The sequence below is a fragment of the Promicromonospora sp. NPDC059942 genome, assembly GCF_042731755.1.
In the GTDB taxonomy this organism is placed as follows: domain Bacteria; phylum Actinomycetota; class Actinomycetes; order Actinomycetales; family Cellulomonadaceae; genus Promicromonospora.
Genome location: NZ_JBHWLR010000003.1, coordinates 196,623 through 253,376, shown reverse-complemented (window position 1 = coordinate 253,376; position 56,754 = coordinate 196,623). Strand labels below are relative to the sequence as shown.

Genomic DNA, 56,754 nt, shown 5'->3' with positions numbered 1-56,754 from the left:
CCATGCGCTGGATCACGGTCGGACCGGCGGACCAGCCGGACACCTCGATCGTGCTGACGCCGCCGGGGGCCGACCCGGGTGTCACCGAGGACGAGCGCCGCACGGTCGCCGAGATGATGGCCAAGGGCACCTACGCCGCCGTCATCCTGGGCGCCACCGACCTCGACGCGGCGTTCGAGCAGGTGCAGGCCAGCGGCGCCGAGGTCATGCAGGAGCCGGTCGACCAGCCGTACGGGTTCCGCGACTGCGCGTTCCGCGACCCGGCGGGCAACACCGTCCGCATCAAGCAGCTCTGAGCGACGCACTGTGTGCGTCCCCGGACTGGCGGCCTACCTCCGGGCGGCCGAGACCCACCGCCCCGACACCGCGCTGATTCCCACCGAGCCGACTCACACCGCGCTCACTGACACCGCGCTCACTCACTCCGAACTGACCGACACCCGACCGTCCGAGGGACCCCGGCCCGCGCTGGTGTCCGCCTCAGGTACCACTGCCACGGAAGGCCGAGCATGAACACGGCGAGCACCACCACCAGCACCACTCCCGCCCGCACGACCGCCGACACCGTTGCCGGCACGGACGCACCGTCGTCCGGGGTCCACCCGGCGGACACCCACGACCTGATCCGGGTGCACGGCGCGCGGGAGAACAACCTCAAGGACGTCGACCTGGAGATCCCGAAGCGCCGGCTGACGGTGTTCACCGGCGTCTCGGGCTCGGGCAAGAGCTCGCTGGTGTTCGCGACCATCGCCGCGGAGTCGCAGCGGATGATCAACGAGACGTACAGCGCGTTCGTGCAGGGCATGATGCCGTCGCTGTCGCGGCCCGACGTCGACCTGCTGGAGGGACTGACCACCGCGATCGTCGTCGGGCAGGAGCGGCTGGGCGCCAACCCGCGCTCCACGCTCGGCACCGTGACCGACACCAACGCGCTGCTGCGCCTGCTGTTCAGCCGCCTGGGCACGCCGTCGGCCGGCCCGGCGGTCGCGTACTCGTTCAACATCCCGGCCCGTACCGCCAGCGGCGTGATGACGTCGTCCACGGGCGAGAAGCAGATCGTGCGCGAGGCGACGTACCACGGCGGGATGTGCCCACGCTGCGAGGGCCGGGGCACGGTCTCGGACATCGACCTGAGCGAGCTCGTCGACGAGGACAAGTCGCTCAACGAGGGCGCCATCACGGTGCCCGGGTACAAGGCGGGCGGCTGGTCGGTGCGGTTCTTCACGGAGTCGGGGTATCTCGACGGCGACAAGCCGATCCGCGACTACAACGAGACCGAGCGGCACGACTTCCTGTACCGGGACGCGACCAAGCGCAAGATCGGCGGCGCCAACCTGACGTACGAGGGCCTGGTCCCGCAGGTGCGGCGCTCGATGCTCACCAAGGACCGCGACGCCCTGCAGCCGCACCTGCGCGCCTTCGTGGACCGGGCGGTCACCTTCATCACCTGCCCCGACTGCGGCGGCACGCGCCTGGCGCAGGCTGCCCTCGCGTCGAAGATCAAGGGCGTCAACATTGCCGACGCGTGCGCCATGCAGATCGGCGACCTGGCCGACTGGGTGCGCGGCCTGGACGAGCCGTCCGTCGCGCCGCTGCTGGCCAACCTGCAGCACCTGCTGGACAAGTTCGTCGAGATCGGGCTGGGCTACCTGTCGCTGGACCGGCCCTCGGGCACGCTGTCCGGCGGCGAGGCGCAGCGCACCAAGCTGATCAGCCACCTCGGCTCGGCGCTCACGGACATCACCTACGTGTTCGACGAGCCCACGATCGGCCTGCACCCGCACGACATCCAGCGGATGAACGGCCTGCTGCTCCAGCTGCGGGACAAGGGCAACACCGTGCTGGTCGTGGAGCACAAGCCGGAGACGATCGCGATCGCCGACCACGTCGTCGACCTCGGTCCCGGCGCGGGCAGCGACGGCGGCACCGTGTGCTTCGAGGGCACCGTCGAGGAGCTGCGCTCCAGCGGCACGCTGACCGGGCGGCACCTGGCGGACCGGGCCTCCCTGAAGGAGTCCCCGCGCGCGGCCACGGGCGCCCTGGAGATCCGCGGCGCGAGCACCCACAACCTGCGCGACGTCGACGTCGACGTGCCGACGGGCGTGCTGTGCGTCGTCACGGGCGTCGCGGGGTCGGGCAAGAGCTCCCTGATCCACGGCAGCCTCGCGGGACGCGACGGCGTCGTCGTGGTGGACCAGTCCGCGATCAAGGGCTCCAGCCGCTCCAACCCCGCGACCTACACCGGACTGCTGGAGCCGGTCCGCAAGGCGTTCGCCAAGGCCAACGGCGTCAAGCCCGCGCTGTTCAGCGCCAACTCCGAGGGCGCGTGCCCCACCTGCAACGGCGCCGGCGTGGTCTACACCCAGCTCGGCTTCATGGACACCGTGGCCACCACGTGCGAGGAGTGCGAGGGCAAGCGGTTCCAGGCGGCGGTGCTGGAGTACAAGCTGGGCGGCTCGGGCGAGGGTGGGAAGGACGGCGGGGCCGACGGCGGCAAGAACATCGCCGAGGTGCTGGCGATGTCGGTCGCGGAGGCCGAGGAGTTCTTCGGGTCCGGTTCCGCCCGGGTGCCGGCGGCGCACAAGATCCTGCAGCGCCTGGCCGACGTCGGGCTGGGCTACCTGAAGATCGGGCAGCCCCTGACCACGCTGTCCGGCGGCGAGCGCCAGCGCCTCAAGCTCGCGACGTTCCTGGGCGAGGACGGCGGCGTCTACGTGCTGGACGAGCCCACGGCGGGCCTGCACCTGGCCGACGTCGAGAACCTCCTGGCCCTGCTGGACCGCCTGGTCGCGTCGGGCAAGTCGGTCGTGGTCATCGAGCACCACCAGGCCGTCATGGCGCACGCCGACTGGATCATCGACCTGGGTCCCGGCGCGGGGCACGACGGCGGCCGGGTCGTCTTCGAGGGCACGCCCGCCGACCTGGTGGCCCGGGCCGAGGCGGGCGAGCCGACCCTGACGGGCCAGCACCTCGCCGACTACGTCCGCACCCCCTGACCTGCGCGGGGGGGGGGGGTGGGTGGGGGGGGGGGAGGGGTGGCCCCCCCCGCCGGACGACCTGACCCACACACGAGAAAGGACCAGTTATGAGCGCGACGGAGCGCTTGACACGCCCTGCGGCGTCGAGCATGCCCCTGCCCGGCGGGGAGCCGCAGCAGTACCGGCGGCGACGCACACGACAGATCGGCTGGGCGTTCGTGGCGCCCTTCGGCATCCTGTTCGCCCTGGTGTTCATCGTGCCGATCACCTACGCCGCGTACCTCAGCCTCTTCCAGGACCGGATGGTGGGCGGATCGTCGTTCGTCGGCCTGGCCAACTACACCAAGCTGTTCGGCGACGCCCAGTTCTGGGACGGCGTCTCCCGCGTCGTCTGGTTCACGCTGATCCAGGTGCCGATCATGCTCGTGCTGGCCCTGGTGCTGGCGCTCGCCATGGACTCGATGCGGCTGCGCGGCATGCGGTTCATGCGGGTGGCCATCTTCCTGCCCTACGCCGTGCCGGCCATCGTCTCCACCCTGATGTGGGGCTTCATGCTCGGCGTCCGCTACGGGCTCTTCGGGAGCATCAACGGCTGGCTCGGCACCGACATCGACCCGTTCCGGCCGAGCACGACGCTGATCTCGATCGGGATCATGGTCACCTGGGCCTTCACCGGGTACAACATGCTGATCTTCGACAGCGTCCTGAAGGCCGTGCCGCAGGAGCTGTACGAGGCGGCGGCGATCGACGGCGCGGGGGAGTTCCGGAAGATCCGGGCGATCAAGCTGCCCGCGTTGCGCGGTTCGCTCGTGATCACCGTCATCTTCTCGATCATCGGGACGTTCCAGATCTTCAACGAGCCCCAGATCCTCCCGTCGATGGTGGCCAACAGCGGCATCACCACCTACTACACGCCCAACCTGTACGCGTTCAACCTCGCGTTCACGGGCTCGCAGCAGGGCTACGCGGCCGCTCTCGCCCTCGTCATGGCCGCGTTCACCATCGCCATCGCGTACGCGGTCCAGATCCGGGGCATGCGCCATGCCCTCGACCAGTAGCAGCCGGAGACCCCTCATGACGACCACCACTGCCGGTGTCCCGCGCCGCGGGCGCCTGCACACCCTCGCCAACCCCCGCAAGAGCGGCACGCTGACCTTCCTGACGGGGCTGTTCACCCTCTACTGCCTGGTGCCGCTGATCTGGCTCACGATCAACTCCACCAAGTCCCAGGCCGACTTCGTCTCCAGCTTCGGCTTCTCGTTCGGCCGGCACTTCGCGCTGTTCGACAACATCGTCGAGGTCTTCACCTACGACGGCGGCATCTTCACGCGCTGGCTGCTCAACACGGTGCTGTACGTGGTCGTCGGGGCGGTCGTCTCGACGTTCCTCGCCGCGCTCGGCGGGTACGCCCTCGCCAAGCTGGAGTTCACCGGCAAACGGGTCTTCCTGTTCGTGGTGCTCGGCGCCATCTCGGTCCCGGGCATCGCCCTGGCCATCCCGCAGTTCCTGCTGTTCGCCCAGCTCGGCCTCACGAACACGCCGTGGGCGGTGCTGATCCCGTCGTTCCTCAACCCGTTCGGGCTGTACCTCATGTGGGTGTTCGCCACGGAGGCCGTCCCCACGGGGCTGCTGGAGGCCGCGAAGATCGACGGCGCGGGGGAGTTCCGCACCTTCTGGCAGATCGCGCTGCCCATGCTCGTCCCGGCGACCGTGACCGTGCTGCTGTTCTCGTTCGTGTCGATCTGGAACAACTACTTCCTGCCGCTGATCATGCTCAAGGACCCCGACTGGTACCCGCTGACCGTCGGCATCAACCAGTGGAACAAGCTGGCCTCCACCGCCGGGAACGGCGAGCTGCTGCAGAACCTCGTCGTCACGTCGTCGCTGCTCACGATCATCCCGCTGATCATCGCGTTCATCTCGCTGCAGCGCTTCTGGCAGTCCGGCCTGAGCCTCGGCGCCGTCAAGGGCTGACGCCGTCAGGCCCCCACGTAAAGCGAAAGACAGAAGGAGAACCTTGGACACCCACACGACCCCCGGCCTGACGATCGACGGCGAGGCGACCACCGCCGTCCCGCTGCGGCACATCTGGAACGAGTGCGTCGGCGCCGGACGGGCCAACGAGGCGCTGCGCGCCGACTGGCAGGCCCACTTCCGCGAGGCGGTCACGCGGCTGGGGGCGCGGTTCGTGCGCTTCCACGGGCTGTTCCACGACGACATGTTCGTCTACCGCGCCGACGACGGCGGCGGGTTCGGGCCGCCCGTCCCGCTCGACACCCCCGTGCACACGTTCAGCTACGTCGACAAGGTGTTCGACTTCATCCTGGAGACCGGCGCGCGCCCGTTCGTCGAGCTCGGCTTCATGCCGCGCGAGCTGGCCACCGAGACCGAGACGCTGTTCTGGTGGAAGGCGCACTGCAGCCCGCCCAAGGACATGGCGCGGTGGGTCGAGCTGGTCACCGCGACCGTGACGCACTGGATCGAGCGGTACGGCCTCGACGAGGTCCGGCAGTGGCGGTTCGAGGTGTGGAACGAACCCAACCTCGTGCCCCACTTCTGGACCGGGACGCGGACCCAGTACTTCGAGCTCTACGAGGCCACGGCCCTGGCGATCAAGCGGATCGACCACGAGCTCAAGGTCGGCGGACCGTCCACGAGCGTCTTCGTGCCCGACGACCGCTACCGGGGCGAGTGGGAGGACCGCTCCGTCGAGCACGCGACGGCCGAGGCGGAGGACGTCGACGCCCTCGACTGGCGGCCCGTCTGGATCGAGGAGCTCATCGACTGGTGCGCCGCGCGCGACGTACCCGTCGACTTCCTGTCCACCCACCTCTACCCGACGGACGTGGCCTTCGGGGCCAACGGGGAGATGCGCCACATCCGCCGCCACGTGGACGCGACGTACGACGACCTGGTCGCCCTCCGCAAGCTCATCGCCGGCAGCCCGTTCCCCGACGCCGAGCTGCACATCACCGAGTGGTCGAGCTCGCCGTCCAGCCGCGACGCGATCCACGACACCCTGTTCGCCGCCACCTACATCACGCGCGCCTACCTGCGGTGCGCGGCGCTCGCGGACTCGGTCTCGTACTGGACGTTCACCGACGTGTTCGAGGAGGGCGGCGCGGGCATCGGTCCCTTCCACGGCGGGTTCGGGGCGGTCAACGAGCAGGGCCTGCACAAGCCGACGTTCCACGCCTTCGAGATGCTGTCCCGGCTCGGCGACACGGTCCTCGCCGCCCTGCCGTACGGGACGATCACGCAGGACTCGGCGACGCGCGAGGTCTCCGCCGTGTTCTTCAACTACCCCGACGACATGGGCCGCCGGGGGGTCGGGTCCGAGCTCACCTACGCGGCCACCCGCGTCCTGGCGGAGCGGGGTCCCGTCCGGCGGGTCCGGCACACCGTCGAGGGGCTTACGCCCGGTGCCGTGTTCACGGTCGAGTCGATCGACTGGGACCACGGCAACGTGGCCGAGGCGTGGCACCGGATGGGGGAGCCGCTCAACCTCACCCGCGAGCAGACGGCGGAGCTCCGGGACAACGCCGACGCGCTGCGGAGCACGACCGTCACGGTGTCCGGGGACGGGGTGCTCGACCTCGACCTCGAGCTGCCGGCGTGGTCGGTGCTGTCGATCGCCCCGGCGCGCGGCTAGAGCGGTGCGGGGCGGTGCGGGGCGGGCCGGCGGTTCGAAAACTTTCGGAGCGTCGACCCCGTCCCGCCCTGCGGCAGGCCCGGATTTCCGGGAAAAGTGGGCCGGATTCCCTGCTCGCCCGGAGCCGGTGCGCGGGCAGGGCATCTTGTACTTTTCGGAGACAGGCGATAAAACGGTCGGAACGAGGAGGCAGCCTTGACGAAGAAGACCGGGCCGGCACGTCCCAACCTCTCGGCCGTGGCCGCGCACGCGGGGGTGTCCACCGCCACGGCCTCGAAGGTCGTGAACGGGCGACCGGACGTCGCCGAGGACACCCGGGAACGGGTCGAGACGGCGATCACCGCGCTCGGGTACCGGGGGCCGTCCCGGACCACCACGGCGCACACCGTCGAGCTCATGGTCGACACCCTGGACACCACCTACGCGTCGCAGATCCTGCGCGGCGTGGTGCTCGCGGCCGAGGAGCTGGGGCTGGAGGTCGTCGTCGGGCGGGTGCGCCGCAGGTCCGCGAACGGGGTGCCGGAGTCGAGCGCCGCCTGGGCCCAGCGGCTCGCCGCCGCCGAGCGGGTGGGTGCGATCGTGCTGACCTCCGGGCTCGGTCCGGACGTCTACGCGAGCCTCGCCCGGGCCCGCGTCCCGCTCGTGGTGATCGACCCGCTCGACGTCACCGAGGAGGGCGTGGTCTCCGTGGGGTCCACGAACTGGCTCGGCGGGCGGAGCGCGGCGGAGCACCTGGTCCGGCTCGGGCACCGGCACATCGCGGTGGTGGCCGGACCGGCGGAGTCCCTCAGCGCCGTCGCGCGCCTGGACGGCTTCATCACGTACTGCCGGCAGCAGGGCGTGGAGGTCGAACCCGACCTGGTCCGTCCGATCCGCTTCGACCACGACCAGGCCGTCCAGGTCGCGGAGCGGTGGTTCCAGCGCCCGGACCCGCCCACCGCGGTCTTCGCGGGCAGCGACGCGCAGGCGATGGGGGTGCTGGAGGCGGCCCGGCGCGCCCGTCTGCGGGTCCCGGACGACGTCAGCCTCGTGGCCTACGACGACACACCGCTCGCGTCGTGGGCCAACCCACCGCTGACCGCCGTCCGGCAGCCGCTGGAGGAGATCGGCCGCCGGGCCCTGCACACCGTGCAGCAGCTGCACGAGGGCAGGCCCGTCGACTCCCACCACATCGAGATCGCCACCACGTTCGTCGTCCGGGACTCGACCGCCGCGCCCCGGGCCGAGCTGCTCCGGGACCCGCGGGGCTGAACCACCCGCGGGGCCGGGCTGCTGCCGGCCGTGCCCCGGCACACCTGCACCACCCGCCGGGCGATCCGCCCGGCGGCCGAACCACGATGCCGCGCGGCATCGCAGATCGACGGAGATCACACATGCGCACAGCCGAGAACTGGCCCATCGCAGCCAACATGCTGTCCTTCGGGTCGACGACGGCGGACGGCACCCCCAACGTCGACGCCCCGGCCGAGTCCTGGCGCGACCAGCTGCAGCAGGTCGCCGACCTGGGCTTCGCGCACGTCGACCCGACCGACGCCTGGCTGTCGATCGGCGAGCTGAGCGACACCCGGTTCGCCGAGCTGCTCACCGTGCTGAAGGAGACGGGCCTGTCGGTCCCGTCCGTGTCCACCACCCGCCGCAGCGTCATCGACGCCGGGCGGGGCGAGGACTACCTGCGCTTCGGCCACACGATCATCGACCGCGCCCCGGAGCTCGGGGCCGAGGTCGTCAACTTCGGCTTCATGCAGGCGCTGAAGCCCGCCCAGGAGAAGGCCCTGTGGTTCTGGCTGGCCGAGGGGCACCACGACGACCTCGACGACAAGGACGCCTACGACCTCGCCGTGCGCCGCATCCGCGAGCTGGCGGACCACGCCCGCGACCTCGGGGTCCAGGTGAGCCTGGAGATGTACGAGGACACCTACATCGGCACCCCGGACCTCGCGGTGCGGTTCGTGCACGACGTCGACCGGGACAACGTCGGCATCAACCCCGATCTCGGCAACCTGGTGCGCCTGCACCGGCCCATCGAGGACATCCCCACGATGTTCGAGAAGGTGCTGCCGCTGACCAACTTCTGGCACATCAAGAACTACACGCGCGACGAGGACCCGACGACGGGCTCGTACGCCACGCACCCGACGCCGCTCGTCCAGGGCGTCGTCAACTACCGCGCCGTGCTCCGCCGCGCCCTCGACCTGGGGTTCGAAGGTGTCTTCGTGTGCGAGCACTACGGGTCGGACAGCCTCGGCGTCGCCGCCATCAACCGCGAGTACATCCGTGACGTGCTCCGGGGCGCCGGGCGGTGACCCTCGTCAGCAGCAACCAGGTCCCCGAGCAAAGGTGCAGGTGAGATGACCTACGTCCACAACAGACCGGAAGACTTCGTCCCCGAGGCCCTCCGCGGCCTCGTCAAGGCCCACCCCGGCCGGCTCCGCCAGGTCCCCGGCGGGATCGCCCGCGCCGAGGGCACCCGCCCCGGCAAGGTCGCCGTCGTCGTCGGCGGGGGATCGGGCCACTACCCGGCCTTCGCCGGGCTGGTCGGCGACGGCCTGGCCGACGCCGCCGTGTGCGGCGACATCTTCACGTCGCCGTCCACCCGCCAGGTGCTCGACGTGTGCCGGGCCGCCGACGCCGGCGCCGGCGTGTTCGTCACCTTCGGCAACTATGCGGGCGACGTGCTCAACTTCGGCGCCGCGGCGAGCCGCCTGCGGGCCCAGGGCACCGACGTCACCATCCTCCTGGTGACCGACGACGTCGCGTCCGCCCCCGCGGACCGGGCCCACGAGCGACGGGGCGTGGCCGGCGACCTCGTCGTCTTCAAGCTCGCCGGGGCCGCCGCCGAGGAAGGTGCCGACCTCGTGGAGGTGAACCGCCTCGCCGCTCGCGGCAACGAGCGCACGCAGTCCTTCGGGGTGGCGTTCGACGGCTGCACGCTGCCGGGCCACGACCACCCGCTGTTCAGCCTGGAGCCGGGGACGGCCGGCTGGGGGCTCGGCATCCACGGCGAGCCCGGCGTCGGGGAGGAGGCGCGGCCGACGGCGGCGGCGCTCGCCGCCGAGCTCGTCGACCGGGTGCTCGCCGAACGACCCGCCGACGCGGACGGGCGGGCCGCGGTGCTGCTCAACGGCCTCGGCGAGGTCAAGTACGAGGAGCTGTTCGTCCTGTGGGACAGCGTGCACGACCTGCTCGTGGAGCGTGGGGTCACGATCGTCGCACCGCTGGTGGGCGAGTACGTGACCAGCCTGGACATGGCCGGCTGCTCGCTGACCGTCACCTGGCTCGACGACGAGCTCGAACGCCTCTGGCTCGCCCCGGCGGACACCCCCGGGTTCCACCACGGCGGCTGGCGCCCCGCGCAGGCCCCGGTGCCGGTGGCGCTCACCACCGAACCGGAGACCGAGCTGGTGCGCGCCACCTCGCCGGAGGGGATCGCCGCCGCGGGCACGGTGGCGGGCATCCTGCGCCGGGCCCAGGGCGCGCTCCACGACGCCGAGCGGATGCTCGGCGACCTCGACGCGGTGGCGGCGGACGGCGACCACGGCCGGGGCATGTGCCGCGGCATCGACGCCGCCGTCGGAGCGGCCGACGCCGCCCTCGCGGCCGGGGGCGACGCGCCGTCCGTGCTGCGCCGCGCGGCCGACGCGTGGGCGGACAAGGGCGCCGGGACGTCGGGGGCGCTGTGGGGCGTGGGCCTGCTCGCGCTGGCCGACGAGCTCCCGGCGGACGCCCCCGTCACCCTCGGCCACCTCGTGGCGGGGATCACCGCCGCCCGGGACCAGGTGCAGGAGGTCGGCGGCGCGCGCGTCGGCGACAAGACGATGGTGGACGCGCTGCACCCGGCCGTCGAGGCGCTCACCGCGGCCGTCGGCGCGGGCGCCGGACCCGCCGACACCTGGCGCGCCACGGTCGAGGCCGCCCGCGAGGGCGCCGCGTCGACCGAGAACATCGCGGCCCGAAGGGGCCGCGCGCGGGTGCTCGGGGACAAGAGCCTGGGCGTCCCGGACCCGGGGGCGACCTCCCTCGCCCTCCTGCTGGGCGCGGCGGGTGCCGAGGTCGGCATCCCCACGCCCACGACCTCGAAGGTGGAATCCTGATGGTGGACGGCCTGCGACTGGTGATCGGCTGCGACGACGCCGGGTACGAGTACAAGGAGATCCTGAAGCGGGACCTGGAGGCGGACGAACGGGTCGCCTCGGTGGTCGACGTCGGCGTCGGCAGCGACGAGCACACGGCCTACCCCTACGTCGGCGCCGCGGCGGCCCGACTGGTCGGTGCCGGCGAGGCGGACCGGGCACTGCTCGTCTGCGGCACGGGCCTCGGGGTGGCGATCGCGGCCAACAAGGTGCCCGGCGTGCGCGCGGTGACGGCGCACGACTCCTTCTCGGTCGAGCGCGCGGTGCTCTCCAACGACGCCCAGGTGCTCTGCTTCGGCCAGCGGGTCGTGGGCATCGAGCTGGCCCGCCGGCTGACGCGCGAGTGGCTCGGCTACCGGTTCGACCCGGAGTCGCCGTCCGCCCCCAAGGTCATGGCCATCGGGGAGATCGAGGACGGGGCCGCAGGGAGGGACCCGGCGCCGAACCCGGCGTCGTGCGGCTGACTGCTGTCGGTAAACGTTTCAGATCGGGAAAGGACATCATGATCACGAGCATCAGCTCGGTCGCCGTCGTCGGGGCCGGGTACATGGGTGGGGGCATCGCGCAGTCGTTCGCGCTCGCGGGCCTGCCCGTCGTCATCGCGGACGTCTCGGCCGAGGCGACGCAGACCGCGTACGCCCGGCTGCTCGCGGAGGCCCGCGAGTTCGAGGACGTGGGTCTCTACGACGCCGGTGCCACCGAGACGATCCGCGCCAACCTGACCACCGCGGCGTCGATCGAGGAGGCCGTCGCGGATGTCGACTTCGTCGAAGAGGCGGTGTTCGAGTCGGTCGAGGTCAAGCACGACGTGCTCGGCCGGATCTCGGGGGCCGCGCGCGCGGACGCCATCATCGGCAGCAACACGTCGACCATCCCCGCGCGGGTGCTGGTCGAGGCGGTGACGAACCCCGAGCGGTTCCTCACCGTGCACTTCTCCAACCCGGCCCCGTTCATCCCGGGCGTCGAGCTCGTCCTGAGCGAGCGCACCGACCCGGAGGTCGTGCCGGTCGTGCGCGAGCTGCTGGCCCGGGCCGACCGGCAGGGCGCTCTCGTGGCCGACGTGCCGGGGTTCGTCCTGAACCGCCTGCAGTACGTGCTGCTCAAGGAGGCCATGTCGATCGCCGAGGAGGGCATCGCGTCGCCCGAGGACATCGACACGGTCGTGCGCACCACGTTCGGCTTCCGTCTCGGGTTCTTCGGGCCGTTCGCCATCGCCGACCAGGCCGGGCTCGACGTCTACGCCGGCGGGTTCCGCACGTTCGAGGAGAACTTCGGCGAGCGCCTGGCGACGCCCGACCTCATCAAGGATGCGGTGGCGGGCGACCGCAAGGGTGTGAAGAACGGCAGGGGGCTGACGCGGGACTACACGCCGGAGCAGGTCAAGGCTTTGGTCGCGTACCGGAACAAGGCCTACGGGGAGATGGGCAGGCTGCTGCGGTCCCTCGGCCCCGCGCCGGCCTGACGAAGCCGCCCGCGCACGGGCCGGATGCCTGGATCGCCCAGGTAGCCGGCCCGTGCGAGGGCCTTGCAGCAGCTAGGCATGTAGACTGACTAGTAACTCTACTGTTCGCCCAGCTTCGTCGAGGAAGTACAACCATGCCTTCTCCCGAGAATCCGCGGCTCAGCCACCTGGCCGAGACCCTGACGGACCTCGTCGTCGAGCGGCTTCTCCTGGCGGACGGGGTCGCGGTGTCGAAGTTCCTGACCGGCTCGCCCGTCGACGACCCCGCGCGCGAGGAACGGGTCCTGGAGGACGTCCGGAACAGGGCCGGCACGGTCGGGCTGGACCCGGATGCCGCCGTGGCGTTCTTTCGTGACCAGTTCGACGCGAGCAAGGTGGTGCAGGCGGGGCTCTTCGCCCGCTGGGCCGCCGATCCGGACGGCGTGCCCACGACGCGCCCCGACCTCGACAGGATCCGTGACCGCATCGATCTCCTGACCGCGCGCCTGCTCCAGGCGCTCGGAACTGCCGAACGCCCGGTTCGCACCTCAGCCGTCCGCACAGAAGGGCTCGCAGAGACCAGCCATCCGGATCGGCTGGACGCGCTCCACCGGCACGCGCTCCAGATCGCGACACGCTCCGTCCGCCACCGGGCCGCGCCTCCGTCTCGGCCCTCGGTCACGACCGACGCGCCGGCGCGGAGCTCCTGTGCTGTGGCTCCTCAGGTCGGGGACTCCGCGGTCCGGTCCCAGCTGCGTGGTGTCAGGTCGGGCCGACGGCTCTCGTAGTCGCTCGACAGCAGCGGGGACGAGATGATCATGTCGGCGGTCGCGACGTTGCAGGCCATCGGGACGTTCCACACGGCACCGATCCGCAGGAGCGCCTTGACGTCGGGGTCGTGCGGCTGTGCCTCGAGCGGGTCCCAGAAGAAGATCAGCATGTCGAGGCTGCCCTCGGCGATCCGGGCGCCGATCTGCTGGTCACCGCCGACCGGGCCGGACAGGAAGCGGTGCACCGGTAGGCCGAGCTCGTACTCAAGCATGGTCCCGGTGGTGCCGGTCGCGTAGAGCTGGTGCTCGGCGAGGGTGTCGCGGTTGTACTCCGCCCAGCGCAGCAGCTCGACCTTCATGTTGTCGTGGGCGACCAGGGCGATGTGGCGTTGCCTGCGATCGGGGTTCATGGGACCACCTCCGTCCTTGCAGTATCGCGGCAACCGCCCGTGGCGTCAGTGGGCACGACCTGTTTCGACGACGGCAGCCTGGTCACGTCCGGGTGGTGTGGCGGTCGTACCGGGCAGCTTGAGCGCGGCGGCGATCACCAGCGCAGCGATGAGGCAGACGGCGGCGTTGGCGCCGACGGCGAGCCGGACGCCGTCGAGGAGGCCGGTGTCGAGGAGGCCGGTATCGAGGCGACTCGCGACGACCGCCGACATCACGGGGGTGCCGAGCGTGATCCCGACCTGCTGGCTCATGCTCACCAGCCCGGTCGCCAGCCCCTGGCTGGCGGTGGGGACGCCGGCCGTCGACGCGACCGTGTAGCCGACGATCGCCACGAGGTTGGCCACCCCGCCGACGAACGTGAGCAGTAAGAGCGGGACCACCCAGGCGTGCGACCGGTCGACGAACGCCAGGGGAGCCGTGGCCGCGGCCTGGACCAGGAACCCGAGGACGATCACCCGCTTGGCGCCGGCGCGCCCGATGAGCCCGGGCGCGAGCAGGCCGCCCACGACGGTACCGACACCGAGGACGGCAAGCATCAGCCCGGCGGTGACGGAGTCGAAGCCCAGGAGATCCTGCAGGTAGATGGTCAGGAGGAAGACCAGGGACGTCTCCGTCGCGAAGGCCAGCAGCCCCGCGGCGTTGCCCCACGCCACGTTCCCGCGGCGCAGCAGGTGCGGCGCGACCAGGGGAGCGGGGACGCGGTGCTCGACCACCCAGAACAGGCCCAGCAGCGCGACCGCGCCGACGAGCGGGGCCCAGGCGGCCGGGTCCGACCAGCCGACCTCGCCCGCGCTGCTGATGCCGTAGACCAGGGAGAGGAGCGCCAGGGTCACCAGGAGCGCACCGGGCGCATCGAGGCGGGGCCGGTGGCCGGCGGGCCGTTCCCGCAGCACGAGCGGCGCGGTCACCAGCACGGCCACGGCGACGACGACGTTGACGAAGAACGCCCACCGCCAGCTCGTGGTGCCCGTGAGCACGCCACCGAGGACGGCGCCGGTGGTGAACCCCGCTGCCATGAGCGCGCCGTTGAGGCCGAGGGCGCGGTCGCGGGCGGGCCCCTCGGCGAACATCGTGGCCAGCAGGGACAGCGCCGCGGGGGTGACCATCGCCGTCGCCAGGCCCTGGGCGACCCGGGCGCCGATGAGCGTCGCCGGGTCCTGCGCGAACCCGCCGAGCAACGACGACAGCCCCAGGACGACGATGCCGACCAGGAAGAGGCGACGGCGGCCGAACAGGTCGGCGACCCGGCCGAAGAAGAGCGTGAACCCGGCCGCGCACAGCGCGAACGACGTCACGATCCACTGCAGCTCGGCGGTCGCGAAGCCCAGGTCGTGCCCGATCCGCGGCAGGGCCACGTTGAGGATGGAGAAGTCGACGGCGAGCGTGAAGTTGGCGGTCAGCAGGACGGCCAGGGCCAGTCGCTCTGCCGTGGTGAACCGACCGACCGGGGTGCTGCGTCTCTCCGTCGTGCGCTGAGTGTGCTGAGTGCTCTGAGTCATGGGTCGAGCATCGGAGCAGGCCGGAGCACGGACCAGACCCCTGCGTCGCCTAGCACTGCCAGGGACAGGCTCGCCCTGCCCGGGTGGGGGAGCATGGCGTCGTGAACGATTCCGCATCGAGCGACACCCACGGCATCGGTGAGCTGGGCGAGTTCCTCCGCTCCCGCCGCGACCGGGTCGGTCCCGAGGAGGTCGGTGTGCGTGCCTACGGACGCCGCCGGGTGCCCGGCCTGCGGCGTGAGGAGCTGGCCCAGCTCGCCGGCGTCTCGGCCACGTACTACACGCGCCTGGAGCAGGGGCAGTCGCAGAACGCCTCCGACGCCGTCATCGAGGCGCTGGCCCGTGCGCTGCGCCTCGACGAGGACGAACGCACCCACCTGTTCGCCCTGGCCCGGCCGGCCTCGGGCAAGCGGCGGCCCGTCCTGATGACCGAGGAGCCCCAGGCGGGTGCCGTCCGGCTCCTGCACGCGATGCGCGACGTGCCCGCGCTCCTGCTGGGCCGGAGCAACGACGTCCTCGCCTGGAACCACGTCGGACACCTGCTGATGGCCGGGCACCTGGACGTCGCCGCGCCGTCGCGCCCCGATGACCGGCCCAACCAGCTCCGGATGCTGTTCCTCGACCTGCACACCCGGGAGCTGCACCGTGACTGGTACGAGGAGGCGGCCGTCGCCGTGGCCTCGCTGCGCTACGTCGCCGCACAGTTCCCCGAGGACCGCGGCCTCATCGAGCTGGTCGGGGAGCTCAGCGTGCGGAGCGCGGACTTCGCCGGCCTGTGGGCCGGGCAGACGGTCCGCCTGTGCACCAGCGGCACCCGGCGCCTCCACCACCCCGTGGTCGGCGACCTCGATCTCGAGTACGAGGTGCTGCACCTGCCCGAGGGCCACGGCCAGCGGATCCTCACGCACACCGCCGCGCCGGGCAGCGCGTCCGAGGCCGGGTTGCGTCTGTTGCTCGACGCCTCCGGGGACGAGCGCCTCCCGCCGGCGTCCTGACCCGCGACCTCCCCGGGGGCTCGACCGGCCCGGGTTGTGGACGGTTTGTTGATCGCGGCGTGCGGCCCGCTCCAGTCCCACGTCACCGGACCGACGAAGCGGGCAGTGCGGGTACACCACCCGTCCATCCGAGATCCCTAGCGTCGTGCCGGGGCCCGGTTCCGGGCCTGGAAGGCAGAACCGCACGGAGGAGCTCGATCATGATCAGCAGAACCTTCAGGAGCCTTGTCGCGGCCTCGGCGGCGCTCGCAGTGGCCGGCCTGAGCATGTTCGCCACGGCAGCCGCGGACGCCGGCGGCGGCGGTCGGCACGGCGGCCCGGCCGTCAGGCCGACCGTGGTCCTGGTCCACGGTGCCTTCGCCGACGGCAGCGGCTTCAACGCGGTCAGCAGCCGGCTGGTCCGCGACGGGTACCCGGTCGTCGCGGCGGCCAACCCGCTGCACGGGGTCGCCTCCGACGCCGCCCAGCTCGACGCCCTGCTCGACAGCATCGAGGGCCCGATCGTGCTGGTCGGCCACTCGTACGGCGGCATCGTCATGTCCGCGGCCGCCCGCGGCAACGAGAACGTGCAGGCACTGGTCTACGTGGCGGCCTACATCCCGGAGACCGGGGAGACCGCGGTGGAGCTGACCGGGAAGTTCCCCGGCAGCACCGTGGCCGAGTCGCTCAAGCCGGTTCCGCTGCCGGGCGGGCAGGTCGACCTGTACATCGATCCCGCCGTGTTCCACCCGCGCTTCGCGGCCGACCTGCCCGCCAAGGACGCCGCGCTCTATGCCATCACCCAGCGGCCCGTGACGGACGTGGCGCTCGCCGAGCCGGCCGCCGGGGTGCAGGCGTGGCACGAGATCCCGAGCTACACCCTGATCAGCGGCGCGGACAAGATCATCCCGCCGGCCGCCCAGCGGTTCATGGCCGAGCGCGCCGGTTCCACGGTGCAGACGGTCCGGGGCGCCTCGCACATGGTGTTCGCCTCGCACCCCGGGACGACGGTCTCCTTCATCGAGCGGGCGGCGCGCGAGACCGGTCGCTGACGTCATGACTGCCGACGACGACCTGCCGGCGGGTCCGGGGGGGGAGGGGGAGGAACAACAGCGGGGCCCAAGGGGGGTCGCAGGGATTTCCGAAGATGCCTGTCGGGGGTTTCCGGCCAACCCGGAGAAACCCCCGGGTCCTTCCGAGGCGGTGCGCGCCGGAGCCGAGGCCCCGGCTCCGGCGCTGAGCCGGGAGCAGTTCGGGCGGCTCGCCTCCTACGGGCAGCGTGAGCGCGTCGCCGCGGGTGACGTGCTGTACGCCACCGGCGACCGGCGCTACGACCTGTTCCTGATCGAGTCCGCCGTCGTCGACGTCGTGCGCGACGCCACGGCCACCGCGCCGGAGCACGTCGTGTACACCCGGCACCCGGGGGACTTCACCGGCGAGCTCAGCATGCTGACCGGGCAGTCGGTGTTCCTCACGGCCCGGGTGCGCAGTCCCGGCACCGTGGTCCGCGTCCGGGGGGAGCCGTTCCGGCGGATGCTCGGCGAGCAGGTCGACATCGCGGACGTGATCGTGGAGGCGTTCAGCGTGCGTCGCCGCATCATCCAGCGGGCGGCGGGGAGCGTGCTCGAGATCATCGGGGCGCCCAACTCGGACCGGACCCGCGCGCTGCGGACCTTCGCGGCCCGGCTGCTGCTGCCGCACGTGGCGCTGGAGGCGGACTCGATCCCCGGGCAGGCGGTCCTGGCGGCGCACGGCCTGACGGCCGCGGACCTGCCGGTCGCGATCGTCTCCGACCGGGTGCTGCGCCGGGCGGCGCCGCACGACGTCGCCGAGGCGATCGGCCTGGCGCGCGACGACTCCCACCGCGACGTGGACCTGGTCGTGGTCGGCGCCGGTCCGGCGGGGCTCGCGGCCGCCGTCTACGGGGCGTCGGAGGGGCTCGTGACGGTGCTGCTCGACTCCGGCGGCGCGGGCGGGCAGGCCGCCACGAGCTCACGCATCGAGAACTACCTGGGGTTTCCCCGCGGCATCAGCGGGGAGGACCTCACCCGGTTGGCGCTGGTGCAGGCGCTCAAGTTCGGCGCCCAGCTCTACGCGCCCTGCGACGTGGTGGCGCTGGACATGTCCGACCGGCGCGGTCCCGTCGTGAGCGTGGCCGACGGCACGCGGCTGCGGGCCCGGGCGGCGATCATCGCGACGGGGGCGCGGTACCGCCGGCTCTCGGTGCCCCGGCTGGAGGAGTTCGAGAGGCTGGGGCACGTGCGCTACTCGGCCACCGAGCTCGACGCCCGCGACTGCGTCACCCGGCCGGTCACGGTGGTCGGCGGCGCCAACTCCGCGGGTCAGGCCGCGCTCTTCCTGGCCTCGCGCGGGTCGCAGGTCGACCTGGTGGTCCGGGGCGGGAGCATCCGGCAGAGCATGTCGGCCTACCTGGCCAGGCGCCTGGAGGCGCACCCCCTGGTCCAGGTGCGCACCCGCACCCGGGTCGTCGGGCTGGACGGCCGCGGCGCGCTCAGCGGCGTCGTCCTGCGCACCCCCGAGGCGTCCGAGCACGAGGTGCCGAGCAACGCCGTGTTCTGCTTCATCGGGGCGGAGCCGGACACGCAGTGGCTCGCCGGCCTCGAACGTGACGCCCACGGCTTTCTGCTCACCGGCACGCGGGTGACCGGGCCGGGCGACGTCGCCGCAGGCCCGGTCCTGCCGTTCCAGACCAGCCTGCGGCGGGTCTTCGCCGCGGGCGACGTCCGGGCGGGCTCGGTCAAGCGGGTGGCGGCGGCCGTCGGTGAGGGAGCGGGCGCCGTCGCCTCCGTGCACCTGATGCTGGCCCAGGAGCACGACGGGCTCCCGGGCCGGTGACGTGGCTGGTCCGGTCAACCACGTGGCTCAGCGCCCCAGCGCGGTCTCCAGGGCGTGGGCGATCCGGAGCAGGGCGGCCTCGCCCCACCGCGGGCCGACGAGCTGCACTCCGACGGGCAGCCCGGCGGCGTCCGTGCCCGCGGGCAGCGAGATCGCCGGCAGCCCCGCCATCGAGACGCCGTAGGTGTACCGGACGAACGTCTCGAACGTGTCCACGGCCCGCCCGTTGTGCCGCATCGTCGTGTCCTGGGTCAGCGGGACGGCGGTCGCCGGGGTGGTCGCGGTGAGCAGGACGTCCACCGTGGTGAAGGCCTCGGCGAACGTCCGGCGCAGCGCGGGGAGCGTGCCCGCCAGGACCTCCGCGTACCGGAACGCGGGTACCGGGTGCGGCTCCGGCCCCACCTGCGCCCCCAGCGCGGCGCGCACGTCCGGGCCGAAGCGGTCGAGGTGCGCGCGGACGCCGCCGTCGAGACCCGCGGTCCGCAGGGCCCGCTCGGTGACCACGACGGCCTCCGGGACGACGGTCACGAAGCCCTGGGCGGTGGCCTCCTCGACCCCGTCGAGCGGCACGGGCACGAGCGTCGCCCCGGCGTCCTCGAGCACGCGGTGGGTCCGCGCCAGGACCCGGTCGACGTCCGGCGCGTTGTCCGCGGCGAGAAACCCGTCCGGGATCCCGATCCGCGCGCCGCGCAGCGCCCCGGCGCCCTCGCCGAGGGCCGTGGGGATGCCCGCTCCCGCCGGTTCGTGCTCGGCGCCCGGGTCCAGCGGATCGGGGCCGGAGGTCAGCACGCGCAGGAGCGCGGCGGCGTCGGCCACGGTGCGGGCGATCGGTCCCACCACGTCGCAGGTCCACGACAGGCCGAACATCCGTGCCCGGCTCACCCGGCCGAGCGTGGGCTTGAGGCCCACGACGCCGCACAGCGCCGCCGGGATCCGCACCGACCCGCCGGTGTCGCTCCCGATCGCCGCCGAGCACAGACGCGCCGCGACGGCCGCGCCCGACCCGCCGCTGGATCCCCCGGGGATCCGGGAAGGGTCGTAGGGGTTGCGGACCGCGCCGTGGTGCGGGTTGTTGCTCGTGATGCCGAAGGAGCACTCGTGCAGGTTGGTCTTGCCGAGGACGAGCGCGCCGGCGGCGCGGAGCAGCCGGACGGCGGCCGCGTCGTGCCGCGGCACGAACCCGTCCAGCACCGCGGTGCCGTTCGACGTCGGGGTGCCCGCGGTGAACAGGTTGTCCTTGACGGCCAGCGGGATGCCGTGCAGCGGCCCCAGCGGCCGGCCCGACGCGCGGAGCTGGTCGAGCCGCGCGGCGTCCGCCAGCGCCTCCTGCCCGCGGGACAGGACGAACGCGTTGAGGGTGTCGTGCCGGTCCAGCGCGTCGATCCGTTCCAGGTACGTCCGCGTCAGCTCGAGCGCGGACAGGTCGCCGCGCCGGAGGGCGGCGACCTGGTCGAGCATGGACGCCGAGACCTCGGCGGCGTACGGGCCGGTCGCCGCCGCGGGCGGCGGCGGGACGACGCCGGGGCCGGCCGTGGCCGGTGGTGCTTCGCTCATCGGGTCACGTGCCGGTGCCAGATCGTCATGCGGCCGACGCTAGGCCGGAGCGCTGGACGGGCCGTTGACCGGGTGTGGACGGCCAGTGGACGGGGCGGCGGAGGCTGGACGACCGGGGCCGACGACCGTGGGCCAGGGAGCGGTCAGTCCCGGAGGATCGCGGCCCCGAGCCGCTCGGTGATCCACCGCACGGCCCGGTCCACACCCCAGCCGAAGGCGTCGCTCGCCAGGGCGAACTGGTCGTACCTGAAGTGGAAGAAGATGATCCGGACGGCGTCCTCCACCGAGACGCCGTCGGCGAGGTCGCCGACGTCCTGGATCCGCTGCACGATCTGCCGCAGGGCCTCCTGGTGCCGCTCGTCCGCGGTCCTGAGGAACGCCTCGGCCACGGGCACGCTCGCGGCCGCCCGCTCCACGATGCGGATGATGTCGCCGGACTCCTCGTAGATCGCGACGTAGCCCTCGGCGAGCACCTCGAGCTTGGTCCGACCCGTGTCCGCCGCCTCGCACGCGGCGATGATGTCGCGCACGATCTGAGCGGCGGTCCACATGTCGATCAGGATGCCGAGCAACCCCTCCTTGCCGCCGCACTGGGCGTACACGGTGGCCGGGGAGACCCGGGCCCCGCGCGCGATCTGGCCGACCGTCGTGCGGGCATAACCCTGCTCGGCGAACAGCCGGCGGGCCACCGCGACGATCTCCCGGCGGGTCATCTCGGCGTACTGGTCGCGTCGGGTCGGAAGCTGCGTGTGGCCGGCCACTGAGTCTCCGTCCTCGGGTCGGTGCGGTGCGCGCGCCCGCTGTGCGGGCGTCGTACCGCCCAATCTACCGAGCACCTTGCCCCGCTGCGCAGCCCTCACCAGGTGGTTTGAGACCGGGGCCGTTCTGGTGACCCGGGGAGGGGGTGAATATCTCGCTGGAGGTGAACTCCAGGGACTAGAGTCTGGCTACGGCCTGCGCTGTGTGTGACGTCGGTGAGCCGCACGATGCCGGTCCTGCCGGGACTTCTGTCAGCTCGATCGAGGGTGTGATGGACGTGCGCGTGTCCACCTTGCCGGCCGCCGCAGATGCGGAGGCACACTCACCCGGCGGCTCCACCCTGCGCATCCAGATCCTCGGTCCGTTACGCCTGTGGCGCGGCGGGGTCGAGCTCGACACCGGCCCCCGCCAGCAGGCCTACCTCCTCGCCCTGCTCCTGGCGCACCAGGGTCTGCCCGTCACCAAGACGGAGCTCGTCGACCTGATCTGGGGGGACAGCGCGCCGGACAGCGCCGTGAACGTGATCCACAAGTACGTCGGCACGTTGCGACGCCTGATGGAGCCCGCGCTGCCGGCCCGCGGCCGCAGCTCGTACCTGGTGCGGCGCGGCGCGGGCTACCTGTGCACGGCCGGGGCGGGGACCCTGGACCTCGCGACGTTCCGGGAGCTGGTCGGATCGGCGCGCGCCCTCGGCCGGGACCGCCACGGCGAGGCGCTGGACCTCTACGAGCGGGCGCTCCGCCTCTGGCACGGCTCCGCGGGCGACGGGCTGGCCTGCAGCCCGGAGGCCATGCCCGTCTTCGCCGGGCTGAACGGCGAGTTCTTCGACGCGTGCACGGCGGCGGCCGAGGTCGCCGTGTCGCTCGGCACGCCGGACCGGGTACTCGCGCCGTTGCGGCTCGCGGCCTCGATCGGCCCGCTGCACGAGCCGGTCCAGGCCGGCCTCGTCACCGCGCTCGGCGCGGCCGGCCGTCAGGCGGAGGCGTTGTCCGTGTTCCAGACCGTCCGGGTCCGGCTCGCCGAGGAGCTCGGCATCGACCCGGGTGCGCTGCTGGGGCGGGCCTACGAGCAGGTGCTGCGCCAGGAGGTCGCCGTGGCGCCGGGACCCCAGGCGACGCCGGGCCTGAACCTGAACCCGGGCCCCCACCTGAACCCCAGCCCGAGGCCGAGCCAGGACCCGAGCCCCAATCCGAGCCCGAGCCCGAGCCCGTACGCGGGGCCGGGTCCGGCGGCTCCTCCCGTGCCGGCCGTCGTGGCCGGTCCCGCCGTCCTGCCGGCGGGCGGTCTGGTGGGCCGCACCGAGGAGCGGGCCGTCCTGCGGGACGTCTCCCTGCGGGCCGCGGCCGGCGGCAGCGGGCTCGCCGTCGTCGAGGGCGAGCCCGGTGTCGGCAAGACGCGGCTGCTGGAGGAGGCGGCGGAGGAGGCGGGCGAGCGGGGCACGCTCGTCGCGTGGGGGCGGTGCGTGGAGGGGCAGGGCGCCCCGTCGATGTGGCCCTGGGTGCAGGTCGTGAGCGCGCTGCTGGACGTCGAGGCGGTCCAGGACCGCGCGGCCTGGCTGCGGACCGGGATCGGCCGGCTCCTGGAACCGGAGGACGACGCGCTGGGCGGCCAGGTGCTGCCCGGCGGCAGCGGCCAGTTCCGGCTGTTCGAGAACGTTGTCGGACTGGTCGCCGGCGTGGCGGCGCGGCGACCGGTGATGATCGTGGTCGACGACCTCCAGTGGGCGGACGTGGCCTCGCTGGACCTCGTCGGCCACCTGGCCGCCCGCCTGCCGCCCGGCACCGTCGTGCTCGGCGCCCTGCGGGACCACGCACCCACACCCGGTTCGCAGCTGGCCCGGATGCTCGCGGGGGTGAGCCGGTCCTCCGGCCATCGCAGGCTCCAGCTCGGACCGCTCGGTGGGGCCGACGTCACGGAGCTCGTCCGCCGCGAGATCGGGCACGACCCCGACCCCCGCGCCGCACGGGCCATCCACCGCCGGACCGCGGGCAACCCGTTCTACGTCCGTGAGCTCGCCCGGATGCTCGCCCGCGGTGGTCTCGACGGCGCTGCCGCAGGGGGCACCGGCGTGCCGTCGACCGTGCGCGACGTGGTGCGCGACCGGATGGCCGACCTCGACGACCAGGCCAGGAGCCTGCTCGAGATCGCGGCGCTCATCGGCCGCGACGTCGACCTGGTCCTGCTCGCGCGCGTCGCCGACGTCGACGTCGACACCTGCCTCACCAGCCTGGAGCCCGTCGAGGCACTCGGCCTCCTGGCGCCCGCGCCGGGCGACCCGTACTCGGTCCGCTTCGTGCACGACCTGGTCCGGGAGTCCGTCTCCGAGACGACGTCGCCCCGGCACGCGACCCGCCTGCACCTCCGGGTGGCGGACGCCCTGGAGCAGACGGTCCCCGACGGCGAGTCGGTGCCCGAGCGGGTCGCTCATCACCTCTGGGCGGCCGGGCCGCTGGCCGAGCCGGCGCGCACCTCGGCCGCCCTGGTGCGCTCCGGACGCCGGGCGGCGGCGAAGTCCGCCCTGGAGGCGGCGGAGCAGCAGCTGCGGCTGGCCGCGCAGGTGGCCCGGACCGCCGGCCTGCCCGGGTCGGAGCTGGCCGCGCTGTCCGAGCTCATCGCGGTGGTCGGCATGCGTTCGATGTACGCGGGGGCGGAGCTGGAGCTGCTGGAGCGTGCGGAGGACCTGGCGCGCGGCCTGGGCCTCGAGGCGGAGGCCGCCGGGCTGCTCTACTCCCGATGGGCGGCCCACATCCAGGGCCTCGACCTCGACCGGAGCTGCCTGCTCGCGCAGCAGATGCTCGAGCTGGGCAAGTCGTCGCCGGACCCCGTCGTCCGCGCGTACGGGCCGCAGGCCTGGGGCATCCACCAGTATCACGTCGGCAGCATCGGGGAGGCGTTCGACTACCTCCGCCGGTCCGAGGAGTTCCTGCTGACCGGCTCCGGCGACGGCGGGGGAAACCCGGTCCAGCACGACCTCGAGCTGCTGACGACGGGGATGCTGGCCGAGACCACGGCGGTGCACGGGGACGTGGCCGGGGCGCGCGAGCTGCTCGACCGGCTGGAGTCCGCCGGGGACGACCGCTACACCGTCACGGTCTGGGCCACCATGTGCACGAGGATCGCGGTGGTCGCCGGGGACTCCGCCTGGGCGTTGAGCGCCGCGCGGCAGGGCATCGCCGTCGACCCCGACTTCTCCTACACCTTCCTCGGCACCTACCAGCGGCTCGCACGATGCTGGGGCCGGGCGGCCACGGGCGACGACCCGGCCGGCGCCGCGGCGGAGGCCGAACGCCTCATCGGCGCCAACCTGCTCGATCCCGTGCGCTCAGGCGTCTCCACGTGGCATGCGCTGCTCGGTGACATGTGGCTCGCGGCCGGGGAGGTCGAGCGGGCCGCAGCGGCCATGGACCGAGCGGACGGCTACCTGCGCGCCCACGGGCAGCGCTACTCCGAGGGCCTGCTCCTGCTCCTGCGCGCCCGGTTGCTGCGGGCACAGGGGCAGCCGGACGACGTCGTCCGGGCCGCGGTGCAGCAGGCCCGGGGCGTCGCGGCCCGGCAGGAGGCCGGCCTGTTCGTCCGGCGCGCCGACCAGTTCCTGGCCGAGCTGGACCACCCGTCTTCCGTGCGCTGACCAGCGCGGATCCACTCCCGATCTACTGGCCGTCAACAGGACGGACCTAGCGTCGACCCCGTCGGAACGTTCCTTCTGCGATGGGGTGAGCGATGAAACGGCACGTCGTGTTCGTACATGGCCTGTGGATCCACTCGACGTCCTGGGAACCCTGGCAGGAGCACTTCGCCAAGGAGGGGTACGAGACCCTCGCACCGGGCTGGCCCGGCGACTACGACACACCCGCCGCCACGCGCTCCGACCCGGCCGGGATGGCCGACGTCGGGGTCGACCGGATCACCGACGCCTACAGCGAGACGCTCGCCACGCTGGGGGCACCACCGATCGTCGTCGGGCACTCCTTCGGGGGACTCGTCGCCCAGAAGCTGCTCGAACGCGGCCAGGCCGTGGCCGCCGTGGCGATCTCGCCGGCACCCGTCAAGGGGATCCGTGTCCTGCCGCTGAGCCTGCTGCGCTCCAGCTTCCCGGTGCTGTCCGACCCGCGGAACAAGCGCCGGACCGTGGCCCTGACCGGCAAGCAGTTCGCCTACTCCTTCGGCAACGCCCTGTCCCGCACCGAGTCCGACCAGCTGCACCAGCGGTTCGCGATCCCGGGGCCGGGCCGCCCGCTGTTCGAGGCGTCGTCCGCCAACTTCACGCCCCACGCGCCCACCACGGTCGACACCCGTCGCGCCGACCGCGGGCCCCTGCTGCTCGTGGCCGCGGGCAAGGACCACACCGTGCCCGCCGTCGTCGTCCGGGCGGCCTACCGCCTCTACTCCGCCTCCAGCGCGGACACCGAGCTCGTCGAGTACCCCGGGCGCGGCCACAGCGCCGCCTTCGACAACGGCTGGCGCACGCTCGCCGACGCCTCCCTCGACTGGCTCGCCCGCCGGGGGCTGTGACGAGAGTACCCAAGCAGCACGCACTCCGGCAGCACGCACTCCAGCAGCACGCACCGCACAGCACGCACCGAACGAAGAGAGAGACACGACCATGAGCACGTTCACCACCCCGGACGGCACCGAGATCTACTACAAGGACTGGGGCTCCGGGCAGCCGATCGTCTTCAGCCACGGCTGGCCCCTGTCCGCCGACGACTGGGACAACCAGCTCCTGTTCTTCAAGGACCAGGGGTTCCGCGTCATCGCCCACGACCGGCGCGGTCACGGCCGCTCCGCCCAGCCCGCGGACGGGCACGACATGGACCACTACGCCGACGACCTGGCGGCACTCGTCGAGCACCTCGACCTGCGCGACGCGGTCCACGTCGGGCACTCCGCGGGCGGGGGCGAGGTGGCGCGCTACCTCGGTCGGCACGGGGAGGACCGCGTGGCGAAGGTCGTGCTGATGAGCGCGGTCACCCCCTCGACCGTGCAGTCCGACACCATCCCCGACGGCGTCCCGCCGTCCGTGTACGCGGGCTTTCAGACCGCGCTCGCGGCCAGCCGGGCGACGTTCTTCCGGGAGCTGCCGGCCGGCCCGTTCTACGGCTTCAACCGCCCCGGGACCGAGACCGTCGACGCGGTCGTCGACAACTGGTGGCGCCAGGCCATGATGGGCGCCGCCAACGCCCAGCACGACTGCGTCTTCGCCTTCGTGCGCGAGGACTACAGCGAGGACCTGGCGAAGATCAGCGTGCCCGTGCTGGTCATGCACGGCGAGGACGACCAGATCGTCACCTACGTCGACACGGCACCCCGGACCGCGAAGCTGGTGCAGAACGGGACGCTGAAGTCCTACCCGGGGTTCCCGCACGGCATGCCGACGACGCATGCGGAGACGATCAACGCCGACCTGCTGGCGTTCATCCGGTCATGACGACGCACCACCGGTACGCCCTCGTCGAGGGCCGGCGGCTGTTCTACCGCGAGGCAGGGCCGCCCGACGCCCCGACGCTCGTGCTGCTGCACGGCTTCCCGAGCAGCTCGTTCATGTTCCGCGACCTGATCCCGCGGCTGGCCGACAGGTGGCACCTCGTGGCGCCCGACCTGCTGGGCTTCGGGCTCTCGGACGCCCCGCCCGCGGACGAGTTCGCCTACTCGTTCGACGCGCTCGCGGACCTGACCGCCGGCCTGCTCGACCAGCTCGGCGTCCGCCGGTACGCCGTCTACGTCCAGGACTACGGCGCGCCCGTCGGGTGGCGGCTCGCCCTGCGCGACCCGACGGCGGTCACCGCGGTGATCAGCCAGAACGGCAACGCGTACGAGAAGGGGCTCCAGCCGGAGTTCTTCTCGGCCGTGCGGGCTTTCTGGGAGCGGGAGACACCGGAGACCGAGGCGGGGGTGCGCCAGGCCCTGACGCTGGACCTGACGCGCTTCCAGTACCTCACCGGCGTGGCCGACGAGACCCTGGTGGACCCCGTCACCTGGACGCTCGACCACGCGCTGCTGTCCCGGCCCGGCAACGACCTGGTGCAGATCGCACTGTTCCGCGACTACGCCACCAACCCACCGCTGTACCCCGAGGTGCAGCGGTGGTTCCGGGACAGCCAGGTGCCCCTGCTGGCCGTCTGGGGCGAGGGCGACCCGGTCTTCGGGCCGGACGGCGCACGCGCCTTCACCGCCGACCTGCCGGCCGCGCAGGTGCACCTCCTGGACGGCGGCCACTTCCTCCTGGAGAGCGCGCTCGACGAGGTGGTCCCGCTGGTCCGGGCGTTTCTGACGGCGTCGCTCTGACGCCCCTGCCGTGGGAGGGCAGGCCCCCCACCCCCCCCCCCCCGGGCACCCCCCCCCCACGTTGGTGGTTCTGGGGTGTTTTTTCCCCTAAAACCCAGAGAAAAAAAACCCCCCAGCACTCAGCGATCAGTAGTCGATCGGGGCGGCGGCCGGTGCGGGGGCGGACCCGTCCCGGTCGAAGCCCGCCAGGACCGAGGCAGTGCCCGACAGGCCCAGGCGGGTGGCGCCCGCCTCGATCATCGCGAGCGCCGTGTCGAGGTCCCGGATGCCGCCCGAGGCCTTGACCCCGAGCCGGCCGCCGCCCGCCGCGCCCACGGTCCGCGCCATGAGCGAGACGGCGTGCACCGAGGCGCCGCCGGCCGGGTGGAAGCCCGTGGAGGTCTTGACGAAGTCGGCGCCGGCGGCCTCGGCCGCCTTGCACGCGCCCACGATCTGCTCGTCGGTGAGGGCGGCGGACTCGATGATCACCTTGAGGATGCGGCCGGGCTGCACGGCAGCGCGGACCGCGGCGATGTCGGCCTCCACCACGTCGAACCGGCCGGCGCGCGCGGTGCCGACGTCGATCACCATGTCGACCTCGTCGGCGTCGTCTGCCACGGCGCGGGCCGCCTCGAACGCCTTCACGTCGGTCATGTGCTTGCCGGACGGGAACCCGCACACCGTCGCGACGGCGAGCCGCCCGGCGGCGACCTCGACGGCGAGCGACACGAACGACGGCGAGACGCACACCGAGTAGACGCCGAGGTCGGCGCCCTCCTCGACGAGCGCGGCGACGTCGGCGGCCATGGTCTCCGGCTTGAGCAGGGTGTGGTCCACGAACGCGGCGAGGGCCGCCTTGTCGCGCGGCACCCGGGCGGGCTGCGGCGCGTGGGTCTGTGCGGTCATACGAGGGCACCTTCGACTTTCTGGAATCCGGGCATGATGACCTGGTCGACCAGGTCGCGGCGCTCGTCGTGGTGCATGAAGGCACCCCAGGCGGCGGTGACGGTGACGTCGACGAGGTCGTCGATCGTCCAGCCGGCCTCGTCGACGAGCAGCTTCATCTCGTGCGTCATCGACGTGCGGGACATGAGGCGGTTGTCCGTGTTGAGCGTGACGGCGAAGTCCAGCTCCTTGAGGCGGGTGATCGGGTGCGTCGCGATCGAGTCGGCGACGCCCGTCTGCAGGTTCGACACGGGGCACAGCTCGAGCGGGATCTGGTGGTCGCGCACCCAGTGCGCGAGACGGCCGAGGTCGGCCGAGCCGCCGCGGCCGTCGGCCGAGAGCGCGCCGTCGGCCGGGTCGTGCTCGTCGGTCACGAAGGCGATGTCGTCGATGATCCGCGCGCCGTGGCCCAGGCGGTCCGCCTGCCCGAGGTGCACGGCCTGTCCGATGGAGTCGAGGCCGGCGGCCTCGCCGGCGTGGATGGTCACGGGCACGTCGTGCTCGGCGAGGAAGCGCCAGATCCCGAGGTGGCGCGACGGCAGGAACCCGTCCTCGGGCCCCGCGATGTCGAACCCGACCACGCCGCGGTCCCGGTAGGCGACGGCGAGGTCGGCGACCTCCTGCCAGCGGTCGGCCTGGCGCATCGCGCCGACGAGCTGGCCGACCCGGATGATGTGGCCGCCGGCCGCGGCGGCCGCGATGCCGTCGTCGATCCCGGCCTGCACCGCCTCGACGGCCTCGCCGAGCGACAGCCCGCCCCGCAGGTGCTGCTCGGGCGCCCAGCGCTGCTCGGCGTACACGACGCCGTCGGCGGCGAGGTCGAGCACCGCCTCGCGGGCGACCCGGGCCAGGTTGTCGGCCGTCTGCATGACGGCGATGGTGTGCTCGAAGGTCTCGATGTACCGCACCAGCGTGCCGGAGTCGGCCGCGTCGCGGAACCAGGCGGCGAGGGAGTCGGCGTCGGTCGCGGGCAGCTCGTGCCCGGCGGCGTCCGCGAGCTCGAGGACGGTCTGTGGCCGCAGGCCCCCGTCGAGGTGGTCGTGGAGCACTACCTTGGGCAGGGCGCGGATCAGCGCCTCGCCGGGGCGCGCCCCGTGGTCTTGCGTGGTCATGCTGACAACCTACCGTCCGGCACCGACACCGGCGTCAGCCGGCGCCGGGGCTCTCGTCGTCCTCGTCCGCGAGGGCGTCCAGGGCCTGCTGGACGACGTCGGCCTCGGCGGCGTCGCCGTCGCTGTCCGGGCGGGGCGCGTCCGGGACGTACTCGTCGGGCTCGTGCGTGGTGTCGACGTCGGCGTCCGGGGGCGGGTCCAGACCGGCGTCACGCCAGGAGTCGGGACCGGGCAGCGTGCTCATCAGGGCCTCCTCTGCGACGGGAAGCCCGGAAGGGGCCGCCCGTCAGTGGTCTTCCATCGTCTCCCCGGCCCCGCCGCCCTGCCACCGCCCCGCGCGCTCCGGCAGCACCACCCAGGTCACGTGCGGCCAGCCGCCGAGCGCCGCGGTCAGCGCCTTGCGGACGCGCGCGGCCGTGCGGTCCCCCGTGGTCTGCTGCGTCTCGGCCTCCCGCGACGGGGCGGGCGGCGGGTCGAGCAGCACGGCCACCGGGACGGTGTGCAGGCCCGCCCCGGACGGCTCGTAGATCACCGCGTTGCCCTCGGTCCCCTCGCCGTCGGCCAGGGTGAGCAGCACCACGTGGCGCGGGACGGCGGCGTCCCACCCGCTCGTCACGTCGCCGCCCGTGTACAGGGGCACCGGGACGCCGGCGCGGGCGGCCTCGACCGCCGCCTCCAGCAGCCCCCGGGAGCCCGCGACCCGGTGGGTGTAGCGCACGCCGCCGTAGCTGGCGAACCGCGCGGCGCCCCACGGCGGCGTGCCGTAGGTGCGCGGCCAGCTCGCCACGACCAGCCCGTGCCGGTTCGTGGCCGCCTGGACGGCGTGCTGCAGCCGCACGAACCGCGCCGCGGGGTCGTCACCGGCGATCCGGAGGGCCGCCCGCGGGTCGCCGGCCAGCCCGAGCATCGCGAGCACGGCCGACCCGCACGTGGTCTCGTCGACCTGCACGGCGGCGGCGGTCTCGCCGTCCAGGGACGGGAGGTTCAGCCGCCGGGGGAAGCCGACGGTCCCGGTGCCGCGCTCGCGCCCGAGCGGGTCCAGGACGGACCGCCGGGCGCGGGACGTCACCGACTCCAGCCGGCGCTCGACGTCGTCCGGGATGGCGGGGCGCTCGAAGCGGCCGCGCGGCGGCGGCGCGGGGACGGGCCCGGCGAATGCACGCATCGCACCGAGCAGGGACGAAAGGCGCATTGTCGACTGCACGTTCGTCAGGCTAAGCCGACGTCCGGCGACTCGCCGGACCGCCACGCTGAAGATCGCTACCGGCCCGCTTCCGGTGGGTGAAAACTACCTCCCACCTCAGACGATGCGGTCGAGCACCACCGATCCCTGCGACGCCAGGGCAGCCCCGACCAGCGCGCCGGCCCCCATGTCCATGCTCGCCAGCGCGCCGGCGGCACCCCCGAGGGCCCCGCCCAGCACGCCGTTGCCGGCCGGGTCCACGGACCATCCGCCGTCGAGCGCCTCGCGGGCCCGGGCGAACCGCTCGGGCGTGTCGGTGTGCAGGGTCAGCAGGGGCTGCCCGGCGGTCACCTCCTCGCCCGGCTTCACGTGGATCTCGATGCCGGCCGCCGCCTGGACCTCGTCCTCCTTGCGGGCGCGGCCCGCGCCCAGGCGCCGGACCGCCACGCCCACCGCGTACGCGTCGAGCGAGGTGAGCACGCCGGACTCGGGCGCCACCACCGTCTCGGTCTCCTTCGCGACAGGCAGCGGCGCGTCCACGTCGCCGCCCTGCGCGGCGATCATGGCCCGCCACCTGTCCATGGCACGGCCGTCGGCCAGTGCGGCCCGCACGTCGTCCTCCGACCGGGGCCGGTCCGCCGCGGCGAGCATCTCCACGGCGAGCGCCACGGTCAGGTCGACGACGTCGGACGGGCCGCCGCCCGACAGCACCTCCAGCGACTCCCGCACCTCCAGGGCGTTGCCGGCGGTCAGCCCGAGCGGCACGGACATGTCCGTGACCAGGGCGACGGTGCGCACCCCGGCGTCGGTCCCGAGGTCCACCATGGTGCGGGCGAGCTCGCGCGCGCTCTCCAGGGTCTTCATGAAGGCGCCGGAGCCCACCTTGACGTCGAGCACCAGCGCGCCGGTGCCCTCGGCGATCTTCTTGGACATGATCGAGCTCGCGATGAGCGGGATAGCCTCGACGGTCGCGGTGACGTCCCGCAGCGCGTACAGCTTCTTGTCGGCCGGGGCGAGGCCCGCGCCGGCGGCGCAGATGACGGCGCCCACGGAGTCGAGCTGCGCCATCATCTCGTCGTTGGTCAGCGAGGCCCGCCAGCCCGGGATGGCCTCCAGCTTGTCCAGGGTGCCGCCCGTGTGGCCCAGGCCGCGGCCCGAGAGCTGCGGCACGGCGACGTCGAACACCGCGACCAGGGGCGCCAGCGGCAGCGTGATCTTGTCGCCGACGCCGCCGGTGGAGTGCTTGTCCGCCGTCGGCCGCGAGAGCGCGGAGAACGACATGCGCTCGCCGGACCGGATCATCGCGGCGGTCCACCGGGAGATCTCCTGCCGGGTCATCCCGTTGAGCAGGATCGCCATGGTCATCGCGGACATCTGCTCGTCGGCCACGGCGCCGCGCGTGTAGGCGTCGACCAGCCAGTCGATCTGGGCGTCGGTCAGCGACTCCGTGTTGTCGCGCTTGACCCGGATCAGGTCGACGGCGTCGAACGGCTCGGTCATCGTGTTGCCTCTCGCACGTGATCCAGGTCGCCCGGCCCGAAGGCCTGGGGCAGTACTTCCGTCATCGGCACGATGCCCAGCGGGGTGTCCACGAGCAGCTCGGCGCCGCCGTGCTCCCACAGGAGCTGCCGGCACCGGCCGCACGGCATGATCGTCTCGCCGAGCGCGTTCACGCAGGTGAACGCGGCCAGCCGCCCGCCGCCAGACATGATCAGCGCGCTGACCAGCGAGCACTCGGCGCACAGCGTGACCCCGTACGCCGCGTTCTCGACGTTCGCGCCCGTCAGGAGGCGACCGTCGGCGGCGAAGGCCGCCGCGCCGACCTTGAATTCCGAGTAAGGCGCATAGGCCTTGCCGACGGCGTCGCGGGCCGCGGCCCGCAGGCCGTCCCAGTCCACGACGCCGTCCGGGCGCACCTGTTCCACTGAGCTCACGTCCACCATCCTCACCCCTTGACGTACGGCTCGCCCGACGCGGCCGGCGGGCGCGAGCGCCCGACGAGGCCCGCGACGGCGAGCAGGGTGACGACGTACGGGATCATGAGCATGAACTGGCTCGGCACGGGCGATCCCACCACGGACAGCACGTTCTGCAGGTTCGACGCGAAGCCGAACAGCAGGCCCGCGAAGGCGGCGCGCACCGGGTCCCACTTGCCGAAGATGACGGCGGCCAGGGCGATGTAGCCCGCGCCGCCGGTCATGTTCTCGCCGAACTGGCTGAGCTGGACGGTCGTGTAGAACGCACCGCCCAGGCCGGCCACGGCACCGGCCACGAGCACGGCGTTGTACCGGGTGCGCACCACGTCGATGCCCACGGTGTCGGCGGCCTTCGGGTGCTCGCCCACGGCCCGCAGGCGCAGGCCCCAGCGGGTGCGGTTCAGCGTGTACCAGACGGTCGGCACGGCGATGAACATCAGGTAGATGAGCAGCGGCTGGTCGAACAGGACCGGGCCGATCACCGGGATGTCCGACAACACCGGGATCGGGATGGACTGGAACCGCGTGGTCGAGTTCAGCGTCTCCGCGCTCGGCACCAGCACCTGCGAGTACAGGAAGCTGGTCAGGCCGACCACCAGCACGTTGAGCACGACACCGACGATCACCTGGTTCACGTGGTACGTGATGGCGAACACGCCGAGGACCAGGGCCACGAGCGCGCCCGCGAACAGGGCCGCGACCAGACCGGCCACGGCGCTGTTCGTGATCGAGGAGACGATCGCCGCCGTGAACGCCGCACCGAGGAGCTGCGCCTCGATCGCGATGTTGACGACGCCCGCGCGCTCGCCGATCACGCCGCCCAGCGCGCCGTAGACGAACGGCACGGACCACAGCACGGCGCCGCCGAGCAGGCCGACGATCGACAGGTCGCGGGGGCTGCCCGCGCCGGCCCAGGCCAGGAAGCCGAGCAGGCCGGCCAGGGAGTAGAGCACGACGAGCCAGACCGACGTCCGGCGGCCGCGCGCCGTGAGCGCGAAGGCGACGGCGGTCACCGTGAGCATCACCGCGCCGCACACCCACGCGAACACCGTCGCGGGCACCACGATCACGGGGATCTGGAAGAAGTCGCCGCGCTGGGACAGCAGGAACCGGGTGTCGCCCGAGTGCGGCACGGCGAGCAGCAGCAGCGCGTACAGCACGGTCACGGTGAGCAGCACGCCCGCCGTCTTCCACGACACGAGCGTGACGGTGCGCGTCGTCTCCGACAGCGGCGCGTCGAGCTGGGTGGTCTGGTGGTCGGCGCTCACGCGGCCGCCTCCTTCCGGTTCCGGGCCGCCTTGGCCTTCTTCGGTGTCCGACGCCGGTTCGGGTCGGGCAGCCGGAAGATGGCCCGCACCAGCGGCGGCGCGGCGATGAACAGCACGATGAGCGACTGGACCACGAGCACGATGTCGCTCGGGACGCCCTCGGCGGCCTGCATGGTGGTGCCGCCCGCCTTGAACGCGCCGAACAGGATGCCCGCCGCGAGCACGCCCCACGGGTTGGACCCGCCGAGCAGCGCGACGGTGATGGCGTCGAACCCGATGCCGGCGTCGATGTCGGAGCTGAAGCCCGTGGTCACGCCGCCCAGCACCTGCGAGGCGCCGGCCAGGCCGACCAGGCCACCGGCCACCAGCATCACGTTGATCGTGGCCCGCCCCGTGTCGATGCCGGCCACGCGCGCCGCACGCGGGTTCTCGCCGACGGCGCGGAACGCGAAGCCGGTGGACGAGCGGTTGAGCAGCCACCACACGCCGACGACGGCCAGCAGGGCCAGCACGAAGCCCCAGGTCACGTTGAACCGGTCGCCCAGCAGGGTGGGCAGCTGCGCCGACTCGGGGGTCGGCGGCGTCTTGGGGTTGGACGAGCCGGGCGCCTGCAGCAGGCCCGGCGTCGCCAGGAAGTAGGAGATCAGGTAGAACGCGACGTAGTTGAGCATGATCGTGACGATCACCTCGTGCGCCCCGGTGCGGGCCTTGAGCACGCCCGCGATGCCGGCCCACACGGCGCCGGCCGCGATGCCGGCGATGAGAGCCAGCAGCAGGTGCAGCGGGAACGGCACCCCGCTGACGCCGAAGCCCACCCAGCCGGCCGCCGCGGCCGCCACGAGCATCTGCCCCTGGCCACCGATGTTGAACAGGCCGGCCCGGAACGCGAGCGCCACGCCGAGGCCCGCCGCGATGAGCGGGGTCGCGTAGCTGAACGTCTCGGTCAGCGGCCGGATCGCGGTGACGAAGTCCGGTGCCTGGAGGTTCACCACGGAGCCGCGGAACAGCGCGGCGTAGGCGCCGCCGACCGCCTGCCCGATCGCGACGAAGGTGTCGACGGGCCGCGCGAAGAAGTACACCGCGGCCGCCTTCACCTCCTCGTCGGTGAAGGCGATCATGATCGAGCCCGCGACGACGGCGAGCAGCACGGCGCCGACGGCCACGGTCCAGGAGCTGGTCATCGTCTGCTGCAGGGCCCTGGCCATGCGGCTGGCGGTGTCCTGCACCTCCTCGCCGGCGGGTGCGCCCAGCTCGCGGGCGCGCTCCTGCTCCAGCTCCTCGGCGGTGCCGGGGTCGAGGCCCGGCTCCTGCTCGGGGTTGTTCCCCGGGCTCGGTTCGGGCGCGTTCATGCCGCCTCGCCTCCGTTCGCGTCCTCAGGCGAGATCCCCGCCATCATCAGGCCCAGCACGTCACGCGGGGTGTCCGCGGGCACGATGCCCACGACCTTGCCGCGGTACATCACCATGATGCGGTCGGCCAGGGCCACCGCCTCGTCCAGCTCGGTCGAGACCACGACCACCGGCACCCCGGCGTCGCGCGTGGCGACGATCCGCTTGTGGATGAACTCGATGGAGCCCACGTCCACGCCGCGCGTCGGCTGGGCCGCGACGAACAGGCGCAGGTCGCGGGACAGCTCGCGGGCGAGCACCACCTTCTGCTGGTTGCCGCCCGACAGGCGCCCCACCGGCGTGGTGATGCTCTGCGTGCGGACGTCGAACTCGGCGACCTTCTCGTCCGCGAACCGGTCGCGGTGGGACAGCTGCAGGGCGCCCGCCTTCACGAAGGGCGGCCCGTCGGTGCGGTCGAGCATGAGGTTCTCGGCGATGGTGAACTCGCCGATCAGCCCGTCGAGCGTGCGGTCCTCGGGCACGAAGCCCACGCCCTGGTCGAGGATGCGGCGCACCGAGCGGCCCACCAGCTCCTTGCCGTCGAGCGCGATGCTGCCGGACACGTCGCCCTGCAGCCCGATCAGGGCCTCGGTGAGCTCGGTCTGGCCGTTGCCCTGCACGCCGGCGATCACGAGCACCTCGCCGCCGCGCACCTCGAAGCTGACGCCGTCGACCACCACGACGCCGGACCCGCTGGTGACCACCAGGTCGGTGACCTTGAGCGCGTTGTCCCGCAGGGTGGGCGTCTCCTTCTGCACGGTGAGCTCGACGGAGCGACCGACCATCAGGGAGGCGAGCTCGGCGTCGGACGCCGTCGGGCTGGCCTCGCCCACGACCTTGCCGTGCCGGATCACCGTGATGCGGTCGGCCACGGCGCGCACCTCGCGCAGCTTGTGGGTGATGAACACGATCGCGGAGCCCTCGTCGCGCAGCTGGCGCATGATCGCCATCAGCTCGTCGGTCTCCTGCGGCGTCAGCACCGCCGTCGGCTCGTCGAAGACCAGCACGTCGGCGTTCCGGGAGAGCGCCTTGATGATCTCGACCCGCTGCTGCACGCCCACGGGCAGGTCCTCGACCACGGCGTCGGGGTCCACGTGGAAGCCGAAGCGGGCGGAGATCTCCCGCACCTGGGCGCGGGCCGCCTCCAGGTCGAGGCGCCCGCCGCCGCGGGTCTGCTCGTGACCGAGCATGACGTTCTCCGCCACGGTGAAGACGGGCACGAGCATGAAGTGCTGGTGCACCATGCCGATGCCCGCACCCATGGCGTCGCCCGGTCCGGCGAAGTCCTGGACGACGTCGTCCAGGAGGATCTCGCCCTCGTCGGCCTCGTACAGGCCGTACAGCACGTTCATCAGGGTGGACTTGCCCGCCCCGTTCTCGCCCAGGAGCGAGTGGATCTCACCTGGCTGCACCACCAGGTCGATGTGGTCGTTCGCGACGAGCGCGCCGAAGCGCTTGGTGATGCCGCGCAGCTCGAGCCGCATAGGAATCCTTCCCGACAGGGGTCCTGCTCATGACAGGTCCCGGGGCGCACGGCGCATGCCGTGCCCCCCGGGACCATCTTGCGTCAAGTCTCGACCGTCGACCGGTCAGCCTGCGACCGGTCGGCCGTCAGCCGTGACCCGCGGGTCACTTGGCGAGGTAGGACTCCACCTTGACGTCGCCGGCGATGATCGACTCCTTGAGGGCCTGGACCTCTTCCCACAGGGCCGGGTCCACCTTGTCCTCGAAGTTGTGCAGCGGGGCGATGTCCACGCCGCCGTTCTCGAGGGTACCCACGTACGGGGTCGGGTCGAACTCGTCCTTGCCCGAGGCGACGACGGCCTCCTGCGTGGAGACGTCCATCCCCTTGAGGATCGAGGTCAGCACGATGTCCTGCGTGGCCGGGTCCGACTCGTAGAAGTCGGCGTCCACGCCCACGAGGGCGACGTCCTCGCCCGAGTCCGCGATCGCGTCCATGGCCGACTGGTAGATCGGGCCACCGACGGGCAGGATCACGTCGACCCCCTGGTCCAGGACGTTCTGCGCGGTCTGCTTGGCCGCCGGGTCGGCCGCGAAGCCGCCCGTGAACGAGCCCTTCTTGCCGTCCCAGCCGACGAGCTCGACGTTCTCGCCCTTGGTCTCGTTGTAGTAGTCGATGCCCTGCTTGAAGCCGTCCATGAAGATGGTGACGGTCGGGTAGTCCATGCCACCGAAGGTGCCGACCTTGCCGGCCTCCGAGTAGCCCGCGGCGAGGTAGCCCGCGAGGAACGCGCCCTGCGCCGTGTCGTACAGCAGCGGCTTGATGTTGTCGGCGTCGGCCTTGCCGTCGAAGTCCGCGTCGGCCGCGTCGTCGATGATGATGTAGTCGATGTCCGGGTTCTCGGTCGCGGACTCGATCGTGGTGGCCGACAGCGCGAAGCCGACGGTGACGATCGTGTCGCAGTCCTCCGCCACGAGGGACTCGACGTTGCCCTTGTAGTCGCTCTCGGACGCGGACTGGACCGAGACGGCCTTCGTGCCGAGCTCGTCGGCGGCAGCGTTCACGCCTTCGAAGCTGAGCTGGTTGAAGCTCTTGTCGTCGAACCCGCCGGCGTCCGAGACGATGCAGGGCTTGAAGTCACTGGCGGCGGCGGTCTCGCCACCAGTGGACTCCTCCGGGGCGGCGCCGCACGCCGAGAGCGCGAGCGCCGTTGCTCCCGCAAGGGCGGTGAGCCAGACAGCCTTCTTCACTGGTGCTCCTTCGATGATCCTGAGGGCGACGTTCCAGACGGATCTGGAGCCCTATACCGCACCGAGGGTAGCCAGCGCATCTGGCATTTCGCGTTTCGAGACGGTAACCGGAGTAAGTCGTTACCGAAGCGTCATCGACAGCAACACTTCTCGCTCAGGAGGCAGCGAACTGGGCGAGTGTCCTTACGCCCACGCCGATCGCGCGCTCATCCACGACCAGGTCGCCCTGGTGCAGGTCGTAGGTGCGGCCGCCCGGCGTGCGCACGCCGAGCCGCGCCATCGTGCCCGGGACCTTGCGCAGGTACCAGGCGAAGTCCTCGCCGCCCATCGACTGCTCGGTGAGCTGCACGGCGTCGGGCCCGACGGCGTCCCGGATGGCCGCCTCGAGGTCGCCGGTGGCCTCCGCCTCGTTCTCGACGGGCGGCACGCCGTGGGTCACGGTCACCGAGATGTCGACCTGGTAGGGGGCCACGACCTGCTCCACGGCCTCGCGGACCAGCTCGCCCGCCTTCTCCCACGCGCGGACGTCGAGGCAGCGCAGCGTGCCCTTCAGGATGCCGGTCGACGGGATCGCGTTCGGCGTCGAGCCCGCCTGGACGGCGCCCCACGTGAGGTTCACGCCCGAGCGGGGGTCCAGCCGCCGGCCGAGCACGGCGGGCGTCTGCGTGATGACCTGGCCGAGCGCGAACACGACGTCGCCGGTGAGGTGCGGGCGGGAGGTGTGGCCGCCGGGCGACGAGATGGTCACCATGACGGAGTCGCTCGCCGACGTGATGGGGCCGATGCGGGTACCCACGTGGCCGACGTCGAACTTCGGGTCGCAGTGCAGCGCGGCCATGCGGTCCACGCCGTCCAGCTCGGAGGTCTTGTTGATGATGTCCTCCGCGCCGCCCGGGAAGACCTCCTCGGCGGGCTGGAAGAAGAGCCGGACGCCGCGCCGCAGCCGCCCCTCCTCCTGGAGGCGGGCGAGCACGAGGCCCGCGCCGAGCACCACCGTGGTGTGCACGTCGTGCCCGCAGGCGTGGGCCACGCCCGGCCGGGTCGAGGCGAACTCCACGCCGCTCGTCTCGTGCAGCGGCAGCGCGTCGAGGTCGGCGCGCAGGCCCACCCGGCCCTCGCCGTCGGGCCCGTGGTCGGGGCCGATGTCGCAGACCAGACCGGAGCCCGTCGGCAGCGGGCGCGGGTCCAGCCCGGCGGCCCGCAGGCGCTCGACCAGCAGCGCTGAGGTGCGGATCTCCTGGCGCGACAGCTCGGGGTGGCGGTGCACGTCGCGGCGGAACGCGACCAGCTCCGCGTCGAACCCGTCGGCCAGCTCGCCGACCCTGGCCGCCAGGCCTGCGACGACGTCCGTCGCGTTCCCCCCGGGCACGTCCCCGACCGGCATCTGATCGTGCGAAACGATCTGATCGAAATCGGCGATACTGACGGGTTCGTGGGTCGGGTTCACGCACTCACGGTAGCGCCGTCCGCCCCGCGAGACACGGCAGCGGGCGATGCGTCCCACCATGCGGACATCTGTGAGACATCAGGGAAAGATCCTTGATTCAGAGCAGATCCTCCCTGCCCCGTTCGCGGACCGCGGCGACCACGTCCTTGACCTGCTGCGCACGTGCGCGCGTGGTCACCAGGAGCGCGTCGGGCGTGTCCACGACGACGACGTCGTCCAGCCCCAGCACCGTCACCAGCCGGCCGGACGCCGGGACCACCACGGAGCCGGCGCTCTCGATGCGCAGCACGTCGCCGGGGTCGCCGAGCACCTTGGCGCCGCGGTCGTCGTCGGACGGCAGGAGCACGGCCAGCGAGTTGTAGTCCCCGACGTCGTCCCACCCGAAGGTCCCCGGCACGACGGCGACGCCGCCCGCCTCCGCGACCGGCTCGGCCACCGCGTGGTCGATCGCGATCTTCTCCAGGCCCGGCCACACCTCCGCGAGCACCGCGGCGCGGCGCGGGGTGTCCCACGCGTCGGCGACGGTCCGCAGGCCGTCGTGCAGCGCGGGCCGCTGCTCGGCGAGGTGCCCCAGCAGCACGGACGTGCGCGAGACGAACATGCCCGCGTTCCAGCGGTACTCGCCCGAGGCGAGGTAGGTGCGCGCGGTGGCGGCGTCGGGCTTCTCGGTGAAGCCGCGCACGTGCAGCGTGTGCGGCGCGCCCTCGACGCCGAGCGGCTCGCCCGAGCGCACGTACCCGAAGGCGGTCGACGGCCGCGACGCGGCGATCCCGACGGTGGTGACGTAGCCCGCCCGCGCGGCGGCCACGGCCTCGCGGACCGCCAGCTGGAACGCGCGCGTCCCGTGGATCACGTGGTCGGCGGCGAACGAGCCGATCACCACGTCGCCGTGCCGCTTCTCCAGGACGGCCGCCGCCAGCCCGATCGCCGCCATGGACTCGCGCGGCGACGGCTCGGCGAGCACGGCGTCGTCGGACAGGCCCGGGAGCTGCGCCCGGCAGGCGGCGACGTGCTGCTCACCCGTGACCAGGACGACGCCGTCGGGTCCCGCCAGCGGGCGCAGCCGGCGCTCCGTGGACTGGAGCAGGGACTCGCCCGATCCCACGAGGTCGTGCAGGAACTTGGGCTCCCCGCCGCGGGACAGCGGCCAGAGCCTCGTGCCGGACCCGCCGGCTGGTACCACTGCGAAGAAGTCGTCGATCGGGGACGATAGGGCGGCGGCCGAAGTCATGCCCCGCAGGATGTCAGCCGGACCACGTTCCCGCAGCCAAAACTCGCCGAATTCCGGGCGAACCCTGGCTGGTTCCAGGGTCGGGTCCGGGCAGCAACGCACGAGCAACCTGACGGGTGCCCGAAGCCACGACATCTCCCCTGTGGGATCAGTCACAAATGCCGTGTCTTGATGCCCGCGAGGGCTGCCGGGCGGCGATCGAGGCGAACCTTTGTCATTACAGTGGGGACCAGCCACCCCCCAGCCGGACAGCCATAGGAGGCTCCCGAAGTGCCCACCGCACCAGCAGGCACGTTGTACCGCGGCCGTGAAGGCATGTGGTCGTGGGTCGCGCACCGCGTGACCGGCGTGCTGATCTTCTTCTTCTTGCTCGTGCACGTGCTCGACACAGCCCTGGTGCGCGTGTCCCCCGAGGCGTACAACGCCGCGATCGGCACGTACCAGACCCCGATCATGGGGCTCGGCGAGGCCGGGCTCGTGGCCGCGATCGTCTTCCACGCCTTCAACGGCATCCGCATCATCCTGGTGGACTTCTGGGCCAAGGGCCCCAAGTACCAGAAGGTCATGCTGTGGGTCGTCGTCGGCCTCTTCGTCGTGACGATGGCGGGCTTCCTGCCGCGCCACCTCATCAACGTCTTCACCGGGGGTCACTGATGGCACACGGAACCGCTGCGGTGGCCAAGATCGACTCCCCCCGCTCCCCGTACGTGCGCCGCAAGACGACGCGCGGCAACTACGAGCTGTACTCCTGGGTCTTCATGCGCGCGTCCGGCGTGGTGCTGATCGTCCTCATCTTCGGCCACCTGTTCGTGAACCTGATGGTCGGCGACGGCGTGCACGCCATCGACTTCGGCTTCGTGGCCGGCAAGTGGGCGAGCCCGCTGTGGCAGGTCTGGGACCTCCTCATGCTGTGGCTCGCGATGATCCACGGCACCAACGGCGTGCGCACCATCATCAACGACTACGCGACGCGGGACCTGACGCGCGGCATCCTCAAGGGCCTGCTGCTCCTGGCGTTCACCGTCGTGGTCGTGCTCGGCACCCTCGTGATCTTCACGTTCGACCCGTGCCCGCCGGACGCCCCCGCAGAGCTGCTCGCCTCCTTCTGCACGGCCTAGCGCTCCCGCACCACCGGCACACCCCCAGCCCCACACTCCGAACCTCATAGCAGGAGGCATCGAGCCCGATGCAGACCCATCAGTACGACGTCGTGATCGTCGGCGCCGGCGGCGCAGGAATGCGCGCCGCCCTCGAGTCGTCGAAGGAGGCCCGCACCGCGGTGATCTCCAAGCTGTACCCCACCCGCTCCCACACGGGTGCCGCCCAGGGCGGCATGGCCGCGGCCCTCGCCAACGTCGAGGACGACAACTGGGAATGGCACACGTTCGACACCGTCAAGGGCGGCGACTACCTCGTCGACCAGGACGCGGCCGAGATCCTCGCGAAGGAAGCCATCGAGTCGGTCCTCGACCTGGAGCGGATGGGCCTCCCGTTCAACCGCACCCCCGAGGGCAAGATCGACCAGCGCCGGTTCGGCGGGCACACCCGGGACCACGGCCAGTCCGCCGTGCGCCGCGCGTGCTACGCCGCCGACCGCACCGGCCACATGATCCTCCAGACGCTCTACCAGAACTGCGTCAAGCAGGACGTCGAGTTCTTCAACGAGTTCTACGTGCTGGACCTCATCACCGACCACGACCTCACCACCGAGGAGATCGCGGACGGCGAGGAGGTCAACGCCACCGGCGTGGTCGCCTACGACCTGGCCACCGGCGAGATCCACGTGTTCCAGGCCAAGGCGATCATCTTCGCCACGGGCGGCGCCGGGAAGATCTTCAAGACCACCTCGAACGCGCACACCCTGACCGGTGACGGCATGGCGCTGGCGTACCGCCGCGGCCTGCCGCTGGAGGACATGGAGTTCTTCCAGTTCCACCCGACAGGCCTGGCGGGCCTGGGCATCCTCCTGTCGGAGGCGGCCCGTGGTGAGGGCGGCATCCTGCGCAACTCCGAGGGCGAGCGCTTCATGGAGCGCTACGCCCCCACCATCAAGGACCTGGCGCCGCGCGACATCGTGGCCCGGTCCATGGCGAACGAGGTCCGCGAGGGCCGCGGCGCCGGCCCGAACAAGGACTACGTGCTGCTCGACCTGACGCACCTGGAGCCGGCGCACATCGACGCCAAGCTCCCGGACATCACCGAGTTCGCGCGCACCTACCTCGGCATCGAGCCCTACACCGAGCCCGTCCCGGTGTACCCCACGGCGCACTACGCCATGGGCGGCGTGCCGACGAACATCCTGGGCGAGGTGCTCCGCGACGGCGTCAACGTGGTCAAGGGCCTCTACGCCGCCGGTGAGGTCGCCTGCGTGTCCGTGCACGGCTCCAACCGCCTCGGCACCAACTCGCTGCTCGACATCAACGTCTTCGGCAAGCGCTCCGGCCGTGCGGCCGCCGCGTACGCGAAGACGGCGACGTTCCACGAGCTGCCCGAGGACCCGACCGTCCGCGTGGTCGAGCAGCTCGACGAGATGCGCAACCGGCCCGACGGCGAGCGCGTGGCGGACATCCGCAAGGCGCTCCAGGACACCATGGACCTCAACGCCCAGGTGTTCCGCACGGGCGACTCGCTGAACGCGGCCCTGGCCGACATCCGCGAGCTGCAGAAGCGCTACCGCAACGCGTCCGTCCAGGACAAGGGCAAGCTCTTCAACACCGACCTGCTGGAGGCGATCGAGCTGGGCTTCCTGCTCGACATCGCCGAGGTCACCGTGGTCGCGGCGATCAACCGCAAGGAGTCGCGCGGCGGTCACTACCGCGAGGACTTCCCGAACCGCGACGACGCCAACTACATGCTGCACACCATGGCCTACCGGCGCCCCACCGCGGCGTCCGACCAGGCCGAGGGTCACGTCGAGGGCTACTTCGACCACGTCGAGGAGTTCGACGGCTACAAGGTCGTCCTGGGCTCCAAGCCCGTCGTCCAGACCCGGTACGAGCCGATGGAGCGTAAGTACTGATGACTGCCACACTCGAAGCCGCCACCCCGACTCCCGCCGCGGGCGAGATCCCCTCGTTCACGGTCACGCTGCGCATCCGGCGGTTCAACCCCGAGGTGTCCGAAGAGGCCACCTGGCAGGACTTCACCGTCGAGGCGCACGGGACCGACCGCATCCTCGACGCCCTGCACAAGATCAAGTGGGACGAGGACGGCTCGCTCACGTTCCGCCGCTCCTGTGCGCACGGGGTCTGCGGCTCGGACGCGATGCGGATCAACGGTCGTAACCGCCTGGCCTGCAAGACGCTCCTGAAGGACGTCAACCCGGACAAGCCGATCACGGTCGAGCCCATCAAGGGCCTGCCCGTGGTCAAGGACCTCGTGGTCGACATGGAGCCGTTCTTCGCCTCCTACCGCGAGATCATGCCGTTCCTCATCACCTCCGGGAACGAGCCCTCCAAGGAGCGCTACCAGTCCCCCGAGGACCGCGCGAAGTTCGACGACACCACCAAGTGCATCCTGTGCGCCGCGTGCACGTCGTCCTGCCCGGTGTTCTGGACGGACGGCCAGTACTTCGGCCCGGCCGCGATCGTGAACGCGCACCGCTTCATCTTCGACAGCCGTGACGAGGGTGGCACGCAGCGCCTGGAGATCCTCAACGACAAGGAGGGCGTGTGGCGCTGCCGCACGACCTTCAACTGCACCGAGGCGTGCCCCCGTGGCATCGAGGTGACGAAGGCGATCCAGGAGGTCAAGCGCGCGATGATCACTCGCGCGTTCTGATCCTTCGGGGAGAACGGGGCGGCACGGGACGAGGTCCTATGCCGCCCCGTTCTCGTCGTCCTCGGCGGTCGGGTCGTGTGCGGCAGGCGGGTCGTGTGCGGCAGGCGGGTCGGCCATCCAGGCGCAGGCCATGAGCAGGACCCGGGCCAGCAGGTTGACCAGCACCAGGATGGTCACCACCACCGCGAACGACGCCAGCAGGGCGTTGCGGGCGGCGGCACCCGAGATCACCTCGGTGCCGAGGTAGCGCAGCGCACCGGCGACGACGCCGACCGCGAGCGAGCCGTACAGCAGGTCCCGCCAGGCCGTCCGCACGCCGCCCACGTACCGGACCACGGCGGCCACGACGACCGCGTCCAGCGCCAGGGTCACCAGGGCGCCGCCGACACGTACCGCGAAGGACACCGCGCCCCCGTCCAGGCCGAGGCTCTCCAGCGTCCAGGGCACCGCCGCCGAGACCGCCACGCTGGCCGCCGCCGTGACGAGCACGCCGACGCCGAGCAGCACGAACCCGAAGAGCTGCCGCAGGCGGTCGGTCACCGGGTTCCCGTGGCCGTCGATCTCCGCGAACATCGCCCGGACCGACGTGCGCAGGGCGCCCATGAAGTTGGTGGCGGACCACAGCAGCACCAGCGCCGCCACGGCCGAGGTCCAGCTCAGGCCGGTGGAGATCACGAGGTCGTTCGGCGACAGCACCCCGCCGCTGCCGGTGTCCACCAGCCCCGGGATCCACGTGTCGATCTGGTCCAGCACCGCGTCCCGCAGGTCGGCGTCCCCGCCGAGCACGCGCACGAACACGGTGTAGCCGATCGCGAGGGCCGCGAACAGCGAGAACAGGGCGGCGTAGGCCATGCCCCCGCTGAGCACGGCGCCGTTCGCCGTGTTGAACCGGGTCAGTGCCCGGCCCGGACGGGTCGCCTCCCAGCGCGCCCAGAGCGCCTGCCCCCACTCGATCAGCCGCCTCATCGCGACGAGACTAGACGCCGAGGGGGAACGCCGCCTGTGGTCGCCAGATCCCGTCGTCACCGTGCTCGTACTGGTAGAACCGGTCGACGTCGAAGTCCGCGGAGTAGTCCGCCATCGCCTCGAACGCCTTGTCGAGGTCGGCGTCCGGCACCTCGTGCGCGATGGTGACGTGCGGGTGGTAGTTGAACCGCAGCTCGCCGTCCAGGATCCCCGTGCGCACGCTCGCCTCGAGCCGCTCGCACTCGGAGATGCCCTGCGCCAGCGACACGAACACCACCGGCGAGATGGGCCGGAAGGTGGCCGTGCCGCGCAGCCGCACGGTGAACGGCGCAGCGGCGGCAGCCACGGCGGCCAGGTGCTCCCGTGCCTCGGCGAGCCGCCCGGCGTCGAGCAGGGTGGGTCCCAGCAGCGTGATGTGCGGAGGGATGAAGTTCGCGAGCGGGTCGTCGGCAGCCACCCGCGCCGCGCTGAGCTGCGCGGCGTAGGGCTCCGGGATCTCGATCGCGATCCCGATGCGGACCTGGCCCGGTCCGCGCTCGGGGAGGTTCACCGTTCGCCTCGCGCGGGCAGCAGCCCGAACCGTTCGTACATCCGGTCCAGCACCGGGCGGGCGATCGCGCGGGCCCGGTCGGCGCCGTCGGCCAGCACCTTGTCGAGCTGCGCGGGGTCCGCGAGGTACGTCTCGGCCCGGGCCTGGAACGGCTCGAGGAACGCGACGACGGCGTCGGCCAGGTCCACCTTGAGGTAGCCGTAGCCGCGGCCGTCGTACTCCTTGGCGATCGCGTCGATGTCGCGGCCGGTCACGGCCGAGAAGATCGTCAGCAGGTTCGAGATGCCCGGCTTCTCGGCCGGGTCGAAGCGCACGCCGTAGGACTCGTCGGCGTCGGTCACGGCCGACTTGATGGCCTTGACCGCCTTCTTGGGGTCCTCCAGCAGCCAGACGACGCCCTTGCCGCCCGTGCTGGACTTGCTCATCTTGGCGCTGGGGTCCTGCAGGTCCTGGATCTTCGCCACGGCCTTGACGATGTGCGTGTCCGGCACGACGGCGGTACCCGCGCCGAAGCGGGTGTTCAGCCGCTCCGCGAGGTCGCGCGTGAGCTCCAGGTGCTGGCGCTGGTCCTCGCCCACGGGGACCAGACCGGCGTCGTACAGGAGGATGTCGGCCGCCATCAGCACGGGGTAGGTGAAGAGCCCGACCGTGGTGCCCTCGCTGCCCTGCTTCGCGGACTTGTCCTTGAACTGCGTCATCCGGCCGGCCTCGCCGAACCCGGTCTGGCAGCTCAGCAGCCACGCCAGCTCGGCGTGCGCCGCCACGTGCGACTGCACGAAGAGGATGGACCGCTCCGGGTCGATGCCGCCGGCCAGGTACTGCGCCGCGGTGCGCCGGGTGCGCTCGCGCAGCAGCTCCGGGTCGGGGCTGACCGTCAGCGCGTGCAGGTCGACGACGCAGTAGAGCGCGTCGTAGGAGTCCTGCAGCGCGATCCACTGGGACAGGGCACCGATGTAGTTCCCCAGGTGGAGCGAGCCGTCGGTCGGCTGCATCCCGGAGAAGATGCGCTTCCGGGTGGGCAGATCGGCCACGGCAGCGGTGTCCGGCGCGGTCGGGGTGTGGGACGACATGCCCAACATTCTGGCAGGTCTGTGCGTCCTCACCGAATCCTCAGGTCGCTTCGTCGTCGTACGGCGCCTTCCCGGGTTCCGCGGCCGGTCCGGCCGACGTCGCTGACATGCCGTTCCGTGCCGCCACCCCGTCCGCGGCCCGCGCGGCGGCGGACCGGGAGTAGTCGGACGGGCTGTCGTCCATCAGCGCGTCCCGCACGATCCTGCGCGGGTCGTACTGGCGCGGGTCGAGCTTGGACCAGTCGACGTCGCTGAACTCCGGCCCGAGCTCGTCGTCGACGCGGGCCTTGGCGTTCTGGAGCAGGTCGCGACCCCGGCGCACGAGGGCGCCGAGCTGCTCCGCGTAGGTGGGCAGACGCTCCGGGCCGATCACGAGCATCGCGACCACCAGGATGATCACGAACTCCCAGCCGTTGATACCGAACACGGTCAGAGCCTACTCGCGTCGCGGGACGGCCCGGAGAACGCCCGATGAATCCCGTTCACTGGCCGCTCGACCGCTCTTCGAGCACCACGCGGACCTCGCGCTCGTCGTTCCCGGAGCGCACCTGGAGCGTCACCGGGTCGCCGGGCGCCTTGGCGCGGATCGCGACGATGAGCTCGTCGGCGACCGACACGGGGCGGCCGTCGACCGCGAGGATCACGTCGCCGGGCTTGATGCCCGCCTGGTCGGCGGGGCCGTCCGGCGTCACCGCGGGCGTGCCCTGCTGGGCCTCCTGCGACACCTGGACGCCCTCGCCCTGGTAGCTGGGGTCCAGCAGCACGCCGATGATCGGGAACGTCGCCGTGCCCGTCTCGATGAGCTGCTCGGCCGTGTGCCGCGCCTGGTTGGACGGGATGGCGAACCCGAGGCCGATGTTGCCGGTGGCCGTGGTGGTGCCCGGCCCCTGCGCGATGGCCGAGTTGATGCCGATCACCTCGCCCGCCGAGTTGACGAGCGGGCCGCCGGAGTTGCCGGGGTTGATCGCGGCGTCGGTCTGGATGGCGTCGATGAACGCCGCCTCCGCGGACTCCCCCGCCTTGACGGGGCGGTGCAGCGCGCTGACGATGCCGGTGGTCACCGTGGCCTCCAGGCCCAGCGGCGAGCCCACGGCGAGCACCGAGTCGCCGACCACGACGTCGTCGGAGTCGCCCAGCACGAGCGGCTCCAGCCCCGTCTCCTCGACCTTGATGACGGCGAGGTCGTAGTCCGGCGTGGCCCCCACCAGCTTGGCGGGCTGCTCGTGGCCGTCCGAGAAGGTGACCGTCACGTCCGCCCCCGAGGCCGCCTCGGCGACCACGTGGTTGTTCGTGAGGATGTAGCCCTCGGACTTCAGGATCATGCCCGACCCGGTGGCCACGCCCTGCTGGGCGCGCACCTCGATCGAGACCACGCTCGGCAGCGCGGCGGCGGCGATCGCGGCCACCGAGCCCTCCGGGCGGTCCACGTGGGTGGTGCCGGCGGCGGGCTGGGGCAGCGCGGCGTCGGCCGGGCGCGCCGTCCCGCGGGCGTCCAGCAGCGCGTAGGCGCCGACGCCGCCGCCGGCACCGGCGAGCAGGCCCAGCAGCACGACGGCGGACACCGCGCCCGCGCCGAGCCGGCTCCGGCGCGACCGGGGCGGCTGCGCGGTGCCGTACGGGGTGGTGCCGTGGGGCTCTGTGCCGTGGGGCGCCGTGCCGTGCGGGTCGGTCCCCGCGTGCGGCGCGTGCTCGTCCTGGTCGGCGGCCGACGGCGCGGGGATCGTGGTCAGGTAACCCGTCGCCGGGAGCTGCTGGGTCGGCTGGGCCTGGGCCGGCTGTCCCGGGGCCGGCGGGGCCGGGACGGGCGCGGGGGCCTGCGGGGCCGGGAGCTGCTCCGTCGGGCGCTCGGCGGCCGGCTGCTCTGCCGGCGTCCCCGTGGGCGCGGGTTCGGGCGTGCGCCCCGCGACCGGCGTCGGCTCGTTCGCGGGGGGCACTGCTGCGCGCGGTGTGGGAGGCGCGAACGGGTTCTCGTCGGTCATGGGCTTTCGATGGCTCCTGTCACGGTGTGCCACCCGCGGGCGATGCGGGGCAGGACCCCGGCATCGTAGCCATGCTCACCGAACGACGCCACGAGCTCGGTCAGTACCTCCTCCGGCGCGTCGGCGACGACGTCGACCACCATGTCGTCGGACTGCCACGCCACGTGGGCGGGCTCCGTGGCCAGCACCTGGACGCCGCCGACCGTCGTACCGCCCTGGGCGAGCTGCCCGGCGCGCTCGCGCACCACGGCGTGGCCCGAAGGCCCGGTGAGGTCGATCTCCAGCGTCTGGCCCTGCTCGCCCACGAGGCGCATGGCCGAGACCGTGTAGCCGTCGGGCAGGTCGGTGGGCGCCACCCAGCCGTTGTCCGCGGCCCAGTCGAGCGCGGCGGGCGTGAGCTGGGCGGGGTCCACGTCGAGCTCCGCGAGCACGTCCTGGCCGGCGGCCGCGGCGTCGGGCCCTGTCCGGCCGAGCATCGTCATGCTGGTCTGCGCGGAGAGCTGCGGGGACACCACGGGCATGTCGCCGAGCGTGAAGAGTGCCAGGCCCAGCACGCCGGCTCCGCCGACACCGAGCGCGGTGATCCGGGCGGTCCTGCGGCGCCGGGCGGGGCGGTCGATCCGGCCGTCGAAGTCGCCGAACCCCGAGGCCTGCCACACCGGCGCGGCCAGCGGGTCCGGGCCCAGGAACGGTCGGCGCAGCGGGTCCTCGTCCGCGGACGGGATGCTGGCCTGGAGCGCCATCAGGCGGGCGGTGAGGGCCGGGTCGGGCACCACGTCGGCGGCCGACGAGAGCGCCCGCCGGGCGGCGCGCGCCGTGTCGAGCTCGCGGGCGCACAGGCGGCACATCGTCACGTGGGAGAGCGCGCGCTCCGTCTCCGCGGGCGAGAGCTGCCCGTCAGCCAGAGCGCTGACCAGGTCACCGAGGTGGCTCATCGCACGCCCCCGCGCGTCGGCGCCAGGTGCTCCAGCGCGTCGCGGAGCTGGGCGCGGGCGCGGTGGATCCGGGAGCGCACGGTGCCGAGCTTGACGCCCAGAGTCACGGCGATCTCCTCGTAGCTCAGGCCCTCGATGTCGCACAGCACGACGGCCGCGCGGTACTCCGGCCGCAGCGCGTCGAGCGCGCGCTGGACGTCCTGGTCGAGGTTGGCGTGCTCGTACCCGCGCTCCGGCCGGCCGAAGTCGCCGGTGTCGGCGACGTGGCCGTCGTCGTCACCCATCGCCTCCATGCGGATGCGCTTCTTGCGGCGCGCCTGGTCCAGGAACAGGTTGGTGGTGATGCGGTGCAGCCAGCCCTCGAACGTGCCCGGCGTATAGCTGGACAGCGAACGGAACACCCGGATGAAGGTCTCCTGCGTCAGGTCCTCGGCGTCCTGCTTGTTGCCGGTCAGACGGTAGGCGAGCCGGTAGACGCGCGCGGAGTGCTCGCGCACGATCTCTTCCCAGGTAGGCGGCTGCCAGGGCAGGTCTGCGGCGCCGGCCCCGGAGGGTACCGGCGCGGTCGCGTCTGCTGCTGGGCGAGTGCTCACAGAAGTCATCGTCCTCTCAACGTACGTCAAAGCCCAGGCGTTCCCACGGGCTGTACCCTGACGCCGCACGTGATGTACACAACTGCCCGGTTCAGCGGAGGAAGCCATCAGCACAGCGGAGCCGTCAGGCCACGGCAGGGTCGCGGCCTGGGTCTACAGCGAGGCCTTCGTCCCCGAGGACGAGGTGCTGCTGCGCGCCCGCGAACGCGCCTCGGAGCTGGGCTGCACCGCCGTGCTGCCCGGGGTCGGGGCGGTGCTGCGGGTGCTCGCGGCCGCCACCAACGCGCACGCCGTCGTCGAGGTCGGCACGGGGGCCGGGGTGGCCGCGCTCTGGCTGCTGCGGGGCATGCCGCAGGACGGCCAGCTCACCACCATCGACCGCGAGGTGGAGCACCAGCGCGCCGCGCGGGCGGCGTTCGTGGAGGACGGCGTGGCCCCGCACCGCACCCGGATCATCCCCGGACGGCCCGGGGACGTGCTGCCCCGGCTGGCGGACGGCGCCTACGACCTGGTGCTCGTGGCGAGCGACCCGCTCGCGTACCCCGAGTACGTGGACGAGGCCCTGCGGCTGCTGCGCCCGGGCGGCGTGCTCGCCGTCGACAGCGCGCTGCTGCGGGACCGGGTGGCGGACCCCGCACGTCGCGACGAGCTCACCACCGTGGTGCGGGAGGTGGGCCGGACGTTGCGGAACGACGAGCGGGTGCTGCCCGCCATGCTGCCGAGCGGGGACGGGCTGCTGCTGGCCGTCCGCCGCTGACCTGCCGAGAGGCCGGTTCTCGCGACGGACGGCCGCCGAAAGACTGGAGACCGGGTCGGCCGGTCAGCCGACGACGGTCTGGAGAGCGTCTCCGAGCTCGCTGGCCTCGGTCGCGTTGAGCTCGACGACGAGCCGACCGCCGCCCTCGAGCGGCACACGCATGACAATGCCGCGCCCCTCCTTGGTGACCTCGAGCGGTCCGTCACCCGTTCGCGGCTTCATCGCAGCCATGTGTGGCTCTCCCATTCCGTTGTCCGGTGTGTAGCAGCATTCATGTCTCCGGCGAACGCCGAGGGCACAGACCCATTCTAGTTCAAATGACGCCCCTTACTTTCCACTCGCCCATTCGCCGGTCGTTCACACCGGCGGGTGCTGGGAAGGGAGTCGAATCGTGCGTGGGCTCAGGCAAGACCCCTCAGGGCGGCGGCCGGCGGTGCCTCGTCGCGCAGGGCCGCCACGAGGTCGAGCACCCGCCGCGTCGCGGCCACGTCGTGGGCCCGGAAGACCCGCGCACCGAGCCACGCCGCCACCGCCGTCGCGGCCAGCGTGCCCTCCAGCCGCTCCTCGGGCGGCAGGTCGAGCGTCTCCCCCACGAAGTCCTTGCGGGAGAGCGCCATCAGCAAGGGGAAACCGAGCCCGGCGAGCGCCTCGGTGCGCCGCAGGAGCTGCAGGGACTGCCACGTGTTCTTGCCGAAGTCGTGGGTCGGGTCCACGAGCACGGACTCGCGCGGCACGCCGCACGCCACGGCCCGCTCCGCGGCGGCCCGCAGGGTCGCCACGACGTCGGCCACCAGGCCGTCGGGGCCGGGGTACTCCACCCGGTACGGGTCGGTGCGCGGCACGGCGCCGCCCGTGTGCGAGCAGACGACGCCGACGCCGGCGGCGCCCGCCACCTCCACGAGGGCGGGGTCGTGCCCGGCCCACGTGTCGTTGATCAGGTCCGCGCCGGCGTCGATCGCGGCGCGGGCCACCCCGGCGCGCCACGTGTCGACCGAGACCAGCAGGTCGGGCACGGCACGGCGCACGGCGGCCACGAACGGCACGACGCGGCGGATCTCCTCGGCCTCGTCGACGGGCGCGCCGTTGCCCGCCCGCACGCCGCCGACGTCGAGGATCTCGGCGCCGTCGGCCCAGGCGCGCTCCGCGGCGGCCAGCGCCGCGGCGTCGTCGGGCACCCGGGCGGGCGCGTAGAACGAGTCGGTGGTGCGGTTGAGCACCGCCATCACGACCGGGCGCACCGCGCGGCCCGTGCGCCCCACCTCACGCCCGCGCAGCACCAGCCGCTCGGACGGCGGCGGAACCGCCGTCCCGTGAGCCTCCGCGCGGTCCACCTACGCGGTGCCCAGGGAGTTCAGCTGCCCCTGCCGCGTGCCCGCGGCCTCCTCCGTCGCCCGCTCGGCGGCCACGGCCGCCTGCAGGGCCGCCTGCTCCGCCGCGATCTGGTGGGCCCGGTCGACCACGTGCCGCACCGCGTCCGCCGGGTCGTCGGTCAGGTGGATGATGTCGAGGTCGGCGGCGCTGATGACACCGTGCTCCAGCGCCGTCGTCCGGACCCACTCCAGGAGCCCGCCCCAGTACGCCTTTCCCACCAGGACGATCGGGAACTGGGTGACCTTGTGCGTCTGCACCAGGGTGACGGCCTCGAAGAGCTCGTCGAAGGTGCCGAAACCACCCGGCATGACGATGAATCCCTGTGCGTACTTCAGGAACATCGTCTTTCGCGCGAAGAAGTAGCGGAAGTTGATTCCGAGATTGACGTACTCGTTCACACCCTGCTCGAAGGGCAGCTCGATACCGAGGCCCACGGACGTGCCGCCCGCCTCGGCGGCGCCCTTGTTCGCGGCCTCCATGATGCCGGGCCCGCCACCCGTGATGACGGCGTAGCCGGCCTCGACCAGCAGCCGGCCCACGGTCTCGCCGGCGGCGTAGTCCGGGTGACCCGGCTTGGTGCGCGCCGAGCCGAACACCGAGACGGCCTGGCCGAGCTCGGCCAGCGCGCCGAAACCCTCGACGAACTCGCTCTGGATGCGCAGCACCCGCCACGGGTCGGAGTGCAGCCAGTCGGTGTCCTGGTCGGAGGCCAGGAGGCGCTGGTCCGTCGTGGTGCGCGGGATCTGGTTCCCGCGCAGGAGCACCGGACCACGGCGGTAGCCGCGGCCGGACTGTGGAATGCCGTCGTCGCTCATGCGACCAAACTAGTCGTCCAGGAGCCAGGCTCGCAGCGCGTCGCGGCACTGCGCGAGCTGCGCGACCGGCAGGTGCTCGTCGTCCTTGTGCGCGAGCAGCGGGTCGCCGGGCCCGAAGTTCACCGCGGGCACCCCCAGCTCCGAGAACCGGGCGACGTCGGTCCACCCGTACTTGGGTGCCGGGGCGCCACCCGTCGTGGCCAGCACCGACTTCACGAACTGCGCCGCCAGCGGGTCGTCGAGGCCCGGACGGGCGCCACCCGCGGCGTCCGTCACGAGGACCTCGAAACCGGCGAAGACCTCCCGCAGGTGGGCCTCCGCCTCGGCGACGGAGCGCGAGGGGGCGAACCTGTAGTTCACCTCCACCGTGCACGCGTCCGGGATCACGTTGCCCGCGATGCCGCCCTCGATCCGCACGGCGTTGAGGCCCTCGCGATAGACCAGCCCGTCCACCTCGACCTCGCGCGGCTCGTAGGCCGCCAGCCGGGTCAGCACCGGCGCGACCGCGTGGATGGCGTTCTCGCCCGTCCAGGCCCGCGCCGAGTGCGCGGCGACGCCGTGCGTGCGCACCTCGACGCGCATCGTGCCGTTGCAGCCGCCCTCGATCCCGGCGTTCGAGGGCTCCCCCAGGATCGCGAAGTCGCCCCGCAGGAGCTCGGGGTGGTTGCGCGCCAGCCGGCCCAGGCCGTTCAGCGCGGAGTCCACCTCCTCGTGGTCGTAGAAGATCCACGTCAGGTCGTGGGCGGGCGCGGTGCCGGGTGCCCCGAGCTCGGCCGCCAGGGCGAGGGCCACGGCGACGCCGCCCAGCATGTCGACGGTGCCGCGGCCCCAGAGGACGGCGTCCGGCCCGCCGTCGGCGCCCGCGCCGTCCGGACCGACCAGCCGGGTCGGCAGGTTGTCCGCGATCGGCACGGTGTCGATGTGCCCGGCCACGACCACGCGCCGGTCGCGGCCGAGGTGCGTCCGGGCCACCAGGGCGTCGCCGTCGCGCAGCACCTCCAGGTGCGGGCAGCCGCGCAGGACCGCCTCGATCGCGTCGGCGAGGGCCTTCTCGTCGCCGCTGACGGACGGGATGTCGCAGAGGATCCGGGTGAGGGCGACCAGGTCGGCCCCCTCACCGGACGGGTCGAGCAGGGCAGGGTCGATCGCGTTGTCCACAGGGCAAGCCTATGGGCTCCGTGCGGCCGTTAGGCTGGAGGCATGACGACCGCATGGGGCTTCGGCCTTGCCACGATCGCCGACGACGGCACCACCCTCGACACCTGGTACCCGGCGCCCGCCCTCGGCGACGCGCCCGCCGGCGCCACGCCGCCGGAGTCGCTCGCCGCGGCCGCCGGCACCGACGACGTGCGACGGGTCCGGCTCGAGGTCGTGACCACGCAGATCGACCTCGCCGACCCGCCCAAGAGCGTCTCCGACGCGTACCTGCGGCTCCACCTGCTGTCCGCCCGCCTGGTCCGCCCGCACGGCCTCAACATGGACGGCATCTTCGGGGCCCTGACCAACGTCGTCTGGACCAGCGCCGGCCCGTGCGCCGTCGACGGCTTCGAGGAGACCCGCCTGCGTCTGCGCGCCCGCGGCCACGTCACCGTGTTCGGCGTCGACAAGTTCCCCCGCATGGTCGACTACCTCGTCCCGTCGGGCGTCCGCATCGCCGACGCCGACCGCGTCCGCCTCGGCGCGTACCTCGCGCCGGGCACCACCGTGATGCACGAGGGCTTCGTCAACTTCAACGGGGGCACGCTCGGCACGTCCATGGTCGAGGGCCGCATCTCGGCGGGCGTCACGGTCGGCGACGGGTCCGACGTCGGCGGCGGCGCGTCGATCATGGGCACCCTGTCCGGCGGCGGCAAGCAGGTCGTGTCGCTCGGCGAGCGCTGCCTGCTGGGCGCCAACGCGGGCCTCGGCATCCCCCTCGGCGACGACTGCGTGGTCGAGGCCGGCCTGTACCTCACGGCGGGCACCAAGGTGACGGTGCTCGGCGCGGCGGCCGACCCGTACGGCGACGGTACCGCCCCCGTCAAGGCGCGCGACCTCGCCGGCCGCAGCAACCTGCTGTTCCGGCGCAACTCCACCACGGGCGCCGTCGAGGTGCTCGACCGCACCGGCGTCGGCATCGAGCTCAACGAGGTGCTGCACGCCAACTGAGGCATCCGTCCCCGTTTGCACCATCCCTGACCAGGCGGATTACAATTCGTGGCCCTCCTGATACCGCCCCGGACGACAGGGAGCTCGCATGGCCCTCCTGGCTGAGACCGGTTCGTCGGTCCCGCCACCCGCTGACGGCCCCACGCCGCCGCGGTCGGTCGGGCGCGCCCTGAAGTACGTCGTGGCGGTCGGGACCGTGTGCGTGGTCGCGACGGTGGGCGTCGTCGTGGGGCTGAACCGCCTCGCGGGGTCCGGTCCCGTGACCGAGCGCTGCACGGCGGTGCTGGAGGACGCGAACTGGTACCTCTCGCCCGACCAGGCGGACAACGCGGCGCTCGTGGCCGGCACCGCGGTGGCCCGCGGCCTGCCCGCCCGGGCGGCCACGATCGGCCTGGCCACGGCGCTGCAGGAGTCCAAGCTCATCAACATCGACTACGGCGACCGCGACTCCGTGGGGCTGTTCCAGCAGCGGCCGTCCCAGGGCTGGGGCACCGTCGACGAGATCCTCGACCCGGCCTACTCCACCAACGCCTTCTACGACGTGCTGATCGAGGTCGAGGGGTACGAGGACATGGAGGTGACGGACGCCGCGCAGACCGTGCAGCGCTCCGCCTACCCCGACGCGTACGCGCAGCACGAGACGCGCTCGCGCGCCTGGGCCTCGGCCCTCACGGGCAACTCCCCCGCCGCCCTGTCCTGCGAGCTCGCCCCGGTGGCCGACGGCGACCAGATCGCCCCCGCGGCCGCCCGTGACGTCGTGGCGGGCCGCCTGGGCCGGGACCTGGGGCTCGCGCCCGCGACCGGCGCGGCGGATCCCAACCGGCAGGACCCGGCGTCGGCGACCGTGACGGTGGACGCGACGCCGCTGACGCCCGACGACCCGGTGCGCGGCGGCTGGGCGACCGCCCAGTGGGCCGTCGCGACGGCCCAGGCCACGCAGGCGGTCGAGGTGCACGTGGACGACCAGGTGTGGCTGCGCGACGAGGCCGCCTGGAGCGAGGCCGAGACGCGGCTGAACCCCGGCGAGGTCCGCATCACGGTGGACGCCGCGGAGTAGCCGCGGAGCAGCAGAAACGTGTCAGGCCCTCAGGTCACCGGGGTGACCTGAGGGCCTTCCCCCCCCCCCGGGAAAGGGTCCTCCTCCTCCCTTCTGTCTCTTCTCCCCCCCTTCCACCCCCTCCCCACATTCGAGTGTCGATCT

52 protein-coding genes (1 of these 52 cut by a window edge) are annotated in these 56,754 nt (G+C 72.6%); 25 read left to right on the top strand and 27 right to left on the bottom strand.

What is annotated here, in order from left to right; all coding sequences use genetic code 11:
* The 11 genes from ACFV9Q_RS06235 to aroQ all read left to right on the top strand — a co-directional run.
* Positions 1–296: the 3' portion of a VOC family protein gene (locus ACFV9Q_RS06235; RefSeq protein WP_377233648.1), read on the top strand. Its footprint begins 136 nt before the window's first position; the window shows 296 of its 432 coding nt (coding positions 137–432); its start codon lies beyond the left edge, outside the window; it ends in the stop codon at positions 294–296.
* 213 nt (positions 297–509) lie between these two features.
* Positions 510–2,996 (top strand): ATP-binding cassette domain-containing protein, encoded by a 2,487-nt coding sequence (locus tag ACFV9Q_RS06230; RefSeq protein WP_377233647.1) that lies wholly within the window; start codon positions 510–512, stop codon positions 2,994–2,996.
* Between the two features lie 89 nt (positions 2,997–3,085).
* Positions 3,086–4,036 (top strand): carbohydrate ABC transporter permease, encoded by a 951-nt coding sequence (locus ACFV9Q_RS06225; RefSeq protein WP_377231103.1) that lies wholly within the window; start codon positions 3,086–3,088, stop codon positions 4,034–4,036.
* A 16-nt stretch (positions 4,037–4,052) separates the two neighbouring features.
* Entirely contained in the window at positions 4,053–4,952 is a 900-nt protein-coding gene (locus ACFV9Q_RS06220; RefSeq protein ID WP_377233646.1) for a carbohydrate ABC transporter permease, read from the top strand.
* Between the two features lie 43 nt (positions 4,953–4,995).
* Entirely contained in the window at positions 4,996–6,630 is a 1,635-nt protein-coding gene (locus ACFV9Q_RS06215; protein ID WP_377233645.1) for a beta-xylosidase, read from the top strand.
* Between the two features lie 195 nt (positions 6,631–6,825).
* Positions 6,826–7,881 (top strand): LacI family DNA-binding transcriptional regulator, encoded by a 1,056-nt coding sequence (locus ACFV9Q_RS06210; protein WP_377233644.1) that lies wholly within the window; start codon positions 6,826–6,828, stop codon positions 7,879–7,881.
* Positions 7,882–8,003: 122 nt separating this feature from the next.
* Positions 8,004–8,933, top strand: coding sequence for a sugar phosphate isomerase/epimerase family protein (locus tag ACFV9Q_RS06205; protein WP_377233643.1), 930 nt, complete (start codon positions 8,004–8,006; stop codon positions 8,931–8,933).
* Positions 8,934–8,978: 45 nt separating this feature from the next.
* Positions 8,979–10,721: a dihydroxyacetone kinase family protein gene (locus tag ACFV9Q_RS06200; RefSeq protein WP_377233642.1), complete on the top strand. Its 1,743-nt coding sequence runs from the start codon at positions 8,979–8,981 to the stop codon at positions 10,719–10,721.
* Positions 10,721–11,224 (top strand): ribose-5-phosphate isomerase, encoded by a 504-nt coding sequence (locus tag ACFV9Q_RS06195; RefSeq protein WP_377233641.1) that lies wholly within the window; start codon positions 10,721–10,723, stop codon positions 11,222–11,224. Before ACFV9Q_RS06200 ends, ACFV9Q_RS06195 begins: the two co-directional genes overlap by 1 nt.
* 38 nt (positions 11,225–11,262) lie before the next feature.
* On the top strand, positions 11,263–12,222 hold the full coding sequence (locus ACFV9Q_RS06190; protein ID WP_377233640.1) for a 3-hydroxyacyl-CoA dehydrogenase family protein: 960 nt from the start codon (positions 11,263–11,265) through the stop codon (positions 12,220–12,222).
* 134 nt (positions 12,223–12,356) lie between these two features.
* Positions 12,357–12,989 carry a gamma subclass chorismate mutase AroQ gene (aroQ, locus tag ACFV9Q_RS06185; protein WP_377233639.1) on the top strand — a complete coding sequence of 211 codons (633 nt, stop codon included), beginning with the start codon at positions 12,357–12,359 and terminating at the stop codon, positions 12,987–12,989.
* On the opposite strand, the gene ACFV9Q_RS06180 is transcribed toward aroQ, so the two are convergent.
* Together ACFV9Q_RS06180 and ACFV9Q_RS06175 are read right to left on the bottom strand one after the other, a co-directional pair.
* Positions 12,923–13,381: a methylglyoxal synthase gene (locus ACFV9Q_RS06180; RefSeq protein ID WP_377233638.1), complete on the bottom strand. Its 459-nt coding sequence runs from the start codon at positions 13,379–13,381 to the stop codon at positions 12,923–12,925. The genes aroQ and ACFV9Q_RS06180 overlap by 67 nt on opposite strands.
* A 45-nt stretch (positions 13,382–13,426) precedes the next feature.
* Positions 13,427–14,920, bottom strand: coding sequence for an MFS transporter (locus ACFV9Q_RS06175; RefSeq protein WP_377233637.1), 1,494 nt, complete (start codon positions 14,918–14,920; stop codon positions 13,427–13,429).
* A gap of 101 nt (positions 14,921–15,021) precedes the next feature.
* Between ACFV9Q_RS06175 and ACFV9Q_RS06170 the strand changes: the two genes are divergently transcribed.
* The 3 genes from ACFV9Q_RS06170 to ACFV9Q_RS06160 all read left to right on the top strand — a co-directional run bounded on the left by ACFV9Q_RS06170 (position 15,022) and on the right by ACFV9Q_RS06160 (position 18,750).
* On the top strand, positions 15,022–15,915 hold the full coding sequence (locus ACFV9Q_RS06170) for a helix-turn-helix transcriptional regulator (protein ID WP_377233636.1): 894 nt from the start codon (positions 15,022–15,024) through the stop codon (positions 15,913–15,915).
* A 200-nt stretch (positions 15,916–16,115) separates the two neighbouring features.
* The gene (locus ACFV9Q_RS06165) at positions 16,116–16,946 is read left to right on the top strand and encodes an alpha/beta fold hydrolase (RefSeq protein WP_377233635.1); all 831 of its coding nucleotides are present in this window, start codon (positions 16,116–16,118) and stop codon (positions 16,944–16,946) included.
* Between the two features lie 151 nt (positions 16,947–17,097).
* Positions 17,098–18,750 carry an FAD-dependent oxidoreductase gene (locus ACFV9Q_RS06160; RefSeq protein ID WP_377233634.1) on the top strand — a complete coding sequence of 551 codons (1,653 nt, stop codon included), beginning with the start codon at positions 17,098–17,100 and terminating at the stop codon, positions 18,748–18,750.
* A gap of 27 nt (positions 18,751–18,777) precedes the next feature.
* On the opposite strand, the gene ACFV9Q_RS06155 is transcribed toward ACFV9Q_RS06160, so the two are convergent.
* Both ACFV9Q_RS06155 and ACFV9Q_RS06150 read right to left on the bottom strand, forming a co-directional pair.
* On the bottom strand, positions 18,778–20,304 hold the full coding sequence (locus tag ACFV9Q_RS06155) for an amidase (RefSeq protein WP_377233633.1): 1,527 nt from the start codon (positions 20,302–20,304) through the stop codon (positions 18,778–18,780).
* 143 nt (positions 20,305–20,447) lie between these two features.
* Positions 20,448–21,065 (bottom strand): TetR/AcrR family transcriptional regulator, encoded by a 618-nt coding sequence (locus ACFV9Q_RS06150; RefSeq protein ID WP_377233632.1) that lies wholly within the window; start codon positions 21,063–21,065, stop codon positions 20,448–20,450.
* Between the two features lie 281 nt (positions 21,066–21,346).
* On the opposite strand from ACFV9Q_RS06150, the gene ACFV9Q_RS06145 reads away from it, so the two are divergent.
* From ACFV9Q_RS06145 to ACFV9Q_RS06130, 4 genes are all read left to right on the top strand, one after another.
* The gene (locus ACFV9Q_RS06145; RefSeq protein ID WP_377233631.1) at positions 21,347–24,691 is read left to right on the top strand and encodes a BTAD domain-containing putative transcriptional regulator; all 3,345 of its coding nucleotides are present in this window, start codon (positions 21,347–21,349) and stop codon (positions 24,689–24,691) included.
* A 92-nt stretch (positions 24,692–24,783) separates the two neighbouring features.
* On the top strand, positions 24,784–25,575 hold the full coding sequence (locus ACFV9Q_RS06140) for an alpha/beta hydrolase (RefSeq protein ID WP_377233630.1): 792 nt from the start codon (positions 24,784–24,786) through the stop codon (positions 25,573–25,575).
* Between the two features lie 91 nt (positions 25,576–25,666).
* Entirely contained in the window at positions 25,667–26,491 is an 825-nt protein-coding gene (locus tag ACFV9Q_RS06135; protein WP_377233629.1) for an alpha/beta fold hydrolase, read from the top strand.
* The gene (locus ACFV9Q_RS06130; RefSeq protein WP_377233628.1) at positions 26,488–27,348 is read left to right on the top strand and encodes an alpha/beta fold hydrolase; all 861 of its coding nucleotides are present in this window, start codon (positions 26,488–26,490) and stop codon (positions 27,346–27,348) included. The genes ACFV9Q_RS06135 and ACFV9Q_RS06130 overlap by 4 nt, the downstream gene beginning before the upstream one ends.
* A 126-nt stretch (positions 27,349–27,474) precedes the next feature.
* On the opposite strand, the gene deoC is transcribed toward ACFV9Q_RS06130, so the two are convergent.
* The 12 genes from deoC to ACFV9Q_RS06070 all read right to left on the bottom strand — a co-directional run bounded on the left by deoC (position 27,475) and on the right by ACFV9Q_RS06070 (position 40,589).
* Positions 27,475–28,233, bottom strand: a complete 759-nt coding sequence (gene deoC, locus ACFV9Q_RS06125) for a deoxyribose-phosphate aldolase (protein ID WP_377233627.1) — start codon at positions 28,231–28,233, stop codon at positions 27,475–27,477.
* Complete coding sequence (locus ACFV9Q_RS06120; RefSeq protein ID WP_377233626.1) at positions 28,230–29,384, bottom strand: adenosine deaminase; 1,155 nt, start codon at positions 29,382–29,384, stop codon at positions 28,230–28,232. The genes deoC and ACFV9Q_RS06120 overlap by 4 nt, the downstream gene beginning before the upstream one ends.
* 34 nt (positions 29,385–29,418) lie before the next feature.
* Positions 29,419–29,628 carry a hypothetical protein gene (locus tag ACFV9Q_RS06115; RefSeq protein WP_377228853.1) on the bottom strand — a complete coding sequence of 70 codons (210 nt, stop codon included), beginning with the start codon at positions 29,626–29,628 and terminating at the stop codon, positions 29,419–29,421.
* A gap of 42 nt (positions 29,629–29,670) precedes the next feature.
* The gene (locus tag ACFV9Q_RS06110; RefSeq protein WP_377233625.1) at positions 29,671–30,549 is read right to left on the bottom strand and encodes a hypothetical protein; all 879 of its coding nucleotides are present in this window, start codon (positions 30,547–30,549) and stop codon (positions 29,671–29,673) included.
* 135 nt (positions 30,550–30,684) lie between these two features.
* A complete protein-coding gene (locus ACFV9Q_RS06105) occupies positions 30,685–32,067 on the bottom strand; it encodes a thymidine phosphorylase (protein WP_377233624.1) in 1,383 nt (460 codons plus the stop codon).
* Entirely contained in the window at positions 32,064–32,510 is a 447-nt protein-coding gene (locus tag ACFV9Q_RS06100) for a cytidine deaminase (protein WP_377233623.1), read from the bottom strand. The genes ACFV9Q_RS06105 and ACFV9Q_RS06100 overlap by 4 nt, the downstream gene beginning before the upstream one ends.
* Before the next feature lie 2 nt (positions 32,511–32,512).
* Complete coding sequence (locus tag ACFV9Q_RS06095; RefSeq protein WP_377233622.1) at positions 32,513–33,811, bottom strand: ABC transporter permease; 1,299 nt, start codon at positions 33,809–33,811, stop codon at positions 32,513–32,515.
* Positions 33,808–35,160 (bottom strand): ABC transporter permease, encoded by a 1,353-nt coding sequence (locus ACFV9Q_RS06090; protein WP_377233621.1) that lies wholly within the window; start codon positions 35,158–35,160, stop codon positions 33,808–33,810. The genes ACFV9Q_RS06095 and ACFV9Q_RS06090 overlap by 4 nt, the downstream gene beginning before the upstream one ends.
* Entirely contained in the window at positions 35,157–36,683 is a 1,527-nt protein-coding gene (locus ACFV9Q_RS06085; RefSeq protein WP_377233620.1) for an ABC transporter ATP-binding protein, read from the bottom strand. The genes ACFV9Q_RS06090 and ACFV9Q_RS06085 overlap by 4 nt, the downstream gene beginning before the upstream one ends.
* Before the next feature lie 145 nt (positions 36,684–36,828).
* Complete coding sequence (locus ACFV9Q_RS06080; protein WP_377233619.1) at positions 36,829–37,911, bottom strand: BMP family protein; 1,083 nt, start codon at positions 37,909–37,911, stop codon at positions 36,829–36,831.
* 154 nt (positions 37,912–38,065) lie between these two features.
* Positions 38,066–39,295: an amidohydrolase gene (locus ACFV9Q_RS06075; RefSeq protein ID WP_377233618.1), complete on the bottom strand. Its 1,230-nt coding sequence runs from the start codon at positions 39,293–39,295 to the stop codon at positions 38,066–38,068.
* Positions 39,296–39,455: 160 nt separating this feature from the next.
* A complete protein-coding gene (locus tag ACFV9Q_RS06070; RefSeq protein ID WP_377233617.1) occupies positions 39,456–40,589 on the bottom strand; it encodes a mannose-1-phosphate guanylyltransferase in 1,134 nt (377 codons plus the stop codon).
* A 270-nt stretch (positions 40,590–40,859) separates the two neighbouring features.
* Here ACFV9Q_RS06070 and sdhC point away from each other — a divergent pair, with 270 nt between their 5' ends.
* The 4 genes from sdhC to ACFV9Q_RS06050 all read left to right on the top strand — a co-directional run bounded on the left by sdhC (position 40,860) and on the right by ACFV9Q_RS06050 (position 44,369).
* Positions 40,860–41,243 carry a succinate dehydrogenase, cytochrome b556 subunit gene (gene sdhC / locus ACFV9Q_RS06065; protein WP_285102742.1) on the top strand — a complete coding sequence of 128 codons (384 nt, stop codon included), beginning with the start codon at positions 40,860–40,862 and terminating at the stop codon, positions 41,241–41,243.
* Positions 41,243–41,707 (top strand): succinate dehydrogenase hydrophobic membrane anchor subunit, encoded by a 465-nt coding sequence (locus ACFV9Q_RS06060; RefSeq protein ID WP_377228863.1) that lies wholly within the window; start codon positions 41,243–41,245, stop codon positions 41,705–41,707. Before sdhC ends, ACFV9Q_RS06060 begins: the two co-directional genes overlap by 1 nt.
* A gap of 68 nt (positions 41,708–41,775) precedes the next feature.
* Entirely contained in the window at positions 41,776–43,608 is a 1,833-nt protein-coding gene (sdhA, locus tag ACFV9Q_RS06055; RefSeq protein ID WP_377228864.1) for a succinate dehydrogenase flavoprotein subunit, read from the top strand.
* A complete protein-coding gene (locus tag ACFV9Q_RS06050) occupies positions 43,608–44,369 on the top strand; it encodes a succinate dehydrogenase iron-sulfur subunit (protein WP_357480169.1) in 762 nt (253 codons plus the stop codon). The genes sdhA and ACFV9Q_RS06050 overlap by 1 nt, the downstream gene beginning before the upstream one ends.
* 36 nt (positions 44,370–44,405) lie before the next feature.
* On the opposite strand, the gene ACFV9Q_RS06045 is transcribed toward ACFV9Q_RS06050, so the two are convergent.
* From ACFV9Q_RS06045 to sigE, 7 genes are read right to left on the bottom strand one after another with little or no spacing between them, the layout of a single operon-like run.
* Positions 44,406–45,335: a YihY/virulence factor BrkB family protein gene (locus ACFV9Q_RS06045; protein ID WP_377233616.1), complete on the bottom strand. Its 930-nt coding sequence runs from the start codon at positions 45,333–45,335 to the stop codon at positions 44,406–44,408.
* Between the two features lie 10 nt (positions 45,336–45,345).
* Entirely contained in the window at positions 45,346–45,885 is a 540-nt protein-coding gene (locus tag ACFV9Q_RS06040) for a 2'-5' RNA ligase family protein (protein ID WP_377228866.1), read from the bottom strand.
* Positions 45,882–46,955, bottom strand: coding sequence for a tryptophan--tRNA ligase (trpS, locus tag ACFV9Q_RS06035; RefSeq protein ID WP_377233615.1), 1,074 nt, complete (start codon positions 46,953–46,955; stop codon positions 45,882–45,884). The genes ACFV9Q_RS06040 and trpS overlap by 4 nt, the downstream gene beginning before the upstream one ends.
* A 40-nt stretch (positions 46,956–46,995) precedes the next feature.
* Positions 46,996–47,382, bottom strand: coding sequence for a twin-arginine translocase TatA/TatE family subunit (locus ACFV9Q_RS06030; protein ID WP_377233614.1), 387 nt, complete (start codon positions 47,380–47,382; stop codon positions 46,996–46,998).
* Positions 47,383–47,437: 55 nt separating this feature from the next.
* A complete protein-coding gene (locus ACFV9Q_RS06025) occupies positions 47,438–48,934 on the bottom strand; it encodes a trypsin-like peptidase domain-containing protein (RefSeq protein ID WP_377233613.1) in 1,497 nt (498 codons plus the stop codon).
* Entirely contained in the window at positions 48,931–49,869 is a 939-nt protein-coding gene (locus ACFV9Q_RS06020; RefSeq protein ID WP_377233612.1) for a zf-HC2 domain-containing protein, read from the bottom strand. The genes ACFV9Q_RS06025 and ACFV9Q_RS06020 overlap by 4 nt, the downstream gene beginning before the upstream one ends.
* Positions 49,866–50,471 carry an RNA polymerase sigma factor SigE gene (gene sigE / locus ACFV9Q_RS06015; protein WP_377233611.1) on the bottom strand — a complete coding sequence of 202 codons (606 nt, stop codon included), beginning with the start codon at positions 50,469–50,471 and terminating at the stop codon, positions 49,866–49,868. The genes ACFV9Q_RS06020 and sigE overlap by 4 nt, the downstream gene beginning before the upstream one ends.
* 175 nt (positions 50,472–50,646) lie before the next feature.
* Here sigE and ACFV9Q_RS06010 point away from each other — a divergent pair, with 175 nt between their 5' ends.
* Positions 50,647–51,219 (top strand): O-methyltransferase, encoded by a 573-nt coding sequence (locus ACFV9Q_RS06010; protein WP_350224564.1) that lies wholly within the window; start codon positions 50,647–50,649, stop codon positions 51,217–51,219.
* 63 nt (positions 51,220–51,282) lie between these two features.
* On the opposite strand, the gene ACFV9Q_RS06005 is transcribed toward ACFV9Q_RS06010, so the two are convergent.
* From ACFV9Q_RS06005 to dapE, 4 genes are all read right to left on the bottom strand, one after another.
* Positions 51,283–51,450 (bottom strand): DUF3117 domain-containing protein, encoded by a 168-nt coding sequence (locus ACFV9Q_RS06005; RefSeq protein ID WP_084467633.1) that lies wholly within the window; start codon positions 51,448–51,450, stop codon positions 51,283–51,285.
* A gap of 170 nt (positions 51,451–51,620) precedes the next feature.
* On the bottom strand, positions 51,621–52,550 hold the full coding sequence (gene folP, locus ACFV9Q_RS06000) for a dihydropteroate synthase (protein WP_377233610.1): 930 nt from the start codon (positions 52,548–52,550) through the stop codon (positions 51,621–51,623).
* Entirely contained in the window at positions 52,551–53,405 is an 855-nt protein-coding gene (locus tag ACFV9Q_RS05995; RefSeq protein WP_377228873.1) for a TIGR00730 family Rossman fold protein, read from the bottom strand.
* A gap of 9 nt (positions 53,406–53,414) precedes the next feature.
* A complete protein-coding gene (gene dapE, locus ACFV9Q_RS05990) occupies positions 53,415–54,563 on the bottom strand; it encodes a succinyl-diaminopimelate desuccinylase (protein WP_377233609.1) in 1,149 nt (382 codons plus the stop codon).
* Positions 54,564–54,605: 42 nt separating this feature from the next.
* On the opposite strand from dapE, the gene dapD reads away from it, so the two are divergent.
* Entirely contained in the window at positions 54,606–55,553 is a 948-nt protein-coding gene (dapD, locus tag ACFV9Q_RS05985) for a 2,3,4,5-tetrahydropyridine-2,6-dicarboxylate N-succinyltransferase (RefSeq protein ID WP_377233608.1), read from the top strand.
* A gap of 88 nt (positions 55,554–55,641) precedes the next feature.
* The gene (locus ACFV9Q_RS05980; protein WP_377228876.1) at positions 55,642–56,610 is read left to right on the top strand and encodes a hypothetical protein; all 969 of its coding nucleotides are present in this window, start codon (positions 55,642–55,644) and stop codon (positions 56,608–56,610) included.
* The last annotated feature ends 144 nt before the right edge of the window (positions 56,611–56,754 follow it).

Coding starts and splice junctions, on each gene's coding strand:
- ACFV9Q_RS06230 (WP_377233647.1), top strand. CDS start 510: ATGAACACGGCGAGCACCACCACCAGCACCACTCCCGCCCGCACGACC.
- ACFV9Q_RS06225 (WP_377231103.1), top strand. CDS start 3,086: ATGAGCGCGACGGAGCGCTTGACACGCCCTGCGGCGTCGAGCATGCCC.
- ACFV9Q_RS06220 (WP_377233646.1), top strand. CDS start 4,053: ATGACGACCACCACTGCCGGTGTCCCGCGCCGCGGGCGCCTGCACACC.
- ACFV9Q_RS06205 (WP_377233643.1), top strand. CDS start 8,004: ATGCGCACAGCCGAGAACTGGCCCATCGCAGCCAACATGCTGTCCTTC.
- ACFV9Q_RS06200 (WP_377233642.1), top strand. CDS start 8,979: ATGACCTACGTCCACAACAGACCGGAAGACTTCGTCCCCGAGGCCCTC.
- ACFV9Q_RS06195 (WP_377233641.1), top strand. CDS start 10,721: ATGGTGGACGGCCTGCGACTGGTGATCGGCTGCGACGACGCCGGGTAC.
- ACFV9Q_RS06190 (WP_377233640.1), top strand. CDS start 11,263: ATGATCACGAGCATCAGCTCGGTCGCCGTCGTCGGGGCCGGGTACATG.
- aroQ (WP_377233639.1), top strand. CDS start 12,357: ATGCCTTCTCCCGAGAATCCGCGGCTCAGCCACCTGGCCGAGACCCTG.
- ACFV9Q_RS06180 (WP_377233638.1), bottom strand. CDS start 13,381: ATGAACCCCGATCGCAGGCAACGCCACATCGCCCTGGTCGCCCACGAC.
- ACFV9Q_RS06175 (WP_377233637.1), bottom strand. CDS start 14,920: ATGACTCAGAGCACTCAGCACACTCAGCGCACGACGGAGAGACGCAGC.
- ACFV9Q_RS06165 (WP_377233635.1), top strand. CDS start 16,116: ATGATCAGCAGAACCTTCAGGAGCCTTGTCGCGGCCTCGGCGGCGCTC.
- ACFV9Q_RS06155 (WP_377233633.1), bottom strand. CDS start 20,304: ATGAGCGAAGCACCACCGGCCACGGCCGGCCCCGGCGTCGTCCCGCCG.
- ACFV9Q_RS06140 (WP_377233630.1), top strand. CDS start 24,784: ATGAAACGGCACGTCGTGTTCGTACATGGCCTGTGGATCCACTCGACG.
- ACFV9Q_RS06135 (WP_377233629.1), top strand. CDS start 25,667: ATGAGCACGTTCACCACCCCGGACGGCACCGAGATCTACTACAAGGAC.
- ACFV9Q_RS06130 (WP_377233628.1), top strand. CDS start 26,488: ATGACGACGCACCACCGGTACGCCCTCGTCGAGGGCCGGCGGCTGTTC.
- deoC (WP_377233627.1), bottom strand. CDS start 28,233: ATGACCGCACAGACCCACGCGCCGCAGCCCGCCCGGGTGCCGCGCGAC.
- ACFV9Q_RS06120 (WP_377233626.1), bottom strand. CDS start 29,384: ATGACCACGCAAGACCACGGGGCGCGCCCCGGCGAGGCGCTGATCCGC.
- ACFV9Q_RS06115 (WP_377228853.1), bottom strand. CDS start 29,628: ATGAGCACGCTGCCCGGTCCCGACTCCTGGCGTGACGCCGGTCTGGAC.
- ACFV9Q_RS06110 (WP_377233625.1), bottom strand. CDS start 30,549: ATGCGTGCATTCGCCGGGCCCGTCCCCGCGCCGCCGCCGCGCGGCCGC.
- ACFV9Q_RS06105 (WP_377233624.1), bottom strand. CDS start 32,067: ATGACCGAGCCGTTCGACGCCGTCGACCTGATCCGGGTCAAGCGCGAC.
- ACFV9Q_RS06100 (WP_377233623.1), bottom strand. CDS start 32,510: ATGGTGGACGTGAGCTCAGTGGAACAGGTGCGCCCGGACGGCGTCGTG.
- ACFV9Q_RS06090 (WP_377233621.1), bottom strand. CDS start 35,160: ATGAACGCGCCCGAACCGAGCCCGGGGAACAACCCCGAGCAGGAGCCG.
- ACFV9Q_RS06085 (WP_377233620.1), bottom strand. CDS start 36,683: ATGCGGCTCGAGCTGCGCGGCATCACCAAGCGCTTCGGCGCGCTCGTC.
- ACFV9Q_RS06075 (WP_377233618.1), bottom strand. CDS start 39,295: ATGCCGGTCGGGGACGTGCCCGGGGGGAACGCGACGGACGTCGTCGCA.
- ACFV9Q_RS06070 (WP_377233617.1), bottom strand. CDS start 40,589: ATGACTTCGGCCGCCGCCCTATCGTCCCCGATCGACGACTTCTTCGCA.
- ACFV9Q_RS06060 (WP_377228863.1), top strand. CDS start 41,243: ATGGCACACGGAACCGCTGCGGTGGCCAAGATCGACTCCCCCCGCTCC.
- sdhA (WP_377228864.1), top strand. CDS start 41,776: ATGCAGACCCATCAGTACGACGTCGTGATCGTCGGCGCCGGCGGCGCA.
- ACFV9Q_RS06050 (WP_357480169.1), top strand. CDS start 43,608: ATGACTGCCACACTCGAAGCCGCCACCCCGACTCCCGCCGCGGGCGAG.
- ACFV9Q_RS06045 (WP_377233616.1), bottom strand. CDS start 45,335: ATGAGGCGGCTGATCGAGTGGGGGCAGGCGCTCTGGGCGCGCTGGGAG.
- trpS (WP_377233615.1), bottom strand. CDS start 46,955: ATGTCGTCCCACACCCCGACCGCGCCGGACACCGCTGCCGTGGCCGAT.
- ACFV9Q_RS06025 (WP_377233613.1), bottom strand. CDS start 48,934: ATGACCGACGAGAACCCGTTCGCGCCTCCCACACCGCGCGCAGCAGTG.
- ACFV9Q_RS06020 (WP_377233612.1), bottom strand. CDS start 49,869: ATGAGCCACCTCGGTGACCTGGTCAGCGCTCTGGCTGACGGGCAGCTC.
- sigE (WP_377233611.1), bottom strand. CDS start 50,471: ATGACTTCTGTGAGCACTCGCCCAGCAGCAGACGCGACCGCGCCGGTA.
- ACFV9Q_RS06005 (WP_084467633.1), bottom strand. CDS start 51,450: ATGGCTGCGATGAAGCCGCGAACGGGTGACGGACCGCTCGAGGTCACC.
- ACFV9Q_RS05995 (WP_377228873.1), bottom strand. CDS start 53,405: ATGAGCGACGACGGCATTCCACAGTCCGGCCGCGGCTACCGCCGTGGT.
- dapD (WP_377233608.1), top strand. CDS start 54,606: ATGACGACCGCATGGGGCTTCGGCCTTGCCACGATCGCCGACGACGGC.
- ACFV9Q_RS05980 (WP_377228876.1), top strand. CDS start 55,642: ATGGCCCTCCTGGCTGAGACCGGTTCGTCGGTCCCGCCACCCGCTGAC.